57 protein-coding genes and 2 pseudogenes (1 of these 59 running past the window's edge) are annotated in these 57671 nt (G+C 44.9%); 18 read left to right on the top strand and 41 right to left on the bottom strand.

Annotation, left to right across the window (positions count from 1 at the left end; translation table 11 throughout):
- Positions 1-1029 carry the 5' portion of a LacI family DNA-binding transcriptional regulator gene (locus ASG81_RS07885; protein WP_056631530.1) on the bottom strand. The gene continues 6 nt to the left of window position 1, outside the view, so the window shows 1029 of its 1035 coding nt (coding positions 1-1029); its start codon is at positions 1027-1029; its stop codon lies beyond the left edge, outside the window.
- A 280-nt stretch (positions 1030-1309) separates the two neighbouring features.
- Between ASG81_RS07885 and ASG81_RS07880 the strand changes: the two genes are divergently transcribed.
- A complete protein-coding gene (locus tag ASG81_RS07880) occupies positions 1310-1732 on the top strand; it encodes a DUF4395 domain-containing protein (RefSeq protein ID WP_056631525.1) in 423 nt (140 codons plus the stop codon).
- A gap of 29 nt (positions 1733-1761) precedes the next feature.
- On the opposite strand, the gene ASG81_RS07875 is transcribed toward ASG81_RS07880, so the two are convergent.
- The 6 genes and pseudogenes from ASG81_RS07875 to ASG81_RS07850 form a co-directional block, all read right to left on the bottom strand.
- Positions 1762-2742: a FecCD family ABC transporter permease gene (locus tag ASG81_RS07875; protein WP_442952834.1), complete on the bottom strand. Its 981-nt coding sequence runs from the start codon at positions 2740-2742 to the stop codon at positions 1762-1764.
- A gap of 5 nt (positions 2743-2747) precedes the next feature.
- Complete coding sequence (locus tag ASG81_RS07870) at positions 2748-3767, bottom strand: FecCD family ABC transporter permease (RefSeq protein WP_056631518.1); 1020 nt, start codon at positions 3765-3767, stop codon at positions 2748-2750.
- Between the two features lie 217 nt (positions 3768-3984).
- Positions 3985-4749: an ABC transporter substrate-binding protein gene (locus ASG81_RS07865; protein ID WP_327205151.1), complete on the bottom strand. Its 765-nt coding sequence runs from the start codon at positions 4747-4749 to the stop codon at positions 3985-3987.
- 108 nt (positions 4750-4857) lie between these two features.
- Entirely contained in the window at positions 4858-5661 is an 804-nt protein-coding gene (locus ASG81_RS07860; RefSeq protein ID WP_056631515.1) for an AraC family transcriptional regulator, read from the bottom strand.
- Between the two features lie 19 nt (positions 5662-5680).
- A pseudogene (locus ASG81_RS07855) lies at positions 5681-6665 on the bottom strand (oxidoreductase).
- 342 nt (positions 6666-7007) lie between these two features.
- A complete protein-coding gene (locus ASG81_RS07850; RefSeq protein WP_056631509.1) occupies positions 7008-7841 on the bottom strand; it encodes a protein-glutamine gamma-glutamyltransferase in 834 nt (277 codons plus the stop codon).
- Positions 7842-8042: 201 nt separating this feature from the next.
- On the opposite strand from ASG81_RS07850, the gene ASG81_RS07845 reads away from it, so the two are divergent.
- Positions 8043-8708: an SIMPL domain-containing protein gene (locus tag ASG81_RS07845; protein WP_056631506.1), complete on the top strand. Its 666-nt coding sequence runs from the start codon at positions 8043-8045 to the stop codon at positions 8706-8708.
- 137 nt (positions 8709-8845) lie between these two features.
- On the opposite strand, the gene ASG81_RS07840 is transcribed toward ASG81_RS07845, so the two are convergent.
- On the bottom strand, positions 8846-9631 hold the full coding sequence (locus ASG81_RS07840) for a Cof-type HAD-IIB family hydrolase (protein ID WP_056631500.1): 786 nt from the start codon (positions 9629-9631) through the stop codon (positions 8846-8848).
- 151 nt (positions 9632-9782) lie between these two features.
- On the bottom strand, positions 9783-10232 hold the full coding sequence (locus tag ASG81_RS07835; RefSeq protein ID WP_056631499.1) for an SRPBCC family protein: 450 nt from the start codon (positions 10230-10232) through the stop codon (positions 9783-9785).
- A gap of 126 nt (positions 10233-10358) precedes the next feature.
- On the opposite strand from ASG81_RS07835, the gene ASG81_RS07830 reads away from it, so the two are divergent.
- The gene (locus ASG81_RS07830; protein WP_056631494.1) at positions 10359-11165 is read left to right on the top strand and encodes a helix-turn-helix domain-containing protein; all 807 of its coding nucleotides are present in this window, start codon (positions 10359-10361) and stop codon (positions 11163-11165) included.
- A 167-nt stretch (positions 11166-11332) separates the two neighbouring features.
- Positions 11333-12151, top strand: coding sequence for a hypothetical protein (locus tag ASG81_RS07825; RefSeq protein WP_056631491.1), 819 nt, complete (start codon positions 11333-11335; stop codon positions 12149-12151).
- Positions 12152-12264: 113 nt separating this feature from the next.
- On the opposite strand, the gene ASG81_RS07820 is transcribed toward ASG81_RS07825, so the two are convergent.
- The 5 genes from ASG81_RS07820 to ASG81_RS07800 form a co-directional block, all read right to left on the bottom strand.
- Positions 12265-13845: an ATP-binding protein gene (locus tag ASG81_RS07820; protein WP_056631488.1), complete on the bottom strand. Its 1581-nt coding sequence runs from the start codon at positions 13843-13845 to the stop codon at positions 12265-12267.
- Positions 13846-14055: 210 nt separating this feature from the next.
- Positions 14056-15204, bottom strand: coding sequence for a bifunctional cystathionine gamma-lyase/homocysteine desulfhydrase (locus ASG81_RS07815; RefSeq protein ID WP_056631887.1), 1149 nt, complete (start codon positions 15202-15204; stop codon positions 14056-14058).
- 1 nt (position 15205) lies between these two features.
- Positions 15206-16129: a PLP-dependent cysteine synthase family protein gene (locus tag ASG81_RS07810; RefSeq protein WP_056631484.1), complete on the bottom strand. Its 924-nt coding sequence runs from the start codon at positions 16127-16129 to the stop codon at positions 15206-15208.
- A 393-nt stretch (positions 16130-16522) separates the two neighbouring features.
- A complete protein-coding gene (thrS, locus tag ASG81_RS07805) occupies positions 16523-18436 on the bottom strand; it encodes a threonine--tRNA ligase (RefSeq protein WP_056631481.1) in 1914 nt (637 codons plus the stop codon).
- 383 nt (positions 18437-18819) lie between these two features.
- On the bottom strand, positions 18820-19602 hold the full coding sequence (locus ASG81_RS07800) for an AraC family transcriptional regulator (protein ID WP_056631479.1): 783 nt from the start codon (positions 19600-19602) through the stop codon (positions 18820-18822).
- A 105-nt stretch (positions 19603-19707) separates the two neighbouring features.
- Between ASG81_RS07800 and pyk the strand changes: the two genes are divergently transcribed.
- A complete protein-coding gene (gene pyk / locus ASG81_RS07795; protein ID WP_056631476.1) occupies positions 19708-21123 on the top strand; it encodes a pyruvate kinase in 1416 nt (471 codons plus the stop codon).
- Positions 21124-21248: 125 nt separating this feature from the next.
- Here pyk and ASG81_RS07790 read toward each other — a convergent pair whose 3' ends face one another.
- Entirely contained in the window at positions 21249-22325 is a 1077-nt protein-coding gene (locus ASG81_RS07790) for an NAD(P)H-dependent flavin oxidoreductase (RefSeq protein ID WP_056631473.1), read from the bottom strand.
- 346 nt (positions 22326-22671) lie between these two features.
- On the opposite strand from ASG81_RS07790, the gene ASG81_RS07785 reads away from it, so the two are divergent.
- Positions 22672-23046, top strand: coding sequence for a hypothetical protein (locus ASG81_RS07785; RefSeq protein ID WP_155971335.1), 375 nt, complete (start codon positions 22672-22674; stop codon positions 23044-23046).
- A 244-nt stretch (positions 23047-23290) separates the two neighbouring features.
- On the opposite strand, the gene ASG81_RS07780 is transcribed toward ASG81_RS07785, so the two are convergent.
- Complete coding sequence (locus tag ASG81_RS07780; RefSeq protein ID WP_056631467.1) at positions 23291-23680, bottom strand: hypothetical protein; 390 nt, start codon at positions 23678-23680, stop codon at positions 23291-23293.
- 472 nt (positions 23681-24152) lie between these two features.
- On the opposite strand from ASG81_RS07780, the gene ASG81_RS07775 reads away from it, so the two are divergent.
- The 4 genes from ASG81_RS07775 to ASG81_RS07760 all read left to right on the top strand — a co-directional run bounded on the left by ASG81_RS07775 (position 24153) and on the right by ASG81_RS07760 (position 28914).
- Positions 24153-26867: a CBM96 family carbohydrate-binding protein gene (locus tag ASG81_RS07775; protein WP_200961453.1), complete on the top strand. Its 2715-nt coding sequence runs from the start codon at positions 24153-24155 to the stop codon at positions 26865-26867.
- A gap of 678 nt (positions 26868-27545) precedes the next feature.
- Complete coding sequence (locus ASG81_RS07770) at positions 27546-27836, top strand: hypothetical protein (protein WP_056631459.1); 291 nt, start codon at positions 27546-27548, stop codon at positions 27834-27836.
- A 13-nt stretch (positions 27837-27849) separates the two neighbouring features.
- Positions 27850-28308, top strand: coding sequence for a type II toxin-antitoxin system VapC family toxin (locus ASG81_RS07765; protein ID WP_056631456.1), 459 nt, complete (start codon positions 27850-27852; stop codon positions 28306-28308).
- A 243-nt stretch (positions 28309-28551) separates the two neighbouring features.
- Positions 28552-28914 carry a hypothetical protein gene (locus ASG81_RS07760; protein WP_081417190.1) on the top strand — a complete coding sequence of 121 codons (363 nt, stop codon included), beginning with the start codon at positions 28552-28554 and terminating at the stop codon, positions 28912-28914.
- A 726-nt stretch (positions 28915-29640) separates the two neighbouring features.
- Here ASG81_RS07760 and ASG81_RS07755 read toward each other — a convergent pair.
- The 9 genes and pseudogenes from ASG81_RS07755 to ASG81_RS07705 form a co-directional block, all read right to left on the bottom strand.
- Positions 29641-30225, bottom strand: a complete 585-nt coding sequence (locus tag ASG81_RS07755; protein ID WP_056631453.1) for a hypothetical protein — start codon at positions 30223-30225, stop codon at positions 29641-29643.
- 103 nt (positions 30226-30328) lie between these two features.
- Positions 30329-30958, bottom strand: coding sequence for an HAD-IA family hydrolase (locus tag ASG81_RS07750; RefSeq protein WP_056631448.1), 630 nt, complete (start codon positions 30956-30958; stop codon positions 30329-30331).
- Positions 30959-31310: 352 nt separating this feature from the next.
- Complete coding sequence (locus ASG81_RS07740) at positions 31311-31745, bottom strand: hypothetical protein (protein ID WP_056631442.1); 435 nt, start codon at positions 31743-31745, stop codon at positions 31311-31313.
- Between the two features lie 18 nt (positions 31746-31763).
- Positions 31764-32386: pseudogene (locus ASG81_RS33865) on the bottom strand (relaxase/mobilization nuclease domain-containing protein).
- Positions 32387-32459: 73 nt separating this feature from the next.
- Entirely contained in the window at positions 32460-32525 is a 66-nt protein-coding gene (locus ASG81_RS33860) for a hypothetical protein (RefSeq protein WP_442952833.1), read from the bottom strand.
- Positions 32526-32601: 76 nt separating this feature from the next.
- Positions 32602-33072, bottom strand: a complete 471-nt coding sequence (locus ASG81_RS07725) for an ankyrin repeat domain-containing protein (RefSeq protein WP_162255000.1) — start codon at positions 33070-33072, stop codon at positions 32602-32604.
- A gap of 332 nt (positions 33073-33404) precedes the next feature.
- Positions 33405-33764: an MmcQ/YjbR family DNA-binding protein gene (locus tag ASG81_RS07720; RefSeq protein ID WP_056631431.1), complete on the bottom strand. Its 360-nt coding sequence runs from the start codon at positions 33762-33764 to the stop codon at positions 33405-33407.
- Between the two features lie 645 nt (positions 33765-34409).
- Entirely contained in the window at positions 34410-34964 is a 555-nt protein-coding gene (locus tag ASG81_RS07710) for a hypothetical protein (RefSeq protein WP_056631424.1), read from the bottom strand.
- 224 nt (positions 34965-35188) lie between these two features.
- On the bottom strand, positions 35189-35590 hold the full coding sequence (locus ASG81_RS07705; RefSeq protein WP_056631883.1) for a PaaI family thioesterase: 402 nt from the start codon (positions 35588-35590) through the stop codon (positions 35189-35191).
- A 263-nt stretch (positions 35591-35853) separates the two neighbouring features.
- Here ASG81_RS07705 and ASG81_RS07700 point away from each other — a divergent pair, with 263 nt between their 5' ends.
- Complete coding sequence (locus ASG81_RS07700) at positions 35854-37125, top strand: IS110 family transposase (RefSeq protein ID WP_056631421.1); 1272 nt, start codon at positions 35854-35856, stop codon at positions 37123-37125.
- Between the two features lie 667 nt (positions 37126-37792).
- Here the strand turns inward: ASG81_RS07700 and ASG81_RS33855 are convergent.
- Positions 37793-38550: phosphotransferase family protein (locus tag ASG81_RS33855; RefSeq protein ID WP_442952826.1), on the bottom strand; the 758-nt coding region annotated here is incomplete at its 3' end.
- Between the two features lie 202 nt (positions 38551-38752).
- Positions 38753-38983, bottom strand: a complete 231-nt coding sequence (locus tag ASG81_RS29645) for a DUF3888 domain-containing protein (RefSeq protein ID WP_268795762.1) — start codon at positions 38981-38983, stop codon at positions 38753-38755.
- 1153 nt (positions 38984-40136) lie between these two features.
- Between ASG81_RS29645 and ASG81_RS07685 the strand changes: the two genes are divergently transcribed.
- Positions 40137-40541 carry a CBS domain-containing protein gene (locus ASG81_RS07685; RefSeq protein ID WP_056631409.1) on the top strand — a complete coding sequence of 135 codons (405 nt, stop codon included), beginning with the start codon at positions 40137-40139 and terminating at the stop codon, positions 40539-40541.
- A gap of 166 nt (positions 40542-40707) precedes the next feature.
- Here ASG81_RS07685 and ASG81_RS07680 read toward each other — a convergent pair whose 3' ends face one another.
- The 5 genes from ASG81_RS07680 to ASG81_RS07660 all read right to left on the bottom strand — a co-directional run bounded on the left by ASG81_RS07680 (position 40708) and on the right by ASG81_RS07660 (position 44748).
- Positions 40708-41157 (bottom strand): WapI family immunity protein, encoded by a 450-nt coding sequence (locus tag ASG81_RS07680; RefSeq protein ID WP_056631405.1) that lies wholly within the window; start codon positions 41155-41157, stop codon positions 40708-40710.
- A gap of 395 nt (positions 41158-41552) precedes the next feature.
- Positions 41553-42632, bottom strand: coding sequence for an alkene reductase (locus ASG81_RS07675; protein ID WP_056631402.1), 1080 nt, complete (start codon positions 42630-42632; stop codon positions 41553-41555).
- Between the two features lie 488 nt (positions 42633-43120).
- Complete coding sequence (locus ASG81_RS07670) at positions 43121-43474, bottom strand: DoxX family protein (RefSeq protein ID WP_081417188.1); 354 nt, start codon at positions 43472-43474, stop codon at positions 43121-43123.
- Positions 43475-43502: 28 nt separating this feature from the next.
- A complete protein-coding gene (locus tag ASG81_RS07665) occupies positions 43503-43949 on the bottom strand; it encodes a MarR family winged helix-turn-helix transcriptional regulator (protein WP_056631399.1) in 447 nt (148 codons plus the stop codon).
- A 40-nt stretch (positions 43950-43989) separates the two neighbouring features.
- Positions 43990-44748, bottom strand: a complete 759-nt coding sequence (locus ASG81_RS07660; protein ID WP_056631397.1) for a pirin family protein — start codon at positions 44746-44748, stop codon at positions 43990-43992.
- A 425-nt stretch (positions 44749-45173) separates the two neighbouring features.
- Between ASG81_RS07660 and ASG81_RS07655 the strand changes: the two genes are divergently transcribed.
- From ASG81_RS07655 to ASG81_RS07645, 3 genes are read left to right on the top strand one after another with little or no spacing between them, the layout of a single operon-like run.
- Complete coding sequence (locus tag ASG81_RS07655) at positions 45174-46235, top strand: alkene reductase (protein ID WP_056631393.1); 1062 nt, start codon at positions 45174-45176, stop codon at positions 46233-46235.
- 27 nt (positions 46236-46262) lie between these two features.
- Positions 46263-46745 (top strand): MarR family winged helix-turn-helix transcriptional regulator, encoded by a 483-nt coding sequence (locus ASG81_RS07650; RefSeq protein WP_056631390.1) that lies wholly within the window; start codon positions 46263-46265, stop codon positions 46743-46745.
- Between the two features lie 42 nt (positions 46746-46787).
- Complete coding sequence (locus ASG81_RS07645) at positions 46788-47726, top strand: NADP-dependent oxidoreductase (protein WP_056631388.1); 939 nt, start codon at positions 46788-46790, stop codon at positions 47724-47726.
- A gap of 28 nt (positions 47727-47754) precedes the next feature.
- Here the strand turns inward: ASG81_RS07645 and ASG81_RS07640 are convergent, their stop codons facing one another.
- On the bottom strand, positions 47755-48072 hold the full coding sequence (locus tag ASG81_RS07640; RefSeq protein WP_056631384.1) for a hypothetical protein: 318 nt from the start codon (positions 48070-48072) through the stop codon (positions 47755-47757).
- Between the two features lie 499 nt (positions 48073-48571).
- Between ASG81_RS07640 and ASG81_RS07635 the strand changes: the two genes are divergently transcribed.
- A complete protein-coding gene (locus ASG81_RS07635) occupies positions 48572-49465 on the top strand; it encodes an SDR family NAD(P)-dependent oxidoreductase (protein WP_056631382.1) in 894 nt (297 codons plus the stop codon).
- A 625-nt stretch (positions 49466-50090) separates the two neighbouring features.
- Here ASG81_RS07635 and ASG81_RS07630 read toward each other — a convergent pair.
- Positions 50091-50555 (bottom strand): hypothetical protein, encoded by a 465-nt coding sequence (locus ASG81_RS07630; RefSeq protein WP_056631380.1) that lies wholly within the window; start codon positions 50553-50555, stop codon positions 50091-50093.
- Positions 50556-50566: 11 nt separating this feature from the next.
- Here ASG81_RS07630 and ASG81_RS07625 point away from each other — a divergent pair, with 11 nt between their 5' ends.
- A complete protein-coding gene (locus ASG81_RS07625; protein WP_056631378.1) occupies positions 50567-50911 on the top strand; it encodes a winged helix-turn-helix transcriptional regulator in 345 nt (114 codons plus the stop codon).
- Between the two features lie 129 nt (positions 50912-51040).
- Here the strand turns inward: ASG81_RS07625 and ASG81_RS07620 are convergent, their stop codons facing one another.
- The 7 genes from ASG81_RS07620 to ASG81_RS07590 all read right to left on the bottom strand — a co-directional run bounded on the left by ASG81_RS07620 (position 51041) and on the right by ASG81_RS07590 (position 56498).
- Positions 51041-51310 carry a hypothetical protein gene (locus ASG81_RS07620; RefSeq protein ID WP_056631375.1) on the bottom strand — a complete coding sequence of 90 codons (270 nt, stop codon included), beginning with the start codon at positions 51308-51310 and terminating at the stop codon, positions 51041-51043.
- Positions 51311-51560: 250 nt separating this feature from the next.
- Entirely contained in the window at positions 51561-51983 is a 423-nt protein-coding gene (locus ASG81_RS32550) for a hypothetical protein (protein ID WP_056631370.1), read from the bottom strand.
- A 109-nt stretch (positions 51984-52092) separates the two neighbouring features.
- Positions 52093-52503, bottom strand: a complete 411-nt coding sequence (locus tag ASG81_RS07610; RefSeq protein ID WP_056631367.1) for a DUF4362 domain-containing protein — start codon at positions 52501-52503, stop codon at positions 52093-52095.
- 319 nt (positions 52504-52822) lie between these two features.
- On the bottom strand, positions 52823-53719 hold the full coding sequence (locus tag ASG81_RS07605) for an RCC1 domain-containing protein (RefSeq protein WP_056631879.1): 897 nt from the start codon (positions 53717-53719) through the stop codon (positions 52823-52825).
- Between the two features lie 129 nt (positions 53720-53848).
- A complete protein-coding gene (locus ASG81_RS07600; RefSeq protein ID WP_056631364.1) occupies positions 53849-54439 on the bottom strand; it encodes a YdcF family protein in 591 nt (196 codons plus the stop codon).
- Positions 54440-54646: 207 nt separating this feature from the next.
- Entirely contained in the window at positions 54647-55708 is a 1062-nt protein-coding gene (locus tag ASG81_RS07595) for a DUF2332 domain-containing protein (protein WP_056631360.1), read from the bottom strand.
- Between the two features lie 559 nt (positions 55709-56267).
- Positions 56268-56498: a hypothetical protein gene (locus tag ASG81_RS07590; protein WP_056631357.1), complete on the bottom strand. Its 231-nt coding sequence runs from the start codon at positions 56496-56498 to the stop codon at positions 56268-56270.
- Positions 56499-56743: 245 nt separating this feature from the next.
- On the opposite strand from ASG81_RS07590, the gene ASG81_RS07585 reads away from it, so the two are divergent.
- Positions 56744-56935, top strand: a complete 192-nt coding sequence (locus ASG81_RS07585) for a hypothetical protein (protein ID WP_056631354.1) — start codon at positions 56744-56746, stop codon at positions 56933-56935.
- Positions 56936-57671: the final 736 nt, after the last annotated feature.

Genomic DNA, 57671 nt, shown 5'->3' with positions numbered 1-57671 from the left:
CTTCTTGTTCACGCTGCTGCTTTCTCTAACGACTAATTGAGTTCCAACAATCGAATGAATTCTTGCTTCCCGGCCGTTCAATCTTTCAAACAGAAGCTGAGCGGCTGTTTTTCCGATTTGCTCCGGGAAAATATTCACCGTTGATAATGGAGGATTCATAAAAGCGGTTATTTCAATGTCATCAAAACCAACGAGAGCCATATCTTCCGGCACATGAACGCCTTCCTCTTGAAGTGCTTTTAAAGCGCCGATAGCCATTGGATCACTCGCTATAAAACATGCGGTAGGCCGAATCGGGCCAGCTAAAATCTCTTTCATTGCTTCATAGCCTGTCGCAGGATTCCAATAGGCTCTCTTGACAAATTCAGGCCTTAACAGCTTCAGCTCCGTCATCATTTCATTGAAATAAACAGTTAGCGGATCATTAATCATTTTCGCTGGTTCAGAGCGGTTAAGTCTGTCTAAGTGATGTGTTCCTCCAATAAATCCAATGGAAGTGTGAGCGGATGAAGTAAGGTGATCCAATACCGTCTCTACGGTTTGTTTGAAACCAATGCTTACCAGATCATATTTTTTATTCTCTATCGTGTTGTTGACAAACACGATTTTGGTATGCTCAGATACGCTGGCTTCGATGTCTTCTATCGAAATTGTTCCAAGAACAATAAGACCATCCAAATTTCTCAACGCATTTTGATCGACGGAATTATTGCGGATTACCTTGCCCACTTTAATGCCAAGCTGCTCGCAATGAGATTCCACCCAAGTTCTAATCAACGCCAACGTCGGATCGCCTTTTTCATCTTCTTCTGAGGATATCGTCAGAAATCCGACTTTCTTGCTAAGCATCTCGCTTTCGATTTTCATGCGTCTCAATCGGGATGGCTTATACTGCATTTCTCTAGCGATCGTAAATATTCGATTGCGAGTTTCATTGCTCACAGCCAGAGTGGGATCATTATTAATGACGCGGGAAACCGTCGCCGTTGATACCTTAGCACGATCGGCTATATCTTTAATAGTTGTCATAGATAACCACCTCAATATTTAGTTAATTTATTAACTAAATTTCTGTAATCAAATTGTAACACAGATACGAAAACGTTCTCAAGTTTTTTATTTTTCCTTATTTGTCTGTGCAAACGGCGTTTCTAACGCAGGCGCTGCACGAAGCTGAAGTAGCAGAAACGCAAAAATCCACAACCTAATGGATTGTGGGGTTTTGAAATGCATAAAATATATTGCCAAATCACCTGCGATTCACTACTATTAAATTTAATAAATCCAATAAGGAAAGTAGGTTTTTAAAATGAAGGAGATTCCGATTCCATACGTCCGCAGTAATCAGGTCGGCATCGTCACCGTGCTCCTCATCGCGATTACCTTTCAATTGCCTTGGCTCATCGCTGCGCTGTGGATCATTCAGGCCGCTGGGCTTATCTTCGGTCTGAAGGCAAATTTGTTTATTATGGCGGCCCGTCCATTTCTCGCCCGCCAAGCAGCTTCAGCCAGAACCGAAACAGCCGAGCTGCAGCGCTTCAACAACTCACTCGGCGTAGGCTTTCTCACCTGTTCATTGCTTAGCTTTGCGCTCGGCTGGTCTGTTGCCGGGTATATCTTCGCCGGCATGATGGGAGCCGCCGCTCTAGGCGCCATACTCGGCTATTGCATCGGCTGCACCATCTATTTTCAATACAAGCAGTTCCGCGCACGGAGATTGAATCGGGGCTAACTGCCTTGCCTCCTGCTGCGGCCGCCGCTTTATCCATTGCGTACGCGGGCACGGCGCAATAAGTAAACAAAATAGGGAGCGCCGATAATGGCAGTCATAATACCAACTGATACCTCCCGCGGAATGATAAGCACGCGGCCTAAGCAGTCGCCAAGGAGCATAATATCGGCACCAATGAACGCCGCTAGCGGAATAAGCCATTGGTGCCTGCCGCCAACCAATAGTCTCGCGGTATGCGGAGCGATCAAGCCAACGAAGCCGATTGCTCCGACAGCCGCTACAGAAATCGCCGTAAGCGCAACAGCCAGCAGCAGCAGCCATAGCCGCTCCCGCACAATGTTCAGTCCAAGCGCCACGCTCCATTCATCCCCAAGCTGAAAAACGTTCAGCTTAGCGAAATTCCACCATGCGATAGGGAGCAATACGATGATCCACGGCAAAAGCATCAGCGCCTCGTCCCAGCCGCGTCCCCACAAGCTTCCCGACATCCACAGCAGCGCCATGTTAATGTCCGACGGGTTTTTTACAAGCAAATATTGAATGCCGGCCTGAAAGATCGCCCCGACCGCAATGCCGACCAAAGCGAAGGAGGCTGGCGTCAGCGTCATTCGTCTGCTCAATAAGAGCAGCAGGAAGAAGGAGAGCAGCGCACCGGCAAAAGCTGCTGCGGGAAGCGCATAGCCCGGCGCTCCCGGAAATACAAAGATGACCAAGGTTGCCGCGAAGCCCGCACCTTTCGTGATCCCAATTACGTCTGGACTTGCGAGCGGATTGCGAATGATGCTTTGCAAGATAACGCCCGCCACCGCCAGGCCAAAGCCGGCCAAAATGCCGACGGCGATTCGCGGCAGCCGATACTCCCGTACAATAAACGAGAAGGCGCTGTCCTTCGTCACTAAGCTAGCCCATAGCTCATGAAAGGGAACCGAGACGGCGCCTGCCCGAACCGAGAGCACAGATAAAATAAAAAGCAGTGCAAATGCAATAAGAAGAGGTCTGCTCTTACGCAGCAGCATTACCTTGCACCTCCTTTTTTCCGGGCTAAGTAAATGAAGAAGGGACCGCCGATAGCAGCTGTCACAATGCCTACTGGCGACTCATAGGGGAAGGCGATAAAGCGGCTAATGAAATCAGCATATAGCAGCAAGCTTCCGCCAAGCAGTGCCGTTAAGGGCACTAGGAGCACCAGTCGCCCGCCGACGAGCGCGCGTGCAATATGCGGAACGATCAGCCCGACGAAGCCTATAGGCCCGCAGATGGCAACTGCCGATCCAGCGAGAACAATGACAAGCAGCATGCATATCGCTTTGATAACGGCAACGCGTCCGCCTAAGCCAATCGCTACGGCATCGTCCATCGCCAGCAGCTTAATCGATGGAATCATAAGCATGAACACGGCAAAGCCTATCAAGGCAAATGGCGTAATCGTCCGCACTTCCGCCCATGAGGCATGATCGACCGAGCCAACGAGCCAGAACAGCATGCTTTCGGTAGAATGCTGATTCAAAATCGTAAGCCCCTCCGTCAACGAGGACAGCAGCAGCGAGACGGCAATACCCGCCAACGTGAGCTGAACATGCTGCTTCTGCTGTGATCCCGCTAATAGCCACACTAAGAAGACGCCCAATGCTGCACCTGCAAAGCCGAATAATACCGTATGGGTTAACGAGATGGCCGAGAACGTAATTAAAGCGACGACTACCGCCAGAGAAGCCCCCGCATGAATCCCTAATAAATGTGGTGAAGCTAACGGATTTCTAGTAATCAGCTGAGTCAGCAAGCCCGCTAACGCCAATTGAACGCCTACGAGAAGAGCCGTAAGCGTTCGTGGTAAACGGAGCGTTTGAATATACAAATGAGCTTTGTCCTTGCCCTGCCATGTTAACGCCTCCCATAGAGCAGGCCACGTGGTATGCGCTTGTCCCCATTTCAAGCTGCTGAGAAAACCGATCGCTAAAACCATAACCGACGCGAAAAACAGGAAGAGCAGAACCGGCTTGCGGTTCTGCTTCTGAAGCTCTGTTAGCTTAACCATGCTGTTACTCTCCTAAGTACGAGACGATGTCCTCGGCCATTCTTTCCGAACCGAGCAAGCCGCGAGATAAAGCCCAATTCCGTCTTTCCACGTTAAAGACATGCTCTGACTTCACCGCATCAAGCTCTTTCCAAAGCGGATTCGCTTCCCACTGGCTGATGATCGTCTCTTCCGTTGCAGGCAGCAGGAAGATCGCTTGCGGATTCGTCTCGACCAGCTACTCAAGACTTAGCTGCGGATAGGAATCCTCGCTCTTAACCGGATCCGTAAAGCCTAGGCTTGCCAAAAATGAACCGGTATACGAATGATCGGAATGCGCATAAAAGCCTTTAGGATTTACGACGGCCGGCAGCACACTTAAGCTGGCGTCTTTGATTTTCGCCTTGGCTTCATCCATTTTCGCCGCATGCTCCTCGAGCCGTTTCTGGCCATCCGCTTCTTTGCCGAGCGCCTTAGCAATGATTTTATAGTTCTCAAGCATTTGATTATAATCCGCTTGATGGTCATCCAGCACAAGCGTCGGCGCAATCGCATTCAGCTGCTCGTATACCGTTTTGTGATGATTCAAGTCCGCAATAATCAGGTCTGGCTTAAGCGAGCTAATAAGCTCAATGTTAGGCTCGTAACGCGAGCCAATGGAGGTGTAGTCCTTCAATTGCTCCTTCACCACATCCATAAACAATGCAGGATCGTCATCGTCAGCCACGCCAATCGGCTGAACGCCTAACGTCATAAGTGCGTCCGTGTAGCTAAACTCTAATACGATAATCCGCTCCGGCGCTTTCTCCAGCTCGATTTTGCCAAGTGCATGCTCGATAACCGTTTTGGAAGCGGATGGCGCGTTGGCCGGCGTCTCCGAAGCTTGACCCGCTTCTGCCGCTTGCTTTGAATCATTGTTAGCTGCGTTGCCGCAAGCGATTAGGCTTAATATAACGATGCTTAAAACGGTGAAGCTCAGTACGCGCTTAATACCTTGAAACATAATACTTGTTCCCCCTATAAATGAATATGATTATTATTCTCATTCACATTCTAAAGGTATACTTGTCATCCGACCATATCTTATCTTAAGATTGTACATGTCTTATTTTTAGATTTCAGCAACGCTTTTTTTGTAGGCAATCGGCGAACAGCCCACTTCTTTCTTAAACATCCTGCTAAAATAAAAATAATCGCTGAAGCCTGCTTTTTGCGCAATTTCCTTGGCTGTCAAATCGGTTTGCTGGAAAAGCTGCTTGGCCTTCTCAATTCGAAGCTTGCGCATATAGGTGGTCATCGTCGCGCCTGTATATTTTTTGAACAATACGGTAAAATGCCCCTCGCTCATTCCCGCGCGCATCGCGAGCATCGGCAGCGTGAGCATCAGCATATAATGCTCATTCATATAGGAAATTGTATCTTCTATCGCTTGCTCGGCTGACTTCTCCTCCTTCTTCATACCGGACTCATACAAATAGATGTACAAAACCCGCTCCAGCATGAGCCGCAGCCGGAAACGCTGAGCGACGTCCACCTCTTCCTCAGCAGATAAATCCGGCTCCATTATCCGCAGTATCTCATCAAGCATATAATGGATTTTGATCTCGCTGAATGTGCTGAGCGGCCCGTCCAAATTCCATTCTTGGCCTTCCGGGATCATACGGTAGGTGATCAGACCATACTCCGCCTCCCTCGTCTTCGGCACTTCAATGCTGTACATGCTCCTCTGCGGATGACAAGCATAGCCCTGCGTGCAGATGGCAGCGTCCTTTCCCTCTGTCGTGACCGTAACGTGGCCGCGCCGTATTATAAGGAGAGCATGCTGGCCTTCTTCAAGCTTAAGCTGATGTGACGTTTGATAAAGATGAACCTGATCCAGCCAAGGAATAAGCATAATAAGCTGCTGAAAATCCATATTTGTCTAACCCTTTCTTCTAGAGCTTAACAATCGTTCGACCCTTGGATTGCCCTTTTAACAAAACAGCTGTCTTCTCTATCACCTGTTCCAGTCCGATTTCCTCGCACAGCTCGTTCAATAGAGGAGGCTTATATACATCGGCTAACAGCTCCCATACCTTGCTCCGCTTCTCCATCAAGGCCATGACTGAATCGATGCCGATCAGCCGAACCCCTCTAATAATAAAAGGGAATACGGTCATCGAAAGCTCCGTGCCGCCCGTTAATCCGCACGCGGCCACGACGCCGCCATATTGGATTTTCGGCAGGATCGATGACAGCGTTTCGCCGCCGACACAATCGATCGCACCCGCCCACAGCTGCTTATCCAGCGTCCGCTTCGAATCGGCTGCGAGCTCCTCCCTTGCGAGGATTCGCTTCACGCCCAGCCCGAGCAAATATTGATGCTTGTCCGGCTTGCCGGTACTCGCCGCCACCTCGTAGCCGAGCTTTGCCGCAATCGCTAGCCACACTGCCTACGCCTCCCGTAGCTCCCGTGACCAGAATAGGGCCGTCCTCCGGACGAACTCCGTTTTGCTGAAGCTCGTACACGGAAAGAGCAGCCGTAAAGCCCGCCGTTCCAAGTATCATCGCTTCTTTCATCGATAAGCCCTGCGGCAGCTTGAGCACCCAATCCGCAGGCACCCGGGCATATTCGCTATATCCGCCGTAGTGGCTTACCCCCAGCCCGTAGCCGGTCGCCACCACCTGATCCCCTGCCCGGAACCGCTCATTTTGGCTGGAAACGACCGTACCTGCCAAATCGATACCCGGTATAAACGGATAGCTCTTTACGATGCCGCCGTTTGCCGTACAAGCTAACGCGTCCTTGTAATTTACACTGGAGTACGCAACCTGAATGAGCAGCTCGCCCTCCGGCAGATCTTTTATCTCTATGCGCTTCGTTTCTGCTATTATTTCGTTGTCGATTTTATTTATCACAAGCGCTTTAAATGATGACATAAGATTCCCCCCCATTTATAGGCTCAGAATAAAGCTGATTTTTAAATTCATTTACTGCCTTTACAGTTAATAACCTTAATGATGGATTCTATCCGCTAAATGCTCACCTATCAGGTTTATATTGCGCTTTCCGCAGCAGGCCGCTGCGTCGCAAAGCGTGTCTTCATCTTCTACAGTAACAGTTATGGCTGAAGATTGCGATATGCTCTTTGGATGCTCGATATAACCGCCCGGTGGAAGCACTAATCTCGTAAAATATCCCGATATCGATACAAAGAAACACCGGTAAGCGCAAGCCATTACGCTAGCGTTACGGGTGCTTCTAAGCTTATACGAATTTTTTCATAATACTTCTTTATAGATAAAGGTACCTGCTCCTATTTTTGCGACTATTCCATATTGCCTCTCCACGCTTTTAACGACCGGCTGAGCGTCGTCTCTCATCGTAAGGCTGCGCAAATATTCGAAATCAGGGGAAACGACCGAATCCTGCATGTATGCTGATATGATGCTTCCTCTCCTTCTCATCCGGTTCAGCCCGGCAACAATTTCCTGACCCGATTTAATACCGATGCCGTGCCCAAAATACAAATTGTCGTCCATCATGACGACGTTCTCGCCCTGCCACTCCGGCGTTCTCGGATCATAATCCGGATTTTTAAAATAAAGCACATCGCCGGGATACGCATTATAATTATTATAGGTCGTAATTAAGCGCAAATCGCGGTCAAACTGCCAGTCCCGCAGAAACAGGTTTTGGAAATAAGCATTAAACACCGCTCCGCCAACCGTATCGAGTACCGCCTTGTACAAAATAATAATGATTGCACCCGCGCATTCAAAGCCGTATAGACGACCATTTACGAAAATATCGTATATTCCGTCTGAGGGCCACACGCCTCGATTGAGCATGAAGCCGCCGTTTTCCGTTCTCGTCCAGTATCGCTCGTTACACCTTGATCTTGCAAAGGTTGCGAAGTTTGCCCCGCCCGCATACAGCGCCTTGGCAGCCTCCACGATATTCGTTCGCATTTTCAGCTCAAACTTAAACGCATCTTCAGAGGGATAGCGATAGACGACCCGGCTATTCTGCTTGTCTAGCAGCATCCTTCTCTCCAGCTCTGTCAGCGTGATCGGATTAAGCGCAAACGTATTACTACCCGCAACTAGTATCACCGTCGTTTTCCTCCATCTGGTCATTTTTCGATTAGGTTATTGTACGTGCAAAAAATTTTTTTGTGAGCAGTGATCCGATATAACCGTATATAGCCTCTTCTACTTTAAAATTAAGCAGCTGCCGTCCCAAATACGAATTATCGGGCTCATACGGCTCATATACATTAGATTTATAATCCTTTATGAGAAAGGAGTTTACTGATGTATAGTTATTCCTACGACAACGCGCCCGCTTCTATTCATTCAAAATGCCCCTTTACCATCGAAGTCCAGGGTGATGGAAAGGTTGAAGCAGCTCCTGACCAAGCAGTGGTCGTGCTGGGTGCCATAACGGAAGGACCTGTCCTGCAAACCGTCCAAAACGAAAATGCGCAACTCATTACCCATATTATTAAATCACTTTTAGAGCTGAATATTCCGAAGGAGAATGTACAAACGAATGATTTTCGGATTGAGATCCAATACGATTACAAGGACGGGGAGCAGATCTTTCGAGGCTACAAAGTGACCCATCTACTGCAAATCACAATCGAGAAAGTCGAGGAAACCGGCATCGTTATTGATACAGCCGTATCAAGCGGCGCTAATACCGTTACAAGCGTCCAGTTTACATTGGCAGATCCGGCACCTTACGAGAGCGAGGCGTTGTCGCTAGCCATTCGCAACGCCCGGCAAAAGGCCGAAACGATCGCAGCTGCACTCAGAGTCAATCTTGCCGCGGTTCCGAGCCAGGTTCAGGAGCTTCCTCGTGCGGCGGAACCGATTCCCTTCGCAGCCGCCCTGCAAATGCAAAGCGCTGCCACACCGATCGAACCCGGGCAGCTGACCATTGCCGCCTCGGTACGAGTGTGGTATTTATACGGGTGAGGAAGTTTCCTGCTGGAGGGATATCGTAAACGTTTTTCGGAACCTGCCACAACCGGACAGGCGAATTAAACACGCCGTGCGTAACAACAGAGAAAGCCCCGCCGAAACAAGAATGTTTCGGCGGGGCTTTCTCCTTTTTATACAGTTTGCAATAATAAACCTGCTTTTACTAAACCGTTCCGGATGCCCTGCTCGTCGACATGCGTTGTCACATAATTGGCGAATGGCAGCAGCTCGGGATGCGAGTTGCCCATGGCCACTCCGAAGCCGACTGTCTCCAGCATCTCTTTGTCGTTCAGACCATCACCGAATGCAACGGCATCGGCAGCCGTAAGGCCCAGTTTTTCCAGCAACGCTTCGATTCCCTGCGCCTTCGAGCCGCCGGCTGGAAGAACATCAATAGCCTGCGGATGCCAGCGAATGAGCTTCAACTCGGAATGCAGACCCTCATACAAGTGCTCCTCGTGACTCTCGCAATGAAGAAATACTTGATAGATCTCATCTGTCTTCCAAAACTCCGGATTGTAGCCCGGCAAATCAACCTTTAACGAATTAACCGATTCTATTATAAAAGGATGATCCTCTTTATCGGCGAAGAAGCTGTGCTCTCCTTCAAATACGAGACCGTGATTGTGTTCTGCGGCCGCCTTGACGAGCGCCTCCAGCCGGCTTTTCTCAATCTCGCGTTTATAAAGCGGAGTTCCCTTGTATACGACATAGCCGCCATTCAAGCATACGAATGATTCGATTCCAAGCTGCTCAGCGAGCTTCTTAATAAAATAAGGCGCTCTGCCCGTTGCGATAACCGGCTCAATGCCGCTTTCCTTCAGCTCGGCAATGGCTTTAATCGTATCCGCCGGTATTTCCTTCTGCTCATTGATTAACGTGCCGTCGATATCAAAAAAAACGATTTTATAGCCCATTCTGTCTTCTCCCCTATCCGTAGTTGCAGACATACCGCCTGTCCTTTTTATACAGTATAAAGAATCATGCTCAGAAAAGGAATCACTACCTGCAGATTATAAAGAAAAATAGCATCAGCGGCTGCCGATGCTATCTATTTCCCCCTAATGCTTACCAGCCAAAGTCTAAGCCTTTGCCTGTCTCGACATAGGTCTTCAGATTGCTAAGGATCATCCACCACTGGCTGTCGACCGTTTCCAGCGAAGGATGGTTTTCAGTAAACTTGTTATTGATCAGAGTAAGCTTGGTTGTCGCCCCGACTGCCTCTAACATAAAGGTGATCGTGGACTCCAGCTCCGCATGATTCGGTCTATACGAAGGGCCCGGATGCTCCAAAACGCTAAACATTTTATTCGGCTCATATGCTAAAATAGTACCGTAAACATGTACGGTCTCATCGCCTTCCGTACCGGGGCCAACATATTGGAAGGACGCTCCTGCTTCGAACGTAGAATGAATGACGCAGCCAAAAAACGTTTGACGCGTCCCTTCCGGCGATACAAACGCATCCCACACCTGCTCGGGCGCTGCACCGATATAAAACTCATATTTAAACTCCATGTGATACACTCCTTCTATCTTCTATTTTTAAGTAAGCTTCCATTTGTTTCTATCTGCAGTATAACGCTATTTGAATGGCTGGTATTGTAAAAACGCGACAAATCGGCCGATAGGAGAGATTTATATATGAAAGTAACGGACCAAAAGCGCAGCATGGGCATTTTACAGCTAAGCGAGGGCGAAAAAAAATTTCAGCTTACTCGCTATGCGCCTTCCGGGCCGCTCCAGCATTTCGTGAAGCACTACTGGATCGTAAGCTGGAATTTGGAAGGCCAAGCCCCTTATTTGCAGGACGTCGTTCCGAATCCTTGTGTCAATATGGTTATGGAAGACCATAGAAGCGGCATTTACGGCGTCGCCAGCCGCATGTATACGAAGAAAATAGAAGGCAAAGGGCAAGTGTTCGGCGTAAAATTTCAGCCCGGTGGGTTTTATCCCTTTATCAAATCGCCGCTTTCCATGCTTAAGGATCAAGCCCTGTCTATTGAATCTGTTTTCGGCATAAATGCAATAGACTACGAGCAGCAGCTTAAGTCCGAGACTGATCCGGCCGGCATGATCGCGCTAACGGAATCATTATTTTTGCAGCGTCTTCCAGGGCAGGATGGAGCAATTAAGGTCATTAATCAAATGATCGCACGTATTCTCGAGGATCCCGATCTGACCAGGGTGGAACAGCTATGCGGCTTATTCGATATAAACAAAAGAAAGCTCCAGCGCTTATTTAACCAGTACGTCGGAATTAGCCCTAAGTGGGTCATCAAGCTTTACCGGCTGCAAAATGCGGCTGAGGCCATGGATTCCGGCAGCCATCATGACCTGCTTAAGCTGTCTGCCGATCTCGGCTATTATGATCAATCGCATTTCATAAAAGACTTCAAATCCATTATCGGCAAAACGCCGGAAGAGTATGCCAAGTCAATATCCTTGTAGCTCGCCGGGCGGCTTGACTGTGGCCCGAAGCATCCTGTATATTGGTAGAAATCAGTTAAATAAGCACGGCTTACGATGGAAGCACCCGTAAGAGATGGCGTATGACGCCTATCTTGCAGGTGCTTTTTTTGCGTTGTCTGACCATGCCAAAGGAGGCTTCATAAATCATGCGTTTTATTTCAAGGTTAACCGCACTAGGGCTCGTCCTCTTACTCGCGCTTGTTAGTCCAACCGTCCTTGCCGCCGTTTCGTTCGAGTTCAGCGCTACGGCCAAAGCCGCTTTTGACAAAATGAAAGGAGCTGCGGATAAAGCGACAGCTGCCAAACTAGCATCGCAATATGCTGAATTGCAAACCATACAGAAGCAGTCGGCCGACTGGGATACGAGAATAGACAATCTTCATTACCGGAATGAGGAGGCTATCCTCGCAACGCGCAAGCGAATAAAAGAAGTAGACGCGGAGAAGCTGCGGAGGCTTGAGGCTGCCGTGATACAGGCCAAGCAGAAGTATGAGCCCTTATTCAATCTCTATGATTCATTGAACCAGCAGCTGAGCATCGCGAAGTCGTTCAAGGACAAGACACTGACCGGTTTGCTTAAGCCGCAGGTTGAAATGGCAAAGGCCGCCGTTCAGCTTGCCAAGCTGGATATACGCAGCAAGGAAGCGGTGCTTAAGACCGCAAAAGCAAGCACCACTAAGACCATAAAAAAGCTGCGGGATCTTCTGAGTGATATCGACCCGGTTAAAGTGAAAATCAAAGCTTCCAAGAGCTCCATCAGCCGTACAAAACAACAGTTTACGACCGAAGCCTCTATCTTAAACCAAGTGGTGAGAAAGAGGGATTCGACAGCGACTTTAAGCTCCTTTACGAGGATGCTCGCCTATATGAAGCAGATTAACGACCTTAAGCAAAACATATACGCGTACGAGCAGCAAACGATGAGCATTATCGCAAAGGTCGACACGCAGCTAGCCGTCAAATAGGTTAGAAAACAGCAGAAAGCGCATCTCAGAATTCGAGACGCGCTTTCATTTAATATAGTTAACGGCTGCTGCTCATCGGCTTAGTGCCGCATTTGGCCGTCGTCATTATGCCTTTATATGCCGGGGAACGATACTTCTACCGTCGTCCCGACGCCTAATTCGCTCGATATCGCCAGGCGGCCGTCATGCGAAGAAATGATTTTATCCACGATCATCATGCCGAGGCCATTTCCGTCGGGTCTTGTCGTATGAAAGGGCTGCCCGATGCGCTGCAGTACTTCATCCGTCATTCCGACGCCGTTATCGGTAAACCGAATCCGCTGGAAGCCATCAACAGCATCCAGCCGGATGTTCACCTCGCCGCCGAAGGGCAGAGCTTCCAACGCATTTTTCAAAATGTTCAGGAAAACCTGCTTCACTTGATCACGGTCGCATCGAACCATCTTCATATCACCAAATTCACTATGAATCCGGATGCCGTTCATTTCGAATTGCATTTCAAACACGGATATGGCCTCTTGCAAAATGATCGCGCATTGCTCTTCTTTATATTCAACCGCCTGCGGCCTTCCTAAAATTAAAAACTCACCCACAATCGCATTCATACGCTCCAGCTCAGACATCATGACGTTGTAGTGGAGAGGATTGGTCGTTTTACTGCACAATTGAAGCATGCCCTTGACCGTAGTCATCGGGTTGCGAATTTCATGCGCAATGCTGACTGCGATCTGACCGGCAAATCCTAGTTTCTCGGTATTCCGCAGCAGTTCCTCCGTCGTCTTCATTTCGGTAATGTCCCGCAGGCTGCCTACCACCCGGGTAAGCTGATGCTCATTATCGTACACTGGCACCACATCAAGTATATAATAATTTTGCGAATTCCTTACTTTAATCGCTACCTCTATGCCTACACACGGCTCCCGATGCACAATAACGCGTTCAAAATAGGCTCCAATCATACTCATTTCAAATACGCTCTTGCCTAAGAAGCCGCGCCTCCCATCCTCGGTATTACCGAGTATTGCTGCACTGTTTCCATTTATTTCCACAATAACTCCCAGCGCATCTGTAATAATGACACCATAATAATTGGTCTCCAGAAGAACCTGATTCAGTATTTGCAGCTGGGTATTATGCCTCCGTAATAGAAGCTCGCGCTCAATGGAATCGACGATCGTGCATAAGAGAGCAATCAAATAAGGATGGGCGAATTGGATGCTGGTCATTAGCGAAATGGTACCCAGCGGCTCGCCGTTTTCCTCCTTGCGGAACGGAGCTGTGTAGCAAGCGAGTTCATGCAGCACCTTATGGTAATGATCCTCGCCTATGAGTTGATTAGGCTGATTGTAGCGCAGGCTGAAATCAATCGCATTTGGACCAAGCTCTTCCGAAAATCGTACTCCTTCTGTAATTCCCAGCTGACGCACCGTGCTAATAATAGAAGCGTCGCCTTTGAATTCCAAAATATAGCCCTCGTTATCCGAAATCGCAACGAAGAAAGGATCACCGGACACAGAGGAAAGAAACTTATCGACAAAAAAACCGATAACCTCGATGGCTTCTTTATAACGGCTTCGCTGCGCTTCCAGCTCCGTACCAGAAAACCATTCTGTATGGATTGGCAGCTTATCCGGATCAAGCCCCTGCAGCCGGCATTTATTATGCGCTTCTTTAATTCTATTGTTATTCATCATGTTGTATCAATTAACCTTTCCAGGAGGCTAGCTTCAATATTGTTGCATTAACCAATATTCTAGCTGGACCGTTCACAATCCTTCCCAATTTTATAAATATTCGCTTTTATTCAATAAAAAGGAGTGGGGCATGCTGCTATCCATTCGCACGGCAACGAAAAACCGTAATGCTCGTAGGAATTGCTCTGTTTTCAGCATCAAATAGCTGTTTTAAAGAGCAGGGGCAATAGCCTGCTCCAGATCTTCTACGAGATCCTCGCTATCCTCGATGCCGACCGAAATGCGGATTAACCCGTCGGTAATGCCAAGCTGCTCCCGCCTCTCGCGCGGGATGGAGGCATGCGTCATTTTCGCGGGTACGGAAATAAGACTCTCCACGGCGCCTAAGCTTTCGGCCAGCGTAAAGTATTTCAGCTTTTTGAGAACTTCGGCCGCTCTCTCCGCGCTGCCTACATCAAACGAGATAATGCCGCCGAAGCCGCGTGCCTGCCGTTTAGCCAGCTCATGCTGCGGATGGGAGGGCAATCCAGGGTAGTGGATGCTCTTAATACCCGGGAGACCCGATAAATATAAATAGGAGACGATTGCCTGTGCATTTTCCTCATGGGCTTCCATGCGAAGGCCAAGCGTCTTTAAGCCGCGGATAAGCAGCCATGAATCATGAGGTCCAAGCACGCCGCCCACTGCATTTTGCACAAAATGAAGCTCCTCGCCCAGCTTATCGCTGTTCACCACGGCCAATCCGGCGACTACATCGCTATGACCGCCTATATACTTCGTTGCGGAATGCAGCACAATATCGGCACCAAGCGCAATCGGCGTCTGCCAGTAGGGCGTGCTAAACGTGTTATCGACGATAAACAGCAGCTTCCAGGCCTTCGCCCAGCCGGCTACTTTCGCAATATCCGTTACTTTGAGCAGCGGATTCGTCGGCGTTTCTACGAACAGCGCCCTCGTATTGGGCTGAACCGCTTTTTCGATTTCTTCCAGCTTCGTCGTATCTACGAAGGTCGCTTCCATGCCGAGCCGGCTCAGCACCTTCGTAACGATCCGGTACGTTCCCCCGTACACATCATCGGTCAAAATAATGTGATCCCCCGAGTTTAGCAACGAAAAGACGGCGTGGATAGCCGCCATTCCCGAGCTGAAAGCAAAACCTCTTGCACCTTCCTCCAATTCGGCAATATACTGCTCCAGTGCATGACGCGTCGGATTGCCGGTGCGCGAATATTCATAGCCTTTATGAACGCCGATATCGTCCTGCTTATAGGTGCTGACCTGATAAATCGGAACGCTAACCGCACCCGTATGCGGATCAAAGGGATTTCCTCCATGAATAAGCTTTGTTTTCCGTCTCAGCTTAAACACCCCCGTTGTAAATCTGTTTGCTCAAGTACCTCTCGCTTCCGTCCGGGAAAATTGTAACGATACGGCTGCCTGGCGGTGCGGCCTCCGCCTCGAGCAATGCAGCATGCAGCGCGGCGCCCGATGAGCTGCCGACAAGCATGCCTTCAAGCTGCGCCAGCTCCTTCACCCTGGCAAAAGCATGCTCATCCTTAATCGTATGAATCGCATCGAAATACGAGCTGTCCATGAACGGGGCCAGCTTCTCGACGCCGATTCCTTCCGTCAGGTGCGGACCCGGTACTCCGCCGCCAAGTATCGAGCCTTCCGGCTCGACAATAACCGTCTTCACCTTTGGATTGCGTTCCTTCAAATATTGGGCCGTTCCCATGAAGGTGCCGCCCGAGCCGGCCCCGGCGACAAAAACGTCGATCCCGCCTTTTAAATCACGCCATAGCTCCGGGCCGAGCGTTTTATAATAAGTTACCGGGTTAGCCGCATTGGAGAATTGCCTAGGCGAATAGGCCCCCGGTATTTCCTTAACCAGCTCCTCCGCCTTCTGCACCGCACCTGTTATGCCCAGCTCAGCCTTTGTATTCACGATTTGCGCACCAAGCGCTTTCATAAGCTGCTGCTTCTCGGTACTGAACTTGTCTGGCACGACAAAGATCGTTGATACGCCGCGTCCGATTGCCGCCAAAGCGAGCCCTATGCCCGTATTGCCGGCCGTAGCCTCTATAATGGTGCCTCCAGGCTGCAATTGCCCGCTTGCGAATGCATGATTCAGCAGCTCAATGCCAAGCCGGTCCTTGACGCTTCCCCCCGGATTTTTGTACTCAAGCTTTGCATAAAGCCGTATGCCTTTTGGCAGCGTATAGCCCGTAAGCTGGGCAAGAGGCGTGTTGCCAATCAGCTCGTGGACATTTCGATACATAGCCATCCGCAGTCCCTCCTACGATATCCTATTTCCTGTAGCGCACATCCGTTTATTGGTCTATTCCCTTCATCATATGATGCTGCTTCTCTTTGTGTTTCGATGATTGTCTATTATTCGCGTTCTCCTGCAGTACCGTCTCCCGCTGTGCTATATTGCACAAATGCACGATCTTTTCTTTTTTCCGGCTAACGAATTGAGCTATCCTGCACACTCGCACTTGAGACGCCTTTCTCGATCCGATAAGCTCCGATTTGGAGTCTCTACAGAGCAATAGTGCAGGATAGACTCGCAAAGCTGCACCCGTCCGTGCCCTATCATCCCTTTCACAAAATAAAAAAAGTGAGCTCCGCCATTCGATCAATGGTCAAAGCTCACTTCTATTTCTTTCTGCGGCAATTATAACTTAGCCTGAATCTCATCCTTGATACGCTGAGAAATTTCGCCAATCGTTTGCGACCCGAGGTCTCCCTCGCCCCTTTTCCTTAGCGCTGCAGTACCTGCATTTTTCTCATTCTCACCCAGCACGAGCGTGTAGGGCACCTTCGCAAGCCCCGCTTCGCGGATCTTATAGCCCAGCTTTTCATTTCGCGTATCCACCTGCGTGCGAATGCCCGCATCGGACAGCACTTGCTTAACTTGCAAAGCGTAATCGATATACTTCTCCGAGACAGGCAGAAGCTTAACCTGAACGGGAGCCAGCCATAGCGGAAACGCGCCTGAGAAATGCTCGGTCAAAATACCGATGAACCGGTCGATCGAGCCGTACACCGCGCGGTGAATGACGACGGGCCGATGCTTCTGGCTATCCTCGCCAATGTAGGCCAAATCGAACTTATCCGGCATTTGGAAATCAAGCTGGATCGTGCCGCATTGCCAGCTGCGCTTTAGGGCATCAAGAATGTGGAAGTCGATTTTCGGTCCGTAAAATGCGCCGTCGCCTTCATTCACGCGATATGGAATGCTGCGGCTGTCCAGCACGCTTCGCAGCGATTGCTCCGCTTGATTCCACAGCTCCTCAGAGCCCATAGAATCCTCGGGCCTCGTCGACAGCTCGATCTTGTATTCGAAGCCGAATACGCCGTAAATATGATCGATCAAAACAATCGTACGGCTAATTTCCTCTTCAATCTGATCAGGCCGAACGAATAGATGCGCATCATCCTGACAGAACGTACGCACTCGCATCATGCCGCTGAGCGCCCCTGAATATTCATGCCGGTGAACCTGGCCGAATTCCGAAATCCGAATCGGCAGCTCCCGGTAGGAGTGCAGGCTGTTTTTGAAAATAAGCATATGCCCCGGGCAGTTCATCGGCTTAAGCGCATAAGTCGTATCGTCAACATCAGTAAAATACATGTTTTCTTTGTAATGCTCCCAGTGTCCTGATTGCTCCCACAGCCGGTTGTTCATCATAAACGGCGTCCGTACTTCCTCGTAATCCCGCTGCCGCTGCAGCTCGCGGACAAAGCTCTCCAGCTCCGTACGGATCGTCATTCCGTTAGGCAGGTAGAACGGCATGCCGGGCGCCTCCTCGGAGAACATGAACAGCTCCAGCTCCTTGCCCAGCTTGCGGTGATCGCGCTTCTTCGCTTCCTCGAGCAGATGCAAATGCTCCTCCAGCTGCGCCTTCTTAGGGAAGGACGTTCCATATATCCGTTGCAGCATTTTGTTGTCTGAATTTCCGCGCCAGTAGGCGCCGGCGACGTGCTGCAGCTTGAACGCTTTTATCCGCCCTGTAGACGGCAGATGCGGGCCCCGGCAAAGATCGGTAAACTCGCCTTGCTCGTACAGCGTAATGACGGAGTCCTCCTGCAAATCGCGGATCAATTCCAGCTTAAGCGGTTCTTCCAGCTGTGAGAAAAGCTCCACTGCCTCCTCGCGGCTCACTTCGCGGCGCTTAATGGGCAGGTTTTCTTGAATGACCTTGTTCATTTCCGCTTCAATAGCGGCAAGATCCTCGCTCGACAACGGCTTCTCGATGTCGATGTCATAATAGAAGCCGTCTTCAATGACCGGGCCGATCCCCAGCTTGACAGCCTTATCCCCATAGACGCGTTTAATAGCCTGCGCCATGACGTGAGCTGTGCTGTGGTGGTAAAGCTGAAGCCCTTCCGCTCCTTCAAGCGTTACGATCTCTACGTGACAGCTTGCCTGAATAGCGTGGTTCAAATCGACAAGCTTGCCGTCCACTTTGCCCGCCACTGCCTTTTTTCCGAGTCCCGCACTGATGGATTCGGCGATTTGCCTCACGGTCGTCCCTTTCTGATACTCCTTAACTGTCCCATCCGGTAATGTAATCGCAATACTCATCATGCAGCCTCCGATCGAATTAGTAGAACGCAAAAAAACACATCTCTCCACAAAGGGACGAGTGCGTTCAGCTCGTGGTTCCACCCTCATTCGATCTGCTGCTTATGCAACTGGCTGACCGCCAGACCATAGCTGGAGCAAGATCCTTATTGAGCATCCGGTGACGGGGATGAAACGGTGTTATTTACAGCCGCAACAATAGACTGCGGGTTCAATAACACGGCTGCAAAGGGGTAATTACGCAATCGGTTGCTGGAGAAGCTCTCAGCCATAGCCTCTCTCTCTGGACAGCCCGTATAGGTAATCATGTCTTTGGTCAATGCCTATTTCTGGATAAATTGTAATCAGAATATTCCGAATAGTCAATACAGCAGAGTCCCGCTTTAAACCGTTGAAGACCGCTCATGCAAAAAGTCAGAAGGTGAGCTTCCCGTGCTGCGCTTGAAGATGCGATAAAAATAGGAGACATCGTTATAGCCTAAATAGTCAGCGATTTCACTGATCATCAGCTGCGATTCGGTCAGCATATAGATTGCCGTCTTCATCCGCTGATTGTGCACGTATTCGCTGATCGTCTGGTTGGTAACGGCTTTGAACAAGGCCGCAGCGTAATTCGGCGTCGTGCTGATGACATCCCCCAGCTCCTCTTTGGTCACCTTCTCACGGTAATGGGTCGATATATACTGCCTCATGCTGTCCACACGCCGATGCTTTTCGGAGGAGATCATGCCGCGGTCCTTCTCCTGATTCAAATAAATTAAGACCTCTGTCAGCAGCGCCTCCGACATCAGCTCAAAGTAGGCGGGTCTCTCCTTATATTGAGTCAAAATCCCCCTGAGCCGTTCCTGTATAACCTCAAAGCAGCCGAGCCTTTGCTTGAGCGGCTCCTGCAGCTGAAGGAGGGGCAGTCCCCGCTCCGCCGCGCTTTTACGAAAATTGACTACATACTTCGTGTGCACGACTGTCGGAATGCCTTTTCCATAGTACGGAATATGGCCTGGTATAAGGAGCATATCGCCTTTCTCCAAAATAACCTTCTCCTCGTTTACCCAATAGACACATTTCCCGTAGGTCACAAGCGAGAGGTGAAAGGTTAGATTGCGCCCCTCTCCCTCCTCGTACCAATCTGCTCCGTTGTCCTGATGCACTTCCGAAATTGCAATCATGATTAACGCCCCTCAATACTGTACTATAGTACATTCATTATACTATAGTTCTCATTCTCTTTCGAGCTTTCGCGTTACAATGAAAAAAACGAGGAGGCCTACAACATGCTAAAAACAAAAATTATTTGTACAATGGGTCCCGCTTGCGACTCCGTTTCAACGATCAAAGAAATGATCCAAGCAGGAATGACTGTTGGCAGACTGAATATGGCTCACGGCGAATTAGAAGATCATGTAATGCGAATGAAAAATATACGGCAAGCCGCGCGGGAGCTCAACACTTTCGTGCCGATTATGATGGACATTAAAGGGCCTGAGGTACGGATCGGCAAGCTGAAAGAGGCCTCTTGCGAGCTGGTCATCGGCGAAGAGCTGATTTTAACGACGGAGGATGTACTGGGCGATGCGGCTCGTCTGCCGGTGAATTATGCCGAGCTGCCGCTTGTCGTTAAGCCGGGTGACCGGATTCTGATTGACGACGGGCTCGTTGATCTTACGGTGCTGTCCGTAGACGGAAATGATATTCGCTGCAAAATCGTTAGCGGCGGAACGCTGAAACCGCGCAAGGGCGTCAACCTGCCGGGTATTAAAACGACGCTTCCCGGCGTAACGGAGCGCGACGTGGTGCATATCCATTTTGGCATGCAGCATAATGTCGAGATCATTGCTGCTTCTTTCGTCCGAAAAGCAGAGGATATTTTGGAAATTCGCAACATTCTCGAGGAAGCGAATGCGGGACATGTACAGATCATTTCCAAAATCGAAAATGAAGAGGGCATGAGCAATCTCGATGCGATCATCGAAGCTTCCGACGGCATCATGGTAGCGCGCGGAGATCTTGGCGTAGAGGTGCCGATTGAAGACGTACCGATGATGCAGCGTGAAATGATCAACAAATGCAACCTGGTAGGCAAGCCGGTTATCGTTGCTACGCACATGTTGGAATCGATGCAGGTGAACCCTCGTCCGACGAGAGCTGAGGTTAGCGACGTTGCTAATGCCGTAATCCAAGGCGCGGATGTTGTGATGCTCTCCGGTGAGACGGCTGCCGGAAAATATCCGGTTCAATCCGTACAGACAATGGCTTCCATCGCGAAAAAAGCGGAATCCATGATCGACTACAATGAGCAGTTCGATAAAAAGAGATCACAGCAAAGCACGAACATTACCGAGGTTATCAGTCAAGGCGTCGTTAGCTCCTCGCTTGAGCTGAGCGCCAGAGCGATTCTGACTTCGACAGAAAGCGGCTTTACGGCACGCATGGTATCCAAATACCGTCCGAAGGCGCCGATTATCGCGATTACGCAGCATGACAATGTGCTGCCGAAGATTTGTTTACTATCCGGCGTTATCCCGGTTAAGGGTGATAGCGTGACGACAACCGACGAGATGTTCGAATCCGCAACGCGCAATGCCAAGCTGACCGGACTGATTGAAACAGGCGACACCATTGTTCTCTCTGCCGGCGTTCCGATCGGACAGGCAGGCGCCACTAACCTCATCAAGGTTACGCAGGTTTAAAAGCTTTCCCTAATCCCGCGAAAAAAGCGTAAACGGCCTGCATCGTTCTTGCTGCATAAGCCTAACAGCCCGGAGTTAATAGGATCATCAAGCTGCGACGTCCTCGGACGTCGCAGCTTTTACATTTACAGCAGTAAAGCACGAGCCTGCTCCATCGTCTGCGCAACGATTGCTTCTGCGCTCTGTCCATTGGTGAGCAGCCTTGTCGCCTGGCCCGCCCATAAAGACATATAGTCCGCATTGCTTTGCTCGGCGGCTGCATTTCTAATATCTCTTGTCGCCGTATTTTGCACTGGGAAAGGCAGCGGCTCTAAGCCGCTTGCGTCCCATTGCCTAATAAACCCGTTGCGGATGCCTCGGGCCGGACGACCGGAGAAGACTTTCGTAATAACAGAGCTCTCTTCCGTGCTTGCCAGCAATGCCTGCTTGTAAGCGGCATGCGCGCCGGATTCAATCGCCGTCAGAAACCGCGTTCCCATCTGTACGCCCTGCGCGCCAAGAGCAAGGGCGGCAACAAGGCCGCGTCCGTCCATTATGCCTCCAGCTGCTATAACTGGAATTCTCACTTGATCGACCACCTGCGGAACCAGTGCAAAGGTGCCGATATTCGCGCCCATCGGATGGATCGATACATCAAACGTTCCCCGGTGTCCGCCCGCCTCGCTGCCTTGGGCAACAACCGCATCGCAGCCCGACTGCTCGGCAAGAAGCGCCTCATGCACGGTAGTGGCCATCGTAACCACTTTTATGCCGGCCGCTTTCGCTTGACGCATGTACGGTTCCGGCAGCACGCCGAATGCCGTACTAATGACAGGCACCTTTTGCTCCATTAATACCGCGATCTGCTCCGCAAAACGGTCCGGCGTTTCGATAAGCTCCATAGTGGCATGAGGGATGTTAAGCTCGTCGCGTGCCCGGTTCAGCTCAAGCTGGGCTACCTCGATTCCCGCATGGCAATCGGACATATGAACGGCAAATAGATTCACGGCAAACGGTTTATCCGTTAGCTTACGAATTTCCTCAATCGCATTGCGAATCGCCTCAGGCTCCATGTAAGCGGCGCCCAGCGTGCCAAGACCGCCGGCATTCGACACAGCGGCCACCAGTTTAACCGTGGACGGGCCCCCTGCGAGTCCGGCTAGAAAAAGCGGGAAGCGTATCTGAAATATTTTACAAAGCTCCGTTTGGAGTCGAATACCCATTATTGATCCCCTCCTCGATCACATTATGCATGTTTCCGCGCTGCTTGTAGAGCATAATATTATAATAACAAAAAAAGCACCTTCCTGTAGCCGCTTATGGCGTACTGAAAGGCTAGCAAATCAGCAAAAAGGCTGTTCCAGGTCAAATGACCTTACGGAACAGCCTTCTTATTTGAAACAAAACAGACCGTCTACCGGAATTACAGTTCCTAAAGTACCTATTCCGATATAAGACCTTGGAAATATTTCCACGCGGTATCTGTTGTGCTATGCTTCTCATAGTATTAAATACGCCCAGAAATTTTAGGAAGCAGCGTCTAACATGATCCATGAAAGTTGGTGATTCGTGAGTACTGGTGAAAGCGTTTCATTAGTTGTCGTTATCCTCATCTCTTTGCCGATTTGCCTGCTCGCCATCATGGTCATCAGGCAATCGTTCCAGGATAATCGGGAAATCAAATATATTTTAAAGAACGGCGTCCCCTTTGACGCGACCGTAAGCTCCATTCGGCAAACCGATACAGAAATCAACGGGCATCCCGAAGTTTTTATCGGCTTAACGATTCCCAGAGAGCATGCCGAGCCTTACCGTACCATCATTAAGACCGTTATTTACATGGTTAATATTCCGCAGTACCAGCCCGGCCGCAAAGTAAAGGTGAAGGTGCTGGAGACTAACGGAAGAATCAAAGTCGCTTTAGAGGGCGCACAAATTTTTTAAAATACGATGCAACAAGAAAGAGCGCCGCAAACGGCGCTCTTTCTTGTTGCATGACAGCCTGCTTCGGTTTCCGCAGCAGTAAAATAAGCGGCAGAGAGACGATAATAATGATCGTCCCTAAACGGAACACATCCTGCACGCTAAGCGTTCCTTTTCGATTAATTCCTCTTTAAATTGCTCCATTCGCATGAACTTCGTACCGATCATCGTTTTTTCTTTTTGCAGCACCTCTAACATGTCCCGATTATTTTCTTGTCTGCCTCAATAGGAGAAAGACCCCTTCGACGATCAAGCCGAGGATAAAGCCTGCCGCCGCCGCTTCTAAAAAAACGATGAAGCTGATCAGATCCTCCCAGCCCGTCTGGTCCCGGGAATAAACGGCCATCAATATAAGACCGATTACCGTACCCAGGTTAGACAGCAGCCACAGCCTCCTCGCGCCAAGCCAGCCGGTAAAGCTGAACAAAAAAGATAATACGACGGCAAGAATCATAAAGCGGAAAGCATGAATGCCCGTAAATGGTTGACCTAAGATCAGAAAGCGAATAATCCATAACAAAATGCTGATCAGCAAGGTGGATATTCCAGCCAATAGCCACCATTGACTGCTTCTTGCAGCGGGAATCCAGCGCATCTGAGATAACCCCTCTCCTAAAAAACGTTCTTACTTATTTAAACGCTTAAAGCGCTTACTTTGTTTCGTTCCCGACATAAGTCCAGCTTCGCATCATACTTTTTATCCTATTGCTGACCTTGGCAATTTATTTCCTTTCTTCAACGAAGCTGTTCCAAAAGCTTCGTTCCCCTAGAGGATAAGACGGAGGAGAAAATTCTTAAGAAAATGCACTTTCTCCTTAAAAAAATGAAATCCCTTTCAACCATATTTCTGATACTGTTAAAACAAGACATATAATCATTCAAAAATAATTGGAGGATTCAGCATGCAAAAACATCGTAGATTGAAAAAGCTTATCTCTGTTTTTATCATATGTTATATGTTGCCCCTAGCTCTGCTTTCGGCTGTCATCAGTCAGCCTCAGAGAGCCCTTGCAGACGCAAGCTTTCTCCATCCCGGCATGCTCTTTACCCAGGCGGACCTGGACCGCATGAAACAGAAAGTGGCTGCGAGGCAATCTCCGGAAATCGATGAATGGAATAATCTTCAAGCAAATCCGCTGTCTTCTTTGAATTATTCAACAACCTATGTGCCTATCGTTTACAGAAACGATTCCGCAAATGGCAATTTAGGTAATTATAGCCTGTATTCCAGCGCTTCGGCAGCCCTTCTGCATGCGATACAATGGAATATTACCGGAAACCAGGCTTATGCGGATAAAGCGATCCAAATCCTGAACGGCTGGGCATATAATTTGACTGCCATTCAAGGCCATGACGCCCAATTGGCAGCAAGCATATACGGGTATAAGCTTCTGAACGCCGCCGAGATCATTCGTTACAGCAATGCGGGTTGGTCTTCTGCGGATATCAGCAAATTTACCGAAATGATGACGAACGTTTTTTATCCGCTTACAAGCACGTACGGCCAAGTGAATGGCGGGTGGGCCAACGGGAACTGGGATGCCGTCGACATTGTTTTCAACCTAAGCTTCGGCATTTGGACGGATAATAAGGAGATTTACGATCAAGCCGTAGACTACTATAAAAACGGTGAGGGTAACGGAACGGTAATGCACTATATCCAAAATGACGAGGGCCAAGTGCAGGAAAGCGGCCGTGATCAAGGCCATACCCAGGGAGGACTCGCAGCTTTGGCCGAGGCCGCGCAGATCGGCTGGAACCAAAGGGCTGCGGCTCCGAACGGCGGAGATATGTACTCGTATCCGGACAATACGTACCGGCTGCTCAAAGGCATCGAATATACGGCGAAATACAACATGGGCTACGACGTTCCTTATACCCCGATTCCGGGGGTCGGATATACGCTTGAGGACATGGCGAAAGGCTTGTCTTGGATACCCGGTTTGACCATTTCGCCGATTGGAAGGGGCAATTTCAGCCCTATTTACCAACAGGTATACAATCTGTATGCAAATGACATCGGCTTGCCGGACTCCATGCTGTCCTATACGAAACAAGTGCTGGCGAGAGGGCCGTTCCAGCAGTTCGCTCTGGATTTTCCGTCATACGGGGAGCTCTTGTTCAAGAGCAAGGATACCCCGCATTCCAGTCAGTGGGGGAAGACAACGAATATATCGATAACCAACCGCGGGGCGCGTAAAGCGGTAGTCGTATTGGACGAACAATCGCCGATTACCGTGGAACAACAGATCGCCTCAACGGCGGATGCCACTGTGCGGGGTGGAGCGTATGCAAATAACAACTACGGTGCGGACGTAACGATGACGACCAAGCTGTCTGCAGCGGATTTCACTCGCGAAGCCTATTTCAAATTCGACCTGAGCGGATACGCGGGAAGCAAGGTCGGGTCCGCAACCGTGAAGCTCTTCGCCGTATCAACAGGCGCGAATGTAGGTACCACGGAAGCGGATTTTGTGGATGACGACAGTTGGACCGAGAGCGGCATTACGTGGAATACGAAACCGGCCTCCGGTGCCGTTCTGGCAGCTTGGCCGAAACCGACGGCCGGCCGCTATGTAGAATTTGATGTAACCGATCAATTGAACGCCGAATTGACCAAATCCGGGGATAAAAAGCTTTCCATCCGCCTCAGTACTCTTACGAGCGGCGATGGAGTGGACTACAGCACCAAAGAGACGGCTGCGGCAGGCAATCGTCCGACACTTGTGATTCAGAGTGACTACATGTCGACCAAGTTTGCACTGGAATACTTGGGAACCACCAATTTATACGCTTACCGTTCTTTGGCAAACAACAAATATTTGACGGTTATGCCGGACGGTACATTGGCGGCTAACTCGGAAACTGTAGGAACCGCTCAAACATTCGCTTACAGCAACAACGGCTCCGGCAACCTCATGCAGTCAATGCTGAACGGCAAATATGTGACCGTGGATTCGGTAACGGGAGTATTGAAGGCGAACGCGGATAGTATAAACAATGACTTCGGAAGATTTGATTATCAAACTCCGATCGATCCGCCCTTAACGACAGCCGTATTGTCAAACGAGGTACCAGACGGGCAAAACAGCTGGTATGTAAATCCGGTCTCCCTGACATTAACGGCAGAAGGACTGGTGCTTCCTGTAGCCGACACCGTTTATAGCCTTGATGAGGGGCTGACATGGGAAACCTATACAGGACCAATCCCGTTCAATCAAGACGGACGGCATTCAGTCTGGTATGAGTCAAGAGATATCGGAGGCGGCGTAGAATTTGCACGCAACATTACGTTCAACGTGGATACAAAGGCACCGACAATTACCGTATCAGGAGTAGTGAACAGTACGTTCAGTGATGCCGAGGACATTACGCCAATCATTACGCTTTCCGATAACTTGTCCGGGGCAGACAGCAGCGAGACAACGGTAACAATTGATACGAAAGGTGTACAGCAAGGGACAACAATTCCCCTGTATACACTGCCGCTCGGTTCGCATACGTTGACCGTAACAGCGAGCGACCTGGCAGGGAACGCAGGCACTGAAACCGTCACGTTCCGGACCACGACGAGTATCGACTCCTTGAAGTCATTGGTAACCCGTTTTGCGAATGCCGGATGGATCAATAACAAAGGTGTCGCAGCCGGGTTGCAAAGCCAATTAGCTGCAAACGATCTGCCCGATTTCGTGAGCACAGTGAAGGCGCTAAGCGGCAAAAGCATTTCCCGCGAAGCCGCGAATTTCTTGCTTCGGGATGCCCAATATTTGTTGTCCCAATAATAAGGCCCCGCAATTGTCGGGTGCTGTGCAGACTGCAGTGACTAGCTAGCTGCCTGATATTAACGGGTCCCGGATGCCGGCAGAGAGACCGGATCCAGAAACAAACCAAGGAGACTACTACTAGACAAGTACTTGAACAAATAAAGAGCATCGTTAAACTTTGGATGTGTCAAAGTTTAATGATGCTCTTTTACTTAGGTGCGACGAACCTATTCGTCGTAGTTGACGGACGCAAAGACAATTACAGCAAAGGAATGACCTTGTCTGGGGACATGCCCCGGATTGGTTACGGTTCCTATAGACCAATCTGCACCACAGCTTTTTCAACGACTTCTCAAACCGTGGTCTACTCTCCCTTGAACGGTTTCCAGCAAGGTTCTCTCGAGTCTGCACCACATACTTTTCGGAACGGTCACGGCCCATGATAGAGTCATATCGTAAAAGGGCTGTTTCGTTTTTTGCCGGATTGTCTACCCCCGGTTAAGTAACGGGCAGTTAAAAACAGAGTATTCCTTAAATAAAATTATTGAACAAAAGTAGCAGTCTAATACTTTATTTTCCCAAGACGCCCATCAACTTGCAGGAAGCCAGAATCTAGCTTTCCACCCAAAATTACCCCCTCAAATCGACAAAATCCGACGAATCTTTATAAAAGCTATACATAAGGAGTGAATCACGATGGTGAATAATTACAAACGCTTCATCGAAAAAGCGAAGTCTACCGCTTCCGAATTCATTTCCTCAAGAAGTGAAGAACGAGATGAAGGCATTATAGAACTCAATCCGCAATATTATGTTGAACTGAAAGCAATCGCCGATATGCAGCATACGACCGTGCAAGCGATCGTCAATGGAATCATTGTCCAATACCTGGCAAGCGTCCCATACGAATCAACCCCCATCTCAGTGGATCAAAAGGAAGATAACCCGCTTCTGTATTTGGATGGTATTTGCAAACTAGAGGATTAAGGAGTGCTAACATATGGATAACTACTTGAACATTCAGGATACTGTTTTTCTGGATGAAACGGCTTTAGCCGCTTTAATGAACCCTGAAGACCCCCGCTATGTGAAAGCCCGTTCCCTGTTTCTGGATTTGCATGATCTTGAACGTAATTACGTGACGACCAACTCCATTATATTTGATCTTCACGAATGGCTTCGCAATGAATACAGCTATCAGCAGGCGGAATATTTTCTGAATGCAATGGATAAGGCAGTGAGTAAAGGCAAACTGGAGGTCATCTCCAGCGGCCCCGAATTTGAGAGGGAATCACGCAGACTGCTTATGGACAGACCCGAGCTCCGTTTCTCGCTCAGCGAAGCATTCACTGCTGTGATCATGTCCTATTATCAGGTAAAACGCATCTTTACTTTTAATCGCAATTACATGATGCTTGCCAATTTGGATAAGGATATTCGAATCATTCCATCCAATTAAAACCTTTAAAAAAATACAGCCTGCCCTCTTGAGAGGCCGGCTGTATTTGTTTCGTTGCAATGCCGTAAATTGCTTTTTCCGTCGCTTCTTATTACACCCTCATTAACGACGAATGAGACCCTCCCATAACGCCGAAGCGAAAGTGATAGTCTCCAGTTATCTGTATTGATTAGCTATAATAGCAATAGGATGGCGAAGGGTCATCAAATTCAAAAGTATAAAGAAAAAGAATGAGGAGTATGTATGGTTGACGTTTTATGGACGATTTATTTAGGGTTGCTCGCAACAGCTTCCCTCACTTTTTTAATAAAAGGAAAATATAAGTCGAAACTTAGCAAAATAGATTTCGTCGTATCCATCATTACATGGATTGGATTGTTCGGGTACGTTGCGGAAACAGCTATTCTAAATCCTACTATCTGGAAATTTGTTTCCGTGGCAGCTTTTCTATGGGATTTATCATTCACGATGCTTCTAAAAGGTTATGAAGGGGAAGAAATCCTGGAGGAGCTGCCGATTGTGGCGAGGAGAGTCTGGATGTTGATAACATTTGTTGTCATGGTCGGACCTTTGTATTACGGGTTGTTCAGATATGCCTTTGAATGATGCCGAGTAATGCAAGAAAAAAGAAACCGAGCAGATAAAAACCGCTTGGTATTGGGTGGAGGTCCGGTTCGGTGATGACTGACTGATCATGCCGAATGTCGGGATTTACACGGCTGGTCATGGTATTGAATTGAAGGAACGAAATAAAACTGGCTATGGCATCCCCATTACGATTGGAAACAGTGTCTCGATATATAGATGGGATTGAGCTAACGGAGAACGATAGTTCAATAAAAAACGGCAGTCTAGGACTTTATTTTCGAGTCCCAAGCTGCCGCTGTATTTTTATGCTGCTTCGTCTAAAAAACCAATTCCATACAGACGTTAGTTTTTTTATTGTGAGCCCATGCTGGGTGCAAAACAAGAAGCTGCTTCCCCGATAGTGGTTGCTGCCTTAACATCTGGAGCCTTATATTACACTTTTAATTTCTATTTTATGGACTGAATTTGTTTTTTGACAGTTTCTACAGACTTGAACAATCTTTCCGCAATCACTTTCCTACTATATCCCTTATGTTGAAGAGTAAAAATTTCCTGTTCCGATGGTGTAAGTGTTAGCAGAGAAAACCGATTCGATAGAGCTTTTTGCCTCATCCAAATTGTTCTTTTCAATGGAATCTTTAGCAAGATTGAAGAAAATTTAATTTTGTTAACTTCGTTCTTGATAGAGTGGTTTAAAATTGCCGTACCACTGCTCACAATTTGAATTGACTTATCTAATATGTGTTATTGTTCTATTTGGACTTTGATTCCGAAGGCGCCAGTCACGATAATATATCTAATAAAAAAGATAAAGGCGATGAAAAAAAAGAGTGGGACTAAGCGAAATAACTCTGTGTGCGGGTCAATTGCTCGAAGGATGTAATTAAATAGAAAGATGCCTAACCAAGCCGGAACCAATACAATTAATATTCGAAGCTTGCTTTTTTTGCGATATATATTGATTTCTCTGTGCCAAGTGCGAAACATGGTTCCACTGGCAATTAAGAAAAACGGTGCGGACCAAACCAGGAGCATACGAAAATTAATGGCGATATCGGGGTCAAAATCGGTATAGAATATCGTAATAACCATTGGCATTGCGAGGATATACGATAATCCTTTCTTAATCTCATTCTTTATAGTCCCTGAATACACAATTGCGTACATAAGGATCGCATAAGGAGAAATCACCTGACCTAAAAATTGAAAATAGATATGTTCCTCAAACAAAAATGTAGAGATAGAGATAAATATGTCACCCATCATCTGGAGCTCAGGTATAATGTCACTTACGATTGATTCGGACAAAGCACCTATTGCAGCAGACATGATGAATGTAATCATCCAAGGATTAGCTTCATTTTCTTTTGGCTGGCTAACGAATAGAAAGATCGCGAACAACAAATTGAAAAAAGAAAAAAAACAGCATAGTTTAAAACCTCGATAGGATATTTAAAATATCAGCTGGTCTTTGTGCGATATGGTCTACGTGTTCAGTAGTTAATAAATGCACCGAATCGTAACCCCAAGCTGCTGCTATACTGTTGATTCGATTTTTTTTAGCTGCTTTAATATCCCTCAGTTCATCACCAATATAAATAACATCATTTGGACCTAAAGCATATTTTTTAAGAAAAGAAGAAATGTTCTTTTTCTTCGAAAACGGATTAAAGGAATAATAACTGTAATCAAAGTAATCCATTGAATTATTAGTTAAGAATTGTTGGGTAACACTTGAGGAGTTTGATGTTATAAACGCTAGCCGATATCCTCTTTCCTTTAAAACTTGAATCATATCTTGAAGACCTTCTACTGCATAGAGTCCAGGAATGTACTGCTGATACCTTTTCTTTATTAATATCCCTACAATCGGCATTTCATAAATTGGCACACCAAGTCTTTTACATCTATTGCGCACAGATAGCTTGCTTAAACAATCTATGTCTTCATTATTGATTATTTTATATCCTCGTTTTTTTGCAATCTCATTGAAGGCTTGAATGGCCAAATTCTTAGTGTTCACGACTGTACCATTGAAATTAAAGAGTATTACTTTTGACACAGTGTACCTCCTCTGATAAAACGTTCAGTCTTTTCAATCTCTGGTATTGTAACATATTCACAATTGTCCTAGGTATGAGACTAAAGGTGTATGTACCCTTTTGCCCATTCAAAAATTCAACACAGGTGGAAACAGTTTTTTCATAAATCCGTTCTAACTGGACGCCTGATTCATGCCAAAATTCACATTGATCTTTCGTCTTTTCGTTGAGCCCTCTCAATCGTTTTATTTTAACACCCATTTTTTTCAATTGATTAGATGCTTTTTTAAACATTTCTAATTCCGTGTTGTACTTTTTCTTTATGAGCATTCGTTTGATTGTTGACGCTTGAAAATCATCGTAAATCGCTTTTTACTTGTTATACGTATCAATGGTCTGGATGATAAGCTTCATGGATCGATTCATTTCATTAGCTTCTTTTAAAACAGAATTGATTTCCCGCATCTGAAGCTCAACTTCATCCGCAGCCTGTTTTAAATCGCTCCGACTTTTTAAATTTTGTTCAGTAATGAATTTCAATTGATTAGACAGCTTGGAAATTTCAATGTCGGTCCTAAAATCCCTTCTAACATTTTTTCTTTTTGCATCAGCAGCATTACTGTTCGTTAGTGTGCGAAGTTGATTCCGGCTCGTTTTATGAGCAAATCGATATTTGTATTTCCGTTTGGATTCTTCGAAATTAAGCTCCCTCAGTTGAATACGCTCTTTGATTCTTTCCTCTGTATAATCGACCCCTAGTGTTTTCCCCCTTACTGACCTCTCCATGTCTGGATGCTTAAAAGTCATATACTTAACTCGGCCCTGTTACATAAAGTATCCGAGCTGATCCATCCGATACATGAAATCTTCAAACGATTTCGAGGATTTTATGACGGTATCAATATCATTTTTAATATGCGTTTTCCATGAGACTCCTCGCTTATCCTCTTTCCATTCCTTATACGATTTCGAAACTAAATCTTTCTTAAGTGGAATGATGGTCAGGTTATAGTCCTTTGCAACTTCATCCGAATAATCCCTTGCATCTTTCAGACTCTGCTTACAAGCATTGAATTTTTTTCCGTCCAGCGAAACAGAATTTATAATAATGTGGTTATGATAATGACCCTTATCTAAATGCGTGCTGATGATAAATTGATATTTTTCGCCAAAAATTTTTCAGCCCATTTCAAACCAATCTCATGTGCTTTGTACGGATCGGTAATCTCATGCTCCTTGAAAGATTGAATAAAATGCAAACCAAGTGTTCCTGACTCTTTATTATGCTTTTTTTTATTCCCAATCATCTGCTTATAGGCGAGTTTATCATTGGTTGCACAATTAACGCCTGTTACTAAGCAGCCGTCGTCTGTTTTTTTATCATTGACGATATAACTTAGGGACCGATTCAATGTGGTACGTATGGTAATTTGTTTTACGTATGGCACTTTGAATCATCCCCCATCGTAATATTTTTCGATCTGGTTATAGATGCTGTCCAGCTGCTTCTTCAAATAAACTTCATGGGGCGCTTCCGGTAATGGTAACATCCGCTCCATGCTCAACCAAATATTTAACGATCTCCATGTGGTTCGCTTGTGCAGCCATTTGCACAGGAGTCGTACAATACGGAAATACTTGATCAGCGCCATTAAAATTGACGTCAGCACCATACTATGAACAATCGAACAAAATCAAATTCCCCTTTCCAAGCTGCTTGACGTAGAGCTAACCCGCCAGTGTACGACCTCATTTGGAAACCTAAATCTAGCAAATCATGAACCGCACTGTAATTCTTGGAAAAAAGGGCTGCTCCAACGGCTGAATTCTTGACATGATTTAATGCGTTAAGATTAGCTCCTAATGTAATAAGCTTCTCAAAAACCTTTTTATTCCCATGGTGAGCAGCTGAGACGATGATTGGATCCTGTTCGTCATTTAAATGATCAAATTTAAAACGTTCCATTAAATCCATGGCTAAAACAATTTCGTTACATTCGAAGGCATGGCGTAAAACCTGAATGGGTAGTACAGAACCATCTCGATAGCCGTACTTCACAATTGTATTCTTCAAGCATTCACTGTCATTAGATTCAATACACATCAAAGCTTCTTTTATATATTCGCTCATCATATCCTCCAACTGATTCAAAATCAGTATCATATTTTCTACAGATTATTTTCTCCTCAGTTCCCTATGTTTTTCCCTGCGGTTAATCAACTCTTTTTCCCATTCAGTGTCGCGTTATAAGTATTTTAGCGATCTAGATCATTCCACATTTTTTGGAGATGGCTGCTCTCCTTTTACTCTCTTTTCCTTTTTGATTTCGTTTAGTCGATCTAATAAGAACTTTCGCTTATAGCCGGCTTGTTGTTGTTCAATCTGCTGGTCCCGATTCAGACAATCCGTTATTAAGGAAATCATTGGTTTGTGGTCTTGATGAAGCAAGAAACGCCATTGATCAGTTAGTTCATTTCCAGTATAGATTCTCGGAGGCTCTTCGGAAGATTATTGAAAACCAAATCGTAGGAGTGATCAATCATTTCAAAAACATCCGATTCTTGCAAGGAACCGTCAATCGTAATTGTATTCCAGTGCTTTTTATTCATGTGGTACCCTGGTCGAACAGTCTCGTGTTGCTCTCTCAAGTTTTCCGCAATCACCGGGTCACATTTTAGGTTCAAGTGAAAATAATCCCCATTGTCTTCAAAAATAAGCGCGAACATTTTACCTGCAATTTTCATCACCAAAGGAGTGGGTCCGAATGGATAATCCTTAGTCGTTCCTTTCTTCTTTAAACAGTATTCGATGATATTATTCTTCAAAACAGCACCTCTCCTCTCCTTCGTCGATAACAACAAATTTCTTATACTTATATTTCATCATTATAACTGAATGTAGCCCGACCATTACTCAGTTGGCTTAATAAAAACAAGGAGCAGCTGCCGCGGCAAACTGCTCCTTCTATCGTTCAACTAACGTACCCGTTAAATATAATTACAAGCCCATAAAACTACCCATTAACCCCACAGTTAACGCTGCAACAATAAAAGCACCTATGTGAACTAAAATCTTATATCTTAGTTTACTTTTAAATATGAAATATATCTTAAAGGTGAAATAAAGTGTTATGAGATCAATTGGCACCTCAATTAATGCTGTAATAAATTTATTATTAAAAAATTCATTTATAAACTCACGAAACAGAATATTATTTGCTAGACCAATAATTGAAAAAATGACTTGATAAATAAAAAACTTAAAGTGGTCCAAACAATTCAAACTCCCTTATACTCTAATACATTTCTTTAATAGTAAAGAAAATGCTAAAGCTTACTAAAAAATTGTAATACTTCTTTCTTAGGATCGATATATGCAAAAAATTCCACTATTCTGCCAATAGCTAAATAAGGCCACCTTGCCGGCAGCCTCGTCCTGGTTAGTTGGTGGAACTAACGTTTCCCGTTAGCTTAACGCTTTAGAGCAGCAAATAATCTAATCTTGGTAAAACAATTTGCTGTAAGAATATTTTTGTTTAACTCTTGTAATGTTTTTATTAATTCCTTGGATTTTGAAATAAGTTCTTTTTCAAAATCTCCCAAGTGTATTGTCTCGTTGATAATTTCTTCTTTTAATGCATTAATAAATAATTTTCTATTAGTTCGAATTAATGGACCCTCATGAATTTCAAGATTTAACTGACTAACGATAAGCTCATTTCCTTCTTTAATGAACTCAAGCCATGTCCGAGGGTTTTCAATATACTTTAATACGACGTAGTTGTTTTTTTGAAGTTGGTAATACACATCGATAAGAAAATCAAAGTGAGTCAATATTAGCTCAGAATAAATCCGCTTCGTCTCTAGTCCCATTTCAGGAGAAGGATAAGATAAATATTCAAATCCATTTACGATAATGGTAAAACAACCGTAAATTTGATTATATTCTTTGTTAAAAGTCTGGAGATCAATTGTTCGAAACTCAAGGATATCATCTTCAAAGATTTCATATTTAATCTCAAACATTAGGGATCACTCCGAACTTAATATATACACATATATTACCATATTATTGTACTGCAAAGTTGAATGTTTTCATTAGTTTGTTGCGTTAACCTGCTGCCCGTTACTTCAACGAGTAAAGGAGCAGCTGCCGCGGCAAACTGCTCCTTGTTTGTTCAACTCCCTCGTACCCGTTAGCACAAAGCGCTGACACCACTGTCGGCACCCTATTCCTATTAATCATTACATTATCGTTTGGCGTCAGGGTTATCGATGATCGCCACGGTGCAACGGGAAACGCAAATCAGTTTGTTAAGCTCATCCGTAATTTTCACGTCCCAGACCATTGTCTTTCGGCCCTTGTGCAAAGGCGTAGCTACGGCGGTTACAATGCCGCCGCTTTTGCTTTTAATATGATTGGCGTTGATCTCTAGGCCTACCGCAGCATATTTTTTACTGTCGATATTGATAAACGAAGCGATAGAAGCGGCTGTTTCCGCGAGCAACACAGATGCACCACCATGTAGTATTCCTGCTGGCTGATGGGTTTTGGGGCCGACCGGCATCGTCATTACTACTCGGTCGGGCGCCAGCTCCATATACTCGATATCGAGCGTCTGCATAGCTGTATTCTCTCTCTTTCCATTCATGAGGTGAATAAATTCGTCTCTTTGCATACCTAGTTTCTGAAAGATTTCATCTGCTACGATCATTTCAAATAACCTCTCCTTTATCCAAATAATTTAGCTGAACAGGCTGTAGTTCGTCCGGCAGCCTGGCGTCGTTGTACTACGTTAGCATTCCTGTAGAGCGTTAAATTTCCGCTTTGCAAAAAAACGAGCGCCTCGGTACGATGGAAGTACGCAACGGGTCATAGCCCTAAAAATTCCATCATCCAGGAGGACGCTCTATTATGAAGTTTAAATCGCAAGCGAGACAAAATCAACTCATTGAAAAAATTACTGCTCAGCATTTAGTTGTCGGGATCGACATCGCGCAGCAAACGCATGTAGCACGTGCCGTAAACTTTCGCGGCATCATCATCGGAGACTACTTATCCTTTTCTAATGACGAGGAGGGGTTTCACAGTCTCTTACTATGGATTGAAAAGCTGCAAACCACCCATCGTTTAAGCGCAGCCATTATCGGGATGGAACCAACCGGGCACTATTGGCTCAACGTATCTCGGTGGCTCACAGAACGCCATTTTGAAGTCGTTTTAGTGAATCCGCATCTCGTGAAAAAGAACAAAGAGAACCGCGACAATACGCCCTCAAAGAGTGACAGAAAAGATGCACTCGTTATCGCTGACATGGTCAAGAACGGTTATTACTCATTTACACGCACGACCCCCGAAGCCTTCGAGGATCTACGTGTGCTTCTCTCTAACCTCGACTTCGTCGTGAAGCGGCTTGTCAGTGCCAAAAACCAGATCCACCGCTGGGTTGACGTTGTTTTCCCTGAACTGCGTCACGTATTTAAGGACATCACCTGTATCGGATCCCTGGCAACGCTTCGCCTCTTCCCTACTCCAGCAGAGATCAGTAAACTGCAGCCCCAGAACCTGATTCAGGGATGGAAAACGATCATGAAACGTCACAGCGGTGCTAAAAAAGCAAAAGCACTGATCGAGTTGGCCAGCCATTCTGTAGGGTCTCAATCAGCTATACAGTACTACAAGCTCCACTTGAAACAATTACTCGCCGAATATGACCTTGCTTGCGGACAGCTGGTGGTTGTGGAGAAAGAGATTTCATCCGTATTAGAACGTATTCCCTTTGCAAAATCCATCCTCGCGATTAAGGGGATTAGTATCATTTCACTAGCTGGTATTCTTGGTGAGGCTGGGGATTTAAGCGGATTTGTTCACGGAAATGCTTTGCTTCGCCATGCCGGACTCAACCTCGCGGAAGCAAGTTCAGGCAAATGGACGGGACAAATGAAGATTAGCAAACGCGGACGATCCCGCCTACGACGCTTCCTCTTCATGGCCACTATGAGTTTGGTCATGAACAATTCGGAGTTTCAAGCGATGCATAAACACAATGTGCAGGTCAAGAAGATGAAGAAAATGAGGTCCATTATGAAACTATGCGGTAAATTGGCCAGAATACTAGTTGGGATGGCTCGGAGCGGTCTAGCCTACATTCCTCATAAAACGTTACCGCTCTTGCAAGCAGCTTAACCAAACAACCCGTTTCGTCGCACGTAGATTGGCTTATTCGCAGGATTTCAAAGAAAGCACGGAGTACCGGATTCATTAAACCAAAGGGCACCGACCCGTACCGTTAGCAAGACCGGCCTCCACCCCTTGGACAGGCGTAACGAAGGAATGAGAAGGCATAGACCCGTTGAGACATGGGAGTGAAAACCTTCAGGGGCGGCGTGGAGAAAGCGTGCAGTAAATGGAATTACTTGGGGTAGCTGTGCTCCCCCTCTATTCCCGTGCGCCTTCATGTTACCGAAGTCTAACACGGCGTTCCCCTTCTTGTCTTTCACCCCTTACCATCTGGGCGAAATCCTGCGAATAAGCGAGCATTCGTGAGAAAATCATATCGTACCAAGGGAGCTTAATCGTTCTTCGATAAAGTTTAACAGCAGTGCTTTCTCCTGGTCAGGAATCCATTCCGTTAGTCTAGCGGCTGCAATCGGYAACATCCACTCATCAATGTCGCTGAACTGCAGATTAGAATATGTAAGATAATGTTCCAAGTATATTTCGTTTATCTTATCCCTCATTATTTGAAGTGTATTAACGACCCTTGGGGCTTCATCAGGCAACGTACCGAAACGAAATAAGAGTAGCGTACGCGCGACATCACCGGCAGGATTACCGACCATTCCAGTCATCNGCTTGGAACTTCTTCATGACGACGAACACAATCGGTAACATCCACTCATCAATGTCGCTGAACTGCAGATTAGAATATGTAAGATAATGTTCCAAGTATATTTCGTTTATCTTATCCCTCATTATTTGAAGTGTATCTTTAACGACCCTTGGGGCTTCATCAGGCAACGTACCGAAACGAAATAAGAGTAGCGTACGCGCGACATCACCGGCAGGATTACCGACCATTCCAGTCATCCAATCGATTACCCAATTTCGCTCACCGATCATGACATTATCCGGGTGAAAATCACCATGGCATAGACWGTTTCCGTCCGGTAGTTGTTCCAAATAATCAATTATCTCTTTCTTCACATCATTCGAGAGCTGAGCTGCGTTCCGTATGTTACGAGCTATTACCACTTTTTGTTTTAGGACGGACGATCTTCCATTACACTCTACATCTATTTCATATCTATGAATTTGATAATGAAGATCAGCAAAATCTTTGGTTAAACGATTTTGTTCGTTAGGATGTTGAACAATCATATGAAGCAAAGTTGAACCCTCGATCCGTTCAAACACGATACCGTTCCTTTGTTCAAAATCAATTAATTCGTACGCTCTGGGCGCAGGGATTCCAAGGAAGGCGACAATCTGATTTACCTCATATTCATATCTGATTGCTTCCACAGGAATTCCGTTCCGATGAAGCTTTAAAATTTTTCCTAGTCCTTGCTCGAAAATTTCGGCTGTTCGACCCTCACTAAGCTTTTTCATTTTATCATCTCCTAGTGGAAATCCGCGTTTGCTTAGTTATTGAGTTATCCTGCCCGTTAGCCATCCATGCCGCTCACGCGACACCACAGATTATGGAAGTAATTGCGTTCTTCCATGGGAGTTTAATAAAACGAGCAGGCTACCGTAGCGCCTGCTCAATAATGTGTGTTATTAAACTATAGTTTAATGATAAACGATCCACTTATTTTTTTAGAACATCCATCCAGTTTGGTGGAAAATCAGCCTTCTGCGGATCTTTTAAGTGCTTCCAGGTTACTAACTTTACATTATTAGGATTTATAGGAGATATATCGAATGTAAGACTATCCTTACCGACGGGAATATGCGGACCAACAGTTGGAACCACTTCAAGTGTTATTAAAAAATGAAATCCTCTAAATCCATTTATCCGTTGCACATTTGTGACATTCACAAAGTAAGGATAAACCTCTGGTGAGTAATTCAATTTGTTTGAATGTTCCACGTTAGCGTGATGCAGGTGAGAAAATTCTAATGCATCAACGTGGCCTACACCTCCGGATAAACAACAATTGAAGAATCAGCCATTTAATTATTTTATTATGCACATTTTCAACTTTTTAGTTTGCCTGTTTTAAAGCAAATTTAACATTAATATTAATTAAAAAACTATATATTTGGGTATATAGGATTTTATTGCATAATGGTTAGGAAAGTATTAAAACATTTAGAAGCTATTTCTCAAAACTTTATATATATTGTAAAAACTGATTAGAAGTAATAATGTTGACTATCCCTGTATTTATATATAGTTTATTCCAATGACAAATAAGCTGACATCCTTTATATTATGAATTGTGAACGAGATGCTTGAGAACATCGCGTTCATTTCATAACCTTTGTTACTCCTCCGGTGTTTGAGAGTCACCAGAGGAACCTTGGCCCCAGCTTTACGAACTGGGGTTCTTTTTTTCTAGTTATCAACAAAAATGAAGGCTTAGCCTACCGTTATTTTCAATCATGAACGAATTCCTGAAGAACATCGATTCATTTCTTAACCTTTTTTACTCCGCGGTGTGAGAGGCACCATAAACACATTGGCCTAAGCTTTATTTTTCTTGCTATATTGGGTCCACGAATTATATCGGTTTCATTCTCATAAAAATGAATAGGCTTTGCCGAAATTTTTAAATAGGTTTACCTGCCATCTAGGCATTTCATACATTTTATTAAACGTAACTTAAGGCGAAATTGTTTCACACATGATTGATCTTATTCGAAAAAAAATATAAAAGTAAAAGAACTTATGCCTTCATCTAATAACGAAGATATACCTTCAGAATAACGAGTTTTCTTAGGACGGTAAACAGTAGTTTTATTAGAACTCTTCTGCCAGTTAGCTTAATGCTTATCGGCATTCAGACATTGCTTAACTTTCTCTGATAATTAAAAAAAGCCCTTATCTGCACGGACTTAATTGGGACTATGTTCTTGTCTTCGACATAACTTTTAGCATCCTTTATTCGATAATATTAGGCATGCCCCAGTCACTTCCACGTGCGCCCTGCGATGAAATATGCTTTAATATACCAAAGGAGCGTGATTCAATGGACATCAAATCGTTTCTATATCCCAAGAACGCGGTCTCTTACCTCATGATATCCTCTAATATGAAAGAAGCCATGGATAAATTGGAGGCGAGCCACTATACAGCCATTCCGATCTTGGACGACAATGGCTTATATTTCGGAACGCTATCCGAGGGAGATTTGTTATGGAAGCTGAAAGGCACACCCGGCCTCTGCTTCGATACGATGCACGAAATTCCTGTCGTCTCCATCAAAAAACGGATGAAAGTCGAATGCGTCGCGATCAGCGCCGATTTGGACGATATGCTGGCACTAGCAGCCGATCAGAACTTCGTTCCGGTCGTAGACGCCGATCGCGTATTCCTCGGTATTATTCGCCGCAAAGATATCATTGAATACTATACCCGGAATATTGCTGATTAGTTAGAAAGATCTGATCTTGCGGATCATGAAGGCTGCTGGTGACCGGCAGCCTTATCTATGTTCTTAATGTTTATTGAGCCATCGTTTCGTTCCCGTTAGCCATCCATGCCGCACGCGACACCACAGATTATGGAAGTAATTGCGCACTTCCATGGGAGCTTAACTGTTACTCGGGACGTACTCCTCTCAGTTCCCCATAATGGTTAACCATCTGTTTCAATCCATCGAGTGTCTCCACAAAAAAGCTTTGATTGCTTTCAATTTCAAATTTCAGCTCATTGTCCTCGTGTGCAAATTCCTTGAAGTAACCTTCTACAACGACTTGCCCTCGATTAAAAAATTTAACTTCTAACTTTAGGTTAGCTTCAGAAGTACAAAACGTGGTAACTCCCTGTAAATCAGTGAAACATCGAACTAACTGATTATAGAACTCGTATATTTCACCAGTTGAAAACCATAGTTCACCCTTGACGTAATAGTTCCCACTCTTGATTTCCACAATTCCTCTAGCATCATATCCACCAAAATGACTTGTCATGTTCGGAAAACCGAATACCTCGTCTAAGGCAATTTGTATAAAACATCCCTTTTTGCCTCGTACTACAAACTCGTGCACAATAATCAACTCACTTCATTGTTCAATTGTCCTGCCCATTTATCGGTACAGGGTGCCGATAATGGGCAGCGTGTATTCGTTGTTGTAGTATCGTACCCGTTAGCGCAATGATTAGAGCAGGGTTGAGAGCAAACGTAACCTAGTTTAATTAATAATTGATTCAGCTATTTCAAGAAGAACATTGATTGAAACAGAATCCTCTATTCGTGTATCTACACTTAATATGTATTGCAAATTATCTCTTTCAAAAACCAGTAAATTGGCCCAGTACCAGCGAAGCTGACACCACCAGCAAAGTAGATGTAATTAAATGGGAAATTTATAACTGGCCGTGCGTATCATAAATGATGTCGCACGGCCAGTTTGGTTTATCTCCTGCATATCCATTTCGGGTCTTACTGTTTAGATTGCAATTCTTTCATCATCGGATAGTCCGTATAACCCTTGCTTCCACCACCATAGAATGTTGTTTGATCTGCTTGATTCAATGGGAAACCAGCTTTAAGTCGTTCCACTAGATCGGGGTTAGCTAATGCCCATGCCCCAATAGTAGCTATATCTGCTATTCCATTCTCAATATCCGTATCAATTTGTTCCATTGGTCTACCAAAACGATTGACTACCAATGCATTTGGCCAGAGTGTCCGAATTTCTTTCAAGAGTTCGTCATTACCTAAATGCATGACATGTAGATAAGCAAGATTCAGTTTTGCTAACTCTTTAACAAGGTATCTGTAAAGCTCTGAACTGCTCTCACCTTCATCTATGCCGACCCAAGCCAGGTTCCCTGGCGAGATACGGAAACCCGTACGATCTGCACCAATTTCATCCGCAACAGCGGATGCTACCTCGATAGCAAATCTCGCACGATTTTCGATGGATCCGCCATAATGATCGACACGAACATTTGATTTTTCTGCAATAAATTGATGAATTAAATAACCATTTGCGCCATGAATTTCAACGCCATCCGCTCCCGCCTTTATGGCTGCGGCGGCTGCTTTCCGGAAGTCAGCAATTGTTGTCTGAATTTCTTCTTCGCTCAACTCACGTGGTACGGGTACATCCTGCTTTCCTTTAGGCGTATGCATTCCCACACCTGGTGCAATTGCAGATGGTGCAACGCTTTGACGGTGATGTGGTGTATTGTCCGGGTGAGACATCCGTCCTGCATGCATCAACTGAATGAAGAAGTATCCGCCTGCCTCATGGACCGCGTCCGTAACTTTTCTCCATCCTTCAATATGCCGATCAGTATAAATACCAGGTGACAGCATGTACCCTTGACCATCATCCGAAGGTTGCGTGCCTTCACTGATAAGCAATCCCATAGATGCTCTTTGGGCATAATAAAGTGCACTAAGTTCACCCGGTGTTCCATCTACTTCCGCTCGGCTGCGAGTCATCGGGGCCATGGCTAGACGATGCGGCAGATTCATTATTCCTACGCTTACTGGGCTCCACATTTTTTTCATTCTCAACACTCCTTAAAGTAATAATTTGTTGCTAACCAATACATATTATAAGAATCTCCCGTTTAAAATGGGGGGTATCCACAACCGGGATGAAGTTGTACTTCGACAAAATCGAGAAAACGCGACAAAGCTTGATGGTACGAACGTCCACAATTTTCAGTCCACCAAGAATCCCACGTAAGTGCTCAGCACATGAGTACGACCAGTTCCGTTCTACATCTCTCCTGCGCAATCAAGCGCATTTTTCAATACATGCAGCTCATTGCTCTTTTGAATTACCTCGCCACCCCCAAGATTGCAAAGGATTGTTTCTTTACTTTGCGGTTTATCTGGGAGTTAAATAGTGAGCGCTGGTCAGTACGCCATTTAAATCAACTATCACGCTTTTGTCTGGGGTTTCAACGATTTGCACTGTTACAACCGCATTGACTCCGGGAACAATAATGGTTTTCCCTTCGATGCTGATCACTTTGCCGTCAACCGTTGTTTCAAACTAAAGAATTCAAATTCATGATTGCCACAACAATGGACAAAATAAGCAATATTAATGGTGCTCCCATATTTTTTCCTGGATCCTTGATCCGGATATGAGTGAAAAGTGCTCCAAGCATTGTCGCGGCGAGAAGAATCCCTGCAAGTGCCGCGAATTGCGGATACCAAATTCCCACAATCATTCCCACAGCGCCAATCACTTCAATTAACCCAGAGAAGACACGGAATCCTTGAGAATAACCATAACGTTGAAATTCCTGAACCATCTGCTTGGAACCAAATTTCATCAAACCAAACATTAAAAACCCCAAACCCAAGATTACCTGCAAAACGATGGATGTGATATGCATATTAGACACCTCTCATGTAAAAAATTTATTATAATTGTTTTGCGCCTATCCCAATTTTCTTTAACAACTCAATGAGTTGTTCTTTTTCTTCGTTACTTACAAAAGATAAATTTTTGGATATCGTTTCAATATGTTGCGGGAAAATCTCATCGAACAGTGTATTCCCTTTTTCTGTCAAAACAACATGAGAAGCACGGCGGTCTGTTGGACTTGGTTGCCTTTCAACAAAACCTTTTTTTTCCAATTTATCCACAACGTAAGTGATACTTCCACTCGGAATTGAAAGAGTTTCACTGATTTTTTGTACTGGATGTGGTCCCTTGCTGTATAGAAGTTCAAGAACCATAAAATGCTCAGGATTAATCTCATAACGGTCAATATCCTTACGAACATTATCGAAAAGAACTTTGGAAGCTTTCATCCAAATACGAAATAACCTTAAATCAAGCTGGCTTTGTTTATCTCCTTGATGCATAATATCAACCTCCTTCCAAGGGAAGAATTATCTATGAATGTTATCTTGGCTTTCGATACAGCGGATAATCAACTTGAGTCGGAATCTCTATTAGCAGCATCCGAAGTTCTTCACCTTTAGATTGAATGATAATGGTTTCATCTTTCTCTGATTGAATAATAACAAAATCTTTGTTCTCAAAAGAAATCTCCTGTCCTTCAATCACACCATCACCTCTTATAGCTAAACCGGCGAGTGTCCGATTAGGTGAGAGAAGATACGTATAGGTTGCACCATTTGCAATTTGAACATCATACATTTTGGCATCTGTAACGATATTGATTGGTGAATGTTCGCCAAGTATCGTCTTAACCGTTACACCATTCTCGGAAACGATTGGAAAATCTTCATGCACGTATTTTCTGTAAGTTGGTGGACGCTTTATGGCTTCATTCAGGTACGGCTCGAACCAAATTTGAAAGCCTTCTGATGGCTCAAGAAGAGCTTCGGCATGGGATACACCTGAGCCAGCTTGCATGACTTGAACACCGCCAGCACCAACTACGCTATCTGTACCAAGAGTATCTTGATGACGACCTTTACCCTTAATGTTATAGCTTAATATCTCGAATCCCTGATGAGGGTGAAAGCCAATACCGCCTTCGCCTTTGGATTGTGCCCATGCCCAGTAAAATAAAGGACCGAGACGATTAATGAGGGAACCCTCACCAGAAAACCCAATCGGCTTTTGTTCTGTTATTTTGCCGCCATCAAATTCTCCTTTTGCTTGGTCCTGTGGTTTAATGATTTTAATTTCCATTTGTAGCCCTCCTTTGCTTTTATTAAAGTTTATATATCCTAATCTTATTTATACTAATCTTAGGACATATTTATCCTAACATTAGGATAATGTCCGTGTCAACAGAAATTTTATCGCGATAGCGCCCATGATGGGCGCACATAAAAAACCCACTTCAATGAAGGCATCGCGCCATTCGATTTTTGTCCTAGGTGTGATTAATACTGTTTTCTCTCACTTTATTATGCGGGTGTTACTGCCGTGCTATTATGGGGTTAATTATTCACCGGCCCTTGCTGTGTATAGGAATATAGTGCAAGCATAACAAATGCTAAATATATATTTTTCATTGCAGAAAAAAATGTTGCCAACCACATATATTTCTGATATCTTTAATTTATCGGTCGTATGTTGTCGACCACATATAATTGAGGAGAGTGAATAATATGACACAGTTATGGAGTCCAGTAAATGTAGGTCGCTTAAAACTATCGCATCGATTGGCAATGGCCCCAATGACACGAAGCCGTGCGAAACAGGATGGAACACCTGGCGATCTAAGCCCATTATATTATGCGCAACGTGCATCGCTTGGCTTGTTAATCAGCGAAGGTGCGCAGCCATCCGACGACGGACAAGGATATTTGAATACACCCGGGATTTACACGGACTCACACATTTCTGGGTGGAGAAAAGTGGCTGACCAGGTTCATGCCTCTGGTGGATACTTGTTCATTCAGTTGATGCATGTAGGGCGGATGTCACACCCGGACAATACCCCCCACCACCGCCAGCCGGTAGGGCCATCTGCAATCGCTCCTGGTGTTCCGATGTTCACTGTTAATGGGATGCTGGATATTCCGGTTCCTCGTGAGCTCAACGCGGAAGAAATTAAAACGACCGTCCAGGATTTTCGGAAAGCGGCCGCTGCGGCGATCCAAGCGGGCGCCGATGGAGTTGAGATTCATGGAGCGAACGGATACCTCATTCAGCAATTCATCGCCGAAAACTCGAATAAGCGTTCGGATGAATACGGTGGTTCTATCGAGAACCGTGCCCGTTTCGCAATTGAGGTTGCAGAGGCAGTCGTAAAGGAGATTGGCCCGGAGCGAACGGGTTTTCGCATCTCACCCGGCGTACCGATAGGTGGCCTGGATGAAGGTGTGAGTGGCCCAGATGTATATAAATACCTCATCCCTAAACTGGCAAAGCTAAACTTGGCCTATCTACACCTCTTGCATGGCGGGAACGAGGAGTTGTTACGTAACATTCGATCACTCTGGCCTACGGCATTACTGGTAAACCGTGCAGGAAGACCGCTAGAGAGCCTCTCTGTTGACATCGATGCAGGACTTGCAGACGTAGCTCCGGTTGGCGCATGGGCATTGGCAAATCCTGATCTGGTTGAGCGCATAAAATCCGGTACTCCATTGAATGAAGCAGACCGATCAACCTACTATGGTGGAGACAGCCAAGGTTACACCGATTATCCAACGATATTGAAATAAAAACATACAGAAAAGTTGAGGACAGCCATGGTACAACAAAAAGATGATGATAATAAGAAAACCGTTGAGGAAGAGTTTATTACAGTTACCGACTTTCCAGTGAGTTTCGCGATTTTCGGTCTTGCACGATCACACCGAGCACTTGCAGCCCAGCTGCTTAGGGAGGCTGGATTGTTCCCAGGGCAAGAAATCTTGCTTATGCAATTGTGGCACCAAGACCACCAATCACAGAACAGTCTGTGCCGAACCTTGCGTCTAGACCACTCAACTGTCGCTAAATCTGTTCGTCGCTTGGTTGACTCCGGCTTGGTTACTTGCAGTCGCTCGCAAGAAGATAAGCGTGTAACCATTGTATCGCTCACCCAAGCAGGGCGAGATTTTGAACCTAAAGTTACAGAAGCTTGGAGTAAGCTTGAGAACCTAACAACAGAAGCTCTCAACGAACAAGAAAAAAAGTTATTAGTCGCTTTATCACGAAAAATAGCTGCTGTATTAGATCCATTCATATAAAAGACAAGAAGTAAATTTGAGTCGATAAGGGAGAGGATTTACATGTCTAATTCGAAGATGAAAGCCATTCTTGTACGTGAATACGGCGGTCCAGATGTCTTACAAGTAGCAGAGGTAGAACGTCCGCAGCCGCAAGAGGGAGAAGTTCTTGTCCGCATCGTTTACGCTGCAGCAATTCCCCTTGACTATAAAATTCGTAACGGATGGCTTCAGGCTGTCTTCCCTAAAACGTTCCCTTACATTCCAGGAACTGCAATTTCCGGGTTCGTCGAATCCGTAGGTGCAGGCGTGACCCAATTCCAACCAGGTGATCGCGTGTTTGGCAGCGTCAATGGAGCCTATGCGGAATATGGAATTGCAGCAGCGAATGAATTGGTGAGGATGCCGGGTGATTTAACTTTTGAAGATGCCGCATCAATTAAGGCAGGAGCTGAATCGGCCTGGAAAGCTTTGTTCACCGAGGGGGAATTACAAACCGGCCAAACCGTTCTTATTCATGCAGCAGCAGGCGGGGTTGGACAATTTGCCGTTCAGCTGGCGAAGTGGAAGGGTGCAAAAGTAATCGGCACCGCTTCAAGTGCGAATCTTGATTTTGTAACATCGTTAGGCGCGGATCAAGTGATCGATTATAACACGACCCGATTTGAAGATGTCGCTGAGAACGTTGACCTAGTTGTTGATTTAGTCGGCGGGGATACAGAGAATCGTTCATGGTCCGTATTGAAGCGAGGTGGAATGCTCGTCTCATTGACACAGCCTCCTTCTCAGGAAAAAGCGCAGGAGCATGGCGTTACAGCTAAATTCAACTCTAAGTTTCCAACCTACGAGGATTCGGAGACGATAGCTCAATTAATTGCCGATGGTACAGTAAAAGCAGCGATTGATGCCGTTTATCCTTTAAGCAATACGAAGGAAGCCCTTGAAAAAAGTGAAACCAGACACGGGCGTGGAAGAATTCTTTTGAGCGTAAGTTCGAGTTAACATTCTTTGATCAGAGAACAACTTTGCATCACATCCGAAAGTCGTTTGTACAACGGTACAAGACTTTCGGTTGTGATTTTACCTGGTTTATGGGAGCCACTACTAGAATACCTTCTTGCGTGTGAAGTTGCTCGTTGATAGCTTGCCCCTCAGGGAGAATAGCTTTACCGACTTGGTAACTCAATCTCCCCACCTCCTTCACTTCACTGAAAAAAGAGTCCTCGACAGACAGATCGGCTGGCATCACGATGATCGTTTCTCCAGGATCTGCCACTACCGAAGAGGGCAGATAGGCAGCGGCCACTACGGTCGCAGGATAAGTCCCCTTCCCTACCGGATCGTACAATAATGGAATATTTGCTCCTAATTGTTCAATAACGTTATTGATTGATTGATTGATTACTAACTTGTATCCAAACTACACCAACATGTTAGTGATTAGTCAATAACTGAAATACTAGCAAACTTAGCCCAGCGTACACTGAAGAAGAAAAAAGCGGAACTAGAACTAGCTTTGCGCGGCTATGTGAACCCTCCAATGATATTGAAGGAATGTTAAGTAGTCATCGAGGAGTTGCTCTTCGCTCTTCAGAGGAGTTGAGACTCCTCTGAATTAGGGCAATGGTGGTTTGAATCTCATCAATAGTTAATTTGTGTGGAACGGGGACATCCTGCTTGCCAGTTGGTGTGTACATTCCAACTCCTGGTGCAATCGCAGAAGGAGCAACCCCTAGGCGATGGTGCGGAGTATTATCATCAATTACCAGTTCGTTGTATCCATCAATTTTAATTCCAATATTTTCTAATTCTACTTAATTAATAAGACACGAAGAAGGGTGTGCAATATGAAACGAAATAAAAACATTACATGGAATGCAATTGCTGCAAATAAACTTGACCTAAAAGGGAAAAACGTTACAGTAGTTGGTGGAACTGGCGGCTTAGGTCGAGCCTTCAGTCGCCTGATGGCTTTACGAGGTGCGAATGTTACTGTAGTAGGACAAACATTCAGAGATAAAGATATAAAAGGCATTTCGTTCATCAAGGCCGACCTGAGTCTACTTTCAGAAGCGGAACGCGTCAGCAATCTGTTACCTGCGGAAACTCTCGACCTACTTGTCCTGACTACAGGAATCATGGCCGCCCCGAAACGCCAAGAAACAAGTGAGGGTCTCGAACGAGATATGGCTGTAAGCTTTTTAAACAGGCTAGTATTGCTTCGGGAAATTGCCCCACGGCTTGGCAATGATCGATTAAACGCTAAAAGTAAACCCCGTGTCTTTATTATGGGTTTTCCAGGTTCAAACCAATCCGCGAGCATAGATGATCTAAATTCCGAACGCACTTACAAAACCATGGTTGCACATATGAATACTGTAATTGGTAACGAAGCACTCGTTCTTGATTCCGCGAAACGTTACCCGCACATTAACTTTTATGGTCTAAATCCTGGACTAATTAAAACAAATATTCGCAGCAATACGCTTGGTAAAAACAGCATAAAACTTCGAATTATTGAGTCTCTAGTTGGTCTTTTGTCGCAAAGTCCAGAGACATATGCTGAGCGTGTCGTACCACTACTTTTCACTCCTGAGATTGAAGGCCACAACGGTGCGATGTTTAACCGAAAGGCTCTTGCAATTCATCCATCAACTACGATGACTAATGATTACGTTGGTGCTTTTATAAAAGCTTCCGAAGAACTTGTTAATCGTGTTAAAACTAATCGACTAAAGTAACAATCTTGCTTGGCCTAATAGCGAATAAACTTCTCAATCAAAACAAGACCCTATTCGAGGGTCTTGTTTATTTCCTGGTAAAGTCAGGAACGATGTGAACCGTTTGATATTACACTATCCTGCCCTTTACGTCAGATCGCTGCGGCAGTCTGCTCATCCGTTAGCGTAATACTTCCAGCCTTTTTGCTCGCTCAAACGCTTTATGTAAAAACTCTTTAGCCGATAAATCGTCAGGAAAATGGGCTTATCGTTGTAAATCCGCATTTTCCTGACGGTACCCCATCTAGATCTTCGATGGCTTTTTCACGGGTTGTGTAAACAGCTATTGGATAGAAATTGGGAAAGCGCCCCATTTCCTCTGCGACAAAGATTCCCCACACTGTGCTCAAGTTGTCCAGGCTCAAATCCCCCTCTAGGTTAAGTTATCCTGCCATTTGTTGAACAAGGCCGCCAAACCACCAGTAGCCTTCCCCATTGAACTATCGTACCCGTTAGCGTAACGAAGGCCGCCATTACGGGCTTTGTATGCTGAAGATTCCGTTAGTTAAATAATAGGATCCAATAGTGAGTCCTAAGCTCTTTCGTTTAAGAACTATGGTTCTCTAATAACGTGGTAAGGGAATGGCTACGGGTTCTCTTTCAGAACCCACGGAACATTACCCTGTACTTCTAATTGAACTGCAGGTCTAGGAAAATCATCTGGCAATAAACTTACACCGTATGTGAATCCAAATGTAAATCCGCTAATTTCCAACATGTTACCCGTTAAATGACTGATCTCTTCATCAGTTTTTGTCCAACAGTCTGGTCCACTAATTAACCGTCCCACTATATGATAGAAACAGCCGTATAAATGAGTACCATCAGCATTTTCACAGTATTCCGAAACTTCACCTTCTTTGGTTGGGTCAATTCCTAAACTATGAAAAAATTCTATGACCTCATGGGGTAATTGTTCAGCTGCAGCCACAAAGTTTTTGCAGAAGAGGCAATCACAACCTTGGGTAATCTGATGATATACTTCATAAAAATCTCTTGTTCGTTCAACATCAACCTCTAGGATCCAATTCATGATCTTTATTTGTTTCATGGTTCACCTGTATGAATAAAACGACTAATGAAACTGACTGCATCACGGCTATTGACGACGTGTTGCAAATTTTCGGTGGAAAGTGGTCCTTCTTAGTTGTGCAGCATCTATTTAAAGGTTCCCAGCGATTCAATCAATTACAAAAGAATTTAGGCACCATAAGTACCAAATCATTAGCGGACATATTGCGACATTTGGAAAAAAAGGAAGTAATTCTCCGAGTAGTTTATCCAACTAATCCAGTATCGGTAGAATATTCACTAACAGATAAAGGTAAGGATTTTCAAACCATTTTAGTTGAAATGGGAAATTGGCGAAAAAGATGGGGCCCTTCGAAGTCGAATCACACCGTCTAAAGTCTGTTCGCGTCAAATTTCTCGCGGGTGTTACAGTGTACCGGTATTATGCTATCCTGCCCGTTAACGTAATGAAACTGCCGATCATATGCCGGCAACCTCGTCATAACTATTAAGCTATCGTACCCGTTACTTCAATAAGATAGTTCCAAGTAATAGAAGAAGCCCAATAGAAAAATTTAAAATATATTTAAATGCAGCATCTTTCATGAAAAATTCTTCAATACTTCTTATAATGAAACTAGCGGACACTAGATATAAAATAAGAAAATTTAGTGGATTGATTAAAAGCAATACAAGTGCACCAACTAGAAGCAATAAATCTAAAATAAATATAGGTTTAGACCTTCTTCGCCATTCTTTTTGCCAACTCTTTTTTGCTGTTTCAAATAACTTCATTTTTACCGCCTCCAAAAACAATCATAACAAATAACTCCTNTAGGTTTAGACCTTCTTCGCCATTCTTTTTGCCAACTCTTTTTTGCTGTTTCAAATAACTTCATTTTTACCGCCTCCAAAAACAATCATAACAAATAATTCTTTTTATTTATTTATGAAAAATGCACCAATCCTTCTTTCGCTAATCTGCCCGTTCAATGAAAAAAAGCAGACTGCCGCTGCAATCTGCTTCAATCCACTATCGTACCCGTTAGTTTAACAAGCCTTTGACTATGTTACTTTTCCCTTCTATTAACCGTAGGAGTTGGTTAATAAAATCATCAAGTTGGTTCAATTCAGTAATTACGTACGAATGTGACCGCATTTTATCAGGTGGGCTTAATTTATTATCAAGAATAATTTCAACCCCGACATGTCCTCGTTTATTGTGTAAAGACCATCTCGTATAAACATAATGGATTGTATTTTCTATATCATCACCAGATATCCAAATATACTCATTTTCTGACAATGATGAAATTGATAATAACCCTTTTCTTAATTCATCTAGTTCTGTATTGCTTGTGTAAAATTTTATTTCTGAAGTACAAAAACTTGAACGAACTTCAAAATTCACTTCAAAAAAGAGCTCGTCTTCCCAAATCTTTATTATAGTGATACCTGTATTTTGCACCGAAAATCATCCCTCCTTTGTATCAAAAGTATCATCTTTTTGGAGATTACTGCCCGAAGGAGTTTAATAAAGAAAGGGAGCAGCAGCCGTAGCTGAACTGTAGGTTATTTTATTTCGGAACAACAAGTAGTTCACTCGACCTCGAAGGACTACAATCCATAATGAGATAATGAACTTCATTTGCTTGCTCTATTTTAGTGATACTCTTACAAAGATAGTTCCTTTTTTCTTTATCACCATTCTTATCTTTTGAGGGATCTTCTTCTATTTTTATTTTATTCTGAGTATAACTCAGTCGAATGATTACTGGATCTCCCTCTTTAGTGAAACGTGTAATCTTTRTACTGGAGTCTTTTTTGTTTGATACTTCTGAAATAAAATGGTCTAGTTTATCWATATTCCCTACAAYACCTAAGTCGGACACTACGTCACCATTTTTCACAGCTCTTTCGGGTGTCGCGGAACATCCCATTAATAACATAAAAAGTGTGGCAAGAATAAAGAGATTTTGATATTTCATAATTGTCTCCTTCAATTAATGTTTTTGGCTGCGCCTAGTTGGTGCTTTTATAAAACCACTGAACCCTGTATCCGTCCTTAGTGCAACCTGAAAATATATAACGCCAAAACAATCAACATATGAGTGAAAAATGGAGCATCTGCACCGCGGCAGCATGCTCCACTATCGTACCCGTTAGTTTAACGGAAAATGATACTATTCCCAATGGTGTCGCTTAAACGGTATGCTATCATATTTCTTCAAATAACCATTTTAATTCTGTGTCCCCGACGCATCGGCGCATGGCTTTCATTATTATATGTATTATTAATATTGAAAACTAATTGCCGGGTAGTTGGATGCCGCGCCAGCCGCTTACATCGCATTGGCCATATTCATTATCACCCACAGCAACCACCGTGCCGTCCGATTTAAGACCGACGGTATGGGCACAACCCGCCGCAATCGCCACAATATCGCGCCAATCACTTACATTACATTGGCCATACTCATTCCAACCCACAGCCGCCACAGTACCGTCCGATTTAAGGCCGATGGTATGATTACTACCCACCGCTATCGCCACAATACCGCGCCAGCCGCTTACATCACATTGGTTATGTTTATTCAAACCCACAGCCGTCACCGTACCGTCAGATTTAAGACCGATTGTATGAAGATAACCCGCCGCGACCGCCACAATATCGCACCAGCCGCTTACATTGCATTGGCGATACCGATTATTACCCACAGCCGTCACCGTGCCGTCCAATTTAAGACCGATAGTATGCCAGTCACCCGCCGCGACCGCCACAATATCATGCCAGCCGCTTACATTGCATTCACCTTCATTATTTCGGCCCACTGCTACCACCGTGCCATCCGATTTAAGCCCAATGGTACGACGCCAACCCACCGCAACCGCTACAATATCGCGCCAGTCGTTTACATCGCATTGGTCATGCTTATTCCAACCCACAGCCGCCACAGTACTGTCAGATTTAAGACCGATTGTATGAGCATTACCCGTGTTCGTCGCCATATGAACATTACCAGCCGCGACCGCCACAATATCGCGCCAGCCGCTTACATCACATTGGCCATATTTATTATCACCCACAGCAACCACCGTGCCGTCCGATTTAAGCCCAACGGTATGACGACGACCCGCCGCTATGGTATCTTTAGGCCATCGTTTCACCTTTAACGCTGCCTGTCCGAGCCAATCACCTTCAATGTTCACTTGTTTATCACCTTCTATTTTTGATTACATATTCCACTAATCTGCCAGTTAGCACAACGAAGCGATGGATCGGCTCCATCGCTTTTTTCTGCACTATCGTACCCGTTTAGCTTAATAGCTTCATTATTTAAAGAGATATTTATAATATGCTGGGAATTCTCGTATTATTGAGTAAATATCTCTAAACTCAAAGATTTTGGCATGAGCAGAATACACTTCTTTAATCTCCATTTTTCTAAACGCTAATTTTATCCTAGATACATGAAAATATTGAGTAATAACCATAACGGAGTCTGATTCTAATTTATCCATAATCTTGCTGGTATTTTGGGCGGTCATATATGAGTTGTACCCATTATTATCCTTTTTAATTTTTTCTTTTGGTATCCCTTTATCTATTAAGTAAGATTTCATAACCTTTGCCTCATCGAAACCTTCCTTACCAATACCACCACTTACAATGATAAAAGGAAAATAGCCCCCATCATAAAGTTCTACGGACTTATCTAATCTTGCTTTTAACCGCTCAGAAGGCTGTCCATTAACTTCTACTTTATTTCCTAATACCACAGCTACGTCAACAGGTTTCAATTCATCATTCAACCCATCTATTATCACGAAAGTAGTGTGAATGATAAACCAGATGAAAAGACTTGCTACTAATATTAAAAATCGTTTAATGAAGACAAAGTTCAATCTCTCACCTTCTCTCATTTTTTATCCATAATCCTTCCTTAATATTTTCACTTGGGCGCATGAAACATTCCACGCAGACGTCCCTAAACCCCTTCAATTTTAGAACGCCTTCAATCGGCGCTTAGTTGCAATTACTGGCCGTTAGTTGAAAAAACGTCAGCCGATCATGGCCGGCTGACGTAAATTTTTTATTTAACAATCGTTTCCCGTTAGTTGAATGACGAATCATAATTTCCACTTAAACCAACGGCCGTGTCCGTCTGTTTCTGCCAGCGTTTCACTATATTCCTTCCCATTAACGTAGTAATCAAGATGAAGGTCTAGGTCCCACATATTGTTATAGAGATGAAACACTTCCCGTTCTTTACCCAAGAATTGAATTTGCTCACTCAATTTCTTCTTCGCATCGGCCGGTATCTGGTTGGCTACATGGGTATGAAAAATACATATTGTTGAATCGTGAGAAACGGTTGGGACTATTTCCGGGAGAATGGACACTCCATCTCCCTCAATTAGCTCTATAGGCTGGCTTTTAAGGCAATAAGCAGCTATTTCAAAATACGAATTACGCTCCTTATGTTCAGGCCAAATCAATGCTTTTAGCCAAAGATAATCTTCAGGATCATTTAGGTTATTAACGTGTAAATCCAAACCGATTCTGCGTATGACAGGTGGACTATGCTCAAACAATAATGGGAATCTATCTCCTTTAACTTCTGAACTTATTTCTAAAGTCGATTGTTTAGATCCGTACTTTTGGTTGGATTTGTAGGAGTAGCTGTATTTGTCCCACAAGAGTTGGAGGCCTGCGCTTGTTCCTATTTCTATAAGGGTTAACGGCTTCTTTGTTATTTTATAAATATGACAAAAGCTGGGGTACAAATATGCACATCGTCTGACTTCGTTTGTTTGGACAAGTTTGTTTTCTAAAAGCTGAATGATCTCATATTCGTTCTGCATACAAAAATCCTTGAAACAATTTATAGCTCCTGAAGATTCCTTTGGTTCGTCTACAATGCTGGAATAATACTCGGTCAACTCATGTTCTCTCCCACTTAAAAGCAAATAATGAACCGCCCCAAGTAAGAGGTTAGGTACAGGTTGTCCTGGTTTGGAATGTGCAGCCAGTTTAAGCAAGTCCAGGTCATTTGCAATGTTCCCTGTAAGATGTTCATAAAGACTGCTCGAGTTTTTACATTCCCTTTCTGCAAAAATCCTAAATCGTTCCGATAGCACAGCGATATCCAACACATTCACCACCTTTTCCAGATAGTGGTATAGTACCATGATTCATCGATAAACAATGCTTCGAATTTTCTATCTCATCGATAGCGTTCCTTTATCACAGAACTACATTAAAATGATGGTTATCATTGGGGAAACGGCAGCCGATCGGATGGCCGGCTGCCGCAGTGTTTTTTATTGAGCTATCGTACCCGTTAGCGTAATGAACCAGTTATCTTACGAATAGATGAATCTGGTGAGAAAATTCAATCAAATCAAGGGAGCTTAGGGTGCAGTACCACGAGAAGTTACATACCAACCTAAAAAGTTCTTTTTAACATATATGCTCGACAATTCAATTTGAGGCACATTATATAAATCTCCGTACTTCGGGTCATTTTTAATTTTTCCCTCTATTACCTCCCCTGTTAATGCAATAAAGGGTGACGTGATTAGCATATCTCGTCTTACTGATAATTCGGGAGTAGGCAACGGAAAAAAAAGAATATATATTAACAAAACTGAGACTGTGACAAGTACCGTTCGTTTAGTTATTCGGCTCATGATAACCGCCTTTCCGTTTCAGTGAGTTGAGCAGCGCGGTGATATCTTTAGTCAAATATTAACGAATAAAACTAATTAAGACTGCTGCAGCACCCATTAACATTAAAATTGAAAAGAGAAAGTAGCCGAAGACCTTTAGAGGACGCGGCATTGTATTTAAATCTATTTTTTTCAATGGTCCTCCACCCTCAATATTTTGAATAGAGCGAAGGTTCTCATCGACATAATTATCGTTATTGTATAAATGTTCCTTTTCGGGTTGGGTTTCGTGGATGTTGTTTGCGCTCATTCCAAATCCCCTCTCAATTCGTTCTATGTGGAATATTTTACCACATTAGAGGTTCTCATGAAACCCATCAATCACCACGCTAACCTGCCCGTTAGCAYAACGAAGCGATGGATCGCTCTATCGTTTTTTTCTGCACTATCGGTCCATCTGGACGGGGGACTTTGCTTCCTTGAATTCCTGAATAAAAAGCAAATATAAGGTGAATAATTGCCTAGTAAAGAAATCCACTCTTAAGGAGGCTTGCAATGACTGAAAACAACCAGCWTGATGAAGTCGAAGACTTCGTGAGCTTTAAAGCTATGTCGGCTATGACTGCTGCTGAGATGCCAGATAAAAGYGAAAACCCTGATGATCATGATCCGAAGAAAGATAATCAATTYGATAATCAATTCTTATATCCGCCGATTAATCCGCATCCCCGAAATGACTTAGAATAGTGTCATCTGTCAATGTACCCCGACAAATAAGTATCCGATGAAGTTTGGTTCTCGTCAAAGGGAACGATAGCTCGATTGAGGCTGCCGACACAGTGATATGCTCCCCAAATAGTAGACAGGTGAAATAATAAAAACCTGCTGCTATGAGGGGAGCATTTTCATGTCTAGAGTTCAATATCATGCGAAGGAGAAACTCGCCATTATTGAAGAGATCGAGAGTGGCGAACTTGGCCWTATGACTGCTTCGTATAAATATGGGGTTTCGAAAACAAGCTGGGTAAARTGGAGACGCCGTGATTCTTCCATGGGAGCTTGTACAAGAGACTTTAAATCCTTTACAACCATTTCAACTCGTTCATCTTTAGGGGTATGGGAACCTTCGTAGTTATAAAAAATCAAGACATTCGCGACCTGGTATCTTAATAAAAAGTCGATCATTTATTTCTGAGATAAGAAAAGACAGATATCCAAAAGATGCATCCGAGCAAAATTTGAATTCCACTTTCTTCAATATGTCTCCCAGTCCCACTTAGCAATAACCCTGAAAAAAAGCCTAGCACAATGCAAATTAATACTTCAAGTAACTTGATTTTCATAAATGTTCACCTTACTACCTTTTATCTTTTATTTGTTTTAATTCTAATTTATCATGTAAATCCCTGGTACCAATATAGGTAATTTTMTCCAGTATACTGCCAGTTAATTTAATAACTCGAAGAGGCCATTCAGAAGCTGG

Source organism: Paenibacillus sp. Soil522 (assembly GCF_001428245.1).
Taxonomy (GTDB): Bacteria; Bacillota; Bacilli; order Paenibacillales; family Paenibacillaceae; genus Pristimantibacillus.
The sequence above is the reverse complement of the archived record's forward strand: the minus strand, read 5'-3'. Positions and strand labels throughout refer to the sequence as shown.

Coding starts and splice junctions, on each gene's coding strand:
- ASG81_RS07765 (WP_056631456.1), top strand. CDS start 27,850: ATGGATAACTACTTGAACATTCAGGATACTGTTTTTCTGGATGAAACG.
- ASG81_RS07705 (WP_056631883.1), bottom strand. CDS start 35,590: ATGAATGGAAAGAGAGAGAATACAGCTATGCAGACGCTCGATATCGAG.
- ASG81_RS07710 (WP_056631424.1), bottom strand. CDS start 34,964: ATGTTTGAGATTAAATATGAAATCTTTGAAGATGATATCCTTGAGTTT.
- ASG81_RS07755 (WP_056631453.1), bottom strand. CDS start 30,225: ATGTCTGCTGCAATAGGTGCTTTGTCCGAATCAATCGTAAGTGACATT.
- thrS (WP_056631481.1), bottom strand. CDS start 18,436: ATGAGTATTGCGATTACATTACCGGATGGGACAGTTAAGGAGTATCAG.
- ASG81_RS07770 (WP_056631459.1), top strand. CDS start 27,546: ATGGTGAATAATTACAAACGCTTCATCGAAAAAGCGAAGTCTACCGCT.
- ASG81_RS07630 (WP_056631380.1), bottom strand. CDS start 50,555: ATGAAACAAATAAAGATCATGAATTGGATCCTAGAGGTTGATGTTGAA.
- ASG81_RS07595 (WP_056631360.1), bottom strand. CDS start 55,708: ATGGTACTATACCACTATCTGGAAAAGGTGGTGAATGTGTTGGATATC.
- ASG81_RS07655 (WP_056631393.1), top strand. CDS start 45,174: ATGACACAGTTATGGAGTCCAGTAAATGTAGGTCGCTTAAAACTATCG.
- ASG81_RS07880 (WP_056631525.1), top strand. CDS start 1,310: ATGAAGGAGATTCCGATTCCATACGTCCGCAGTAATCAGGTCGGCATC.
- ASG81_RS07820 (WP_056631488.1), bottom strand. CDS start 13,845: ATGATGAATAACAATAGAATTAAAGAAGCGCATAATAAATGCCGGCTG.
- ASG81_RS07825 (WP_056631491.1), top strand. CDS start 11,333: ATGCGTTTTATTTCAAGGTTAACCGCACTAGGGCTCGTCCTCTTACTC.
- ASG81_RS07740 (WP_056631442.1), bottom strand. CDS start 31,745: ATGACTTTTAAGCATCCAGACATGGAGAGGTCAGTAAGGGGGAAAACA.
- ASG81_RS07790 (WP_056631473.1), bottom strand. CDS start 22,325: ATGGGTATTCGACTCCAAACGGAGCTTTGTAAAATATTTCAGATACGC.
- ASG81_RS07620 (WP_056631375.1), bottom strand. CDS start 51,310: ATGAAGTTATTTGAAACAGCAAAAAAGAGTTGGCAAAAAGAATGGCGA.
- ASG81_RS07775 (WP_200961453.1), top strand. CDS start 24,153: ATGAAACAGAAAGTGGCTGCGAGGCAATCTCCGGAAATCGATGAATGG.
- ASG81_RS07700 (WP_056631421.1), top strand. CDS start 35,854: ATGAAGTTTAAATCGCAAGCGAGACAAAATCAACTCATTGAAAAAATT.
- ASG81_RS07780 (WP_056631467.1), bottom strand. CDS start 23,680: ATGCGCTGGATTCCCGCTGCAAGAAGCAGTCAATGGTGGCTATTGGCT.
- ASG81_RS07865 (WP_327205151.1), bottom strand. CDS start 4,749: ATGTTTCAAGGTATTAAGCGCGTACTGAGCTTCACCGTTTTAAGCATC.
- ASG81_RS07600 (WP_056631364.1), bottom strand. CDS start 54,439: ATGAGAGAAGGTGAGAGATTGAACTTTGTCTTCATTAAACGATTTTTA.
- ASG81_RS07800 (WP_056631479.1), bottom strand. CDS start 19,602: ATGATTGCAATTTCGGAAGTGCATCAGGACAACGGAGCAGATTGGTAC.
- ASG81_RS07835 (WP_056631499.1), bottom strand. CDS start 10,232: ATGGAGTTTAAATATGAGTTTTATATCGGTGCAGCGCCCGAGCAGGTG.
- ASG81_RS07670 (WP_081417188.1), bottom strand. CDS start 43,474: ATGCATATCACATCCATCGTTTTGCAGGTAATCTTGGGTTTGGGGTTT.
- ASG81_RS07625 (WP_056631378.1), top strand. CDS start 50,567: ATGAATAAAACGACTAATGAAACTGACTGCATCACGGCTATTGACGAC.
- ASG81_RS07645 (WP_056631388.1), top strand. CDS start 46,788: ATGTCTAATTCGAAGATGAAAGCCATTCTTGTACGTGAATACGGCGGT.
- ASG81_RS07590 (WP_056631357.1), bottom strand. CDS start 56,498: ATGAGCGCAAACAACATCCACGAAACCCAACCCGAAAAGGAACATTTA.
- ASG81_RS07685 (WP_056631409.1), top strand. CDS start 40,137: ATGGACATCAAATCGTTTCTATATCCCAAGAACGCGGTCTCTTACCTC.
- ASG81_RS07635 (WP_056631382.1), top strand. CDS start 48,572: ATGAAACGAAATAAAAACATTACATGGAATGCAATTGCTGCAAATAAA.
- ASG81_RS07665 (WP_056631399.1), bottom strand. CDS start 43,949: ATGCATCAAGGAGATAAACAAAGCCAGCTTGATTTAAGGTTATTTCGT.
- ASG81_RS07675 (WP_056631402.1), bottom strand. CDS start 42,632: ATGAAAAAAATGTGGAGCCCAGTAAGCGTAGGAATAATGAATCTGCCG.
- ASG81_RS07760 (WP_081417190.1), top strand. CDS start 28,552: ATGGTTGACGTTTTATGGACGATTTATTTAGGGTTGCTCGCAACAGCT.
- pyk (WP_056631476.1), top strand. CDS start 19,708: ATGCTAAAAACAAAAATTATTTGTACAATGGGTCCCGCTTGCGACTCC.
- ASG81_RS07860 (WP_056631515.1), bottom strand. CDS start 5,661: ATGGATTTTCAGCAGCTTATTATGCTTATTCCTTGGCTGGATCAGGTT.
- ASG81_RS07660 (WP_056631397.1), bottom strand. CDS start 44,748: ATGGAAATTAAAATCATTAAACCACAGGACCAAGCAAAAGGAGAATTT.
- ASG81_RS07840 (WP_056631500.1), bottom strand. CDS start 9,631: ATGGGCTATAAAATCGTTTTTTTTGATATCGACGGCACGTTAATCAAT.
- ASG81_RS07650 (WP_056631390.1), top strand. CDS start 46,263: ATGGTACAACAAAAAGATGATGATAATAAGAAAACCGTTGAGGAAGAG.
- ASG81_RS07725 (WP_162255000.1), bottom strand. CDS start 33,072: ATGATGAGCGAATATATAAAAGAAGCTTTGATGTGTATTGAATCTAAT.
- ASG81_RS07845 (WP_056631506.1), top strand. CDS start 8,043: ATGTATAGTTATTCCTACGACAACGCGCCCGCTTCTATTCATTCAAAA.
- ASG81_RS07810 (WP_056631484.1), bottom strand. CDS start 16,129: ATGGCTATGTATCGAAATGTCCACGAGCTGATTGGCAACACGCCTCTT.
- ASG81_RS07830 (WP_056631494.1), top strand. CDS start 10,359: ATGAAAGTAACGGACCAAAAGCGCAGCATGGGCATTTTACAGCTAAGC.
- ASG81_RS07870 (WP_056631518.1), bottom strand. CDS start 3,767: ATGGTTAAGCTAACAGAGCTTCAGAAGCAGAACCGCAAGCCGGTTCTG.